This window comes from Pseudomonas sp. OIL-1 (assembly GCF_010669185.1).
GTDB classification, from domain to species: Bacteria; Pseudomonadota; Gammaproteobacteria; order Pseudomonadales; family Pseudomonadaceae; genus Halopseudomonas; species Halopseudomonas profundi.
The window spans coordinates 3,041,382-3,099,052 of the sequence record NZ_CP048629.1 but is presented as its reverse complement, the minus strand read 5'-3'; the positions used below and the strand labels follow the sequence as shown (position 1 = coordinate 3,099,052).

Below are 57,671 nucleotides of genomic sequence, written 5' to 3'. Positions count from 1 at the left end.
TGGAGACCAGGCTGGATACGCTGGCAACCCGTGCCCCAATCACCTGTCAGCCTGATACGCCGGTGCGCGAGGCGGTAAAGCGCATGCACGAGGCCAGTGTAGGCAGCATCATCATTACCGACCAAGGGTTGCGTCCGCAGGGCATATTCACCCTGCGCGACCTGCGCGCCATGGTCGCAGACGGCGGTATCGGGCTCGACGCTGCAATCAGCCGGGTCATGACCGGGTCCCCTTTTCATCTGTCGCCATCCCACACCGCATTCGATGCCGCAATCGCCATGACCAGCCGGCATATCGCTCATGTATGCGTGGTCAGGGACGAGGTGCTGGTAGGCGTTCTTTCCGAGCGCGATCTGTTTTCCCTGCAACGAGTCGATCTGGTGCACCTGGCGCGAACCATCCGTCAGGCCTCTGATGTCGAGGCACTGGAAGCCATGCGCGAGGATATTCGGCGCCTGGCTGAAAGCATGCTGGCGCACGGCGCGTCGTCCACCCAGATTACGCGGATCATCACCCTGTTGAACGATCACACGGTGTGTCGGGTAATCGAGCTTTGCATCGAACAGCATGGCGATCCCGCTGTACCCTTCACCTGGCTGGTGTTTGGCAGCGAGGGCCGTAGCGAGCAGACGCTGCATACCGATCAGGACAACGGCATCCTGTTCGAAGCCGATTCCCTCGCCCAGGCCGAGCAGTTTCGTACAAAGTTGTTACCCCTGGCGGACCGTATCAACCATGCCCTGGCCAGATGCGGTTTTACGCTGTGCAAGGGCAACATCATGGCCAACAACCCCGAGCTCTGCCTGTCGCGCACAGAATGGGCCGAGCGTTTCGACCGGTTCATTCGCACCACCACACCGGAAAACCTGCTGTCGTCATCGATCTTTTTCGACTTCCGGGTAGTCTGGGGGGATGCGTCCGGGGCGCATAGGATGTTCGAGGCGGTGCTGGGCAAGGTGGCAGGCAACACGCTGTTCCAGAACCGCATGGCACAGAACGCGCTGATATTCCGGCCCCCGATCGGCCGGTTCCGCGACTTCGTACTGGCCCGCAGCGGTGCAGAGAAAGACACTCTCGACCTGAAAACCCAGGGTTTAACGCCCTTCGTCGACGGCGCCCGGGTGCTGGCGCTTGCCAATGGCATCAGCGAATGCAATACCCTCGAGCGATTCCGGCAGCTGTGTGATGCCGGCGTTATCGAACCGCTGGATGCCGGAGCCTACGAAGAGGCTTATCATTTCATTCAACTGATACGTATGCAGCAACATCAGAAACAGGCCCGGGCAGGTGAACGGTTCAGTAACCGGATTGACCCCGACACGCTGAATCATCTGGATCGGCGCATCCTGCGTGAATCCTTTCGCCAGGCCAAACGGTTGCAGGCGAGTCTGGCACTGAGGTATCAGCTATGAACGCACTGGCCTGGCTACCCAGACTGCGCGCGCCCAAACTGACGGATGAGCAGCTGGAGCGCCGTGCCGCCCTGCCCCCCGCGCAGCCCTTCGACGACACGCCCCTGCATGACGCCCGATTGGTGGTGCTTGATCTGGAGACCAGCGGACTGAACGTACACCGCGATCTGATTCTGTCCATCGGTGCAGTCGCTATTGAACAAGGCGCCATCCATTTTGGGGAACAGTTCGAGCGGACAGTGTTTCGCCCCAACCATCAGGTGACCGAGACTGTGCTGATTCACGGCATCTCGCCCAGCGCAATCGAACAAGGCGGAGCAGCGGGCACCACGTTACTGGATTTCATGGAGTTTGCCGGCCAGTGTGTTTTCCTCGCCTACCATGCCCCCTTCGATCATCGAATGCTGACCCGCGGCCTGCGTCTGGACCTGGGCCATAAGCTGCGGCACAAGTTTGTCGATATAGCCGAGCTGGCACCCATGCTCTGCCCCGAAGCCGAACTCAGCCGCGCCTCGCTGGACAACTGGGCCGCTTACTTCGGGCTGAATAACAGCCAGCGACACAATGCGGCCGCGGATGCGATGATCACGGCTGAAATAGCGCTCATCCTGCTCAGCAAAGCCCGCGCTCAGGGCATCGTGACACTCGCTCAGTTGCATACGCGGCTCGGTCATTGGCGACATCTGCGTCAGGCGCGCAGGGGCGGCCTGTAAGCCCGGGACGCCCGGCAACGACGCCCCGACGAAGGCCAACCCCCTTAACGACGCTTAACCATGGAGTGTCGAGTTCCATCTCGACAGCGGGGCGGACGTCAAACGCCGTGGCCGGGATAGAACCCGGCCCTGCATGAACCACGCCCTGACTGAATGGTCACGGTTTCGACTGTAGCCTGCGTGATAACGGCCAATCCCGGCACGTTCGTTAACAAAACGCCTGTGGTCTATAGTCAAACGCGGGGAATCTTGGTAGTTTTCGCGGCTTCATTTATCCCGGAGTAACGGATGAAAAAGTCTGCCTGGTTCAAAACTACCCTCGCTGTGGCGATCGCCACCGTCTCCAGCCACAGCCTTGCCAATGGCCTGACCATCAACGAACAAAGCGCCAGCAGCATGGGCACTGGCTTCGCTGGTCGTTCTTCCTCAGCCATCGATGCCAGCACTGTGTTCGGCAACCCTGCCGGCATGTCCAAGCTGGACCGTGCCGAAGTCAGCGGCGGCTTCGCAGTAATCGACGCCAGCACTGACATCAGTGGCGGAAATAACGGACGCGGCACCAACGACGGTGACATGGTCCCGCTGGCAGCCATCCCCTTCGGTTACTACGTACGGCCTTTGAACGACAAGATGCATTTCGGCCTGGGCATGTACGCACCTTTCGGCGTGATCAGCGATTATGAAGACACCTTCGCCGGGCGCAGCCACGGTCTGTACAGCAAGGTACAGGTGATTACCTTACAGCCTACCTTGAGCTACCAGATCAATGATCGGGTGTCGGTTGGTTTTGGTCCGACGATCAATAAGATTGATGGTAAGTTGACTAGTAGCCTGCCCACTCCTTATGGCACGGAGTTTGATGTCAACATTAAGGGTGATGATTACGGCTATGGTTTTAATGTGGGGATTTTGGTCGACGTCACCAACAAGTTAGCTTGGGGTTTAACTTACCACTCAAAGGTTGAATATGAGCTGGAAGGCCGTACCCGCGTTACCGAGGCCCCTGCTCCTTTTGGGATCAACGGCAGCTACGACGCTACCCTGGATTTCACGTCTCCGGAATCGGTCGACACGTCCATCACCTACCAGCTGGACGACAAATGGACCCTCCACGCGGGTACTACCTGGACGCGCTGGAGCCAGCTGCAGGAAATCGTGGTTGAAAACGAAGGCGTCTCAGGGCTTTTGGCAGGAGACTTTACTTCGATCGAGGAACCGCTCAATTGGAACGACACCTGGTCCTTCGCTTTCGGCGCTGCCTATCAGTTGAACCCGCAGTGGGTATTGCGTACCGGTTTTGCTCTGGATGAATCCCCCACTACCGACGCTGACCGCACTGTCCGCATCCCGGTGGGTGACCGCAAGATCCTGTCCCTTGGTGCCGGCTGGAACGCAACTGATGATCTGACTGTGGATGTTGCTTACGCCTACCTGCGTGAAGACAAGTCCGAAGTACATCAAGGCGACTACCACGCCAGCTATCGCAATACGGCCCACGGCCTGAGCACTCAGGTGACGTACCGCTTCTGATGTACCGAATACGCCCCGCATTGCGGGGCGTAATTCTATTGGTCCACCACCCTCCTCCATCAATGCCCCGCTGCGGCCTGCCTGTCCACTTCAGCCGCCTCACGCGGATTCGCCGTCAGAAACCGGTCACGGTCGCAGAAATACAGCATCGCAATTTTCTCGGGCATATGAATCAGCCCTCCGGGTTCGTAACACAACCCTTCGGCAACGACCTCGTAGGCCTTGGCGCTATGATCAGGTTCGCCCACGATTCTGCGCGCTGGCGTGTGCTCGAATATGAAATGCGATAGCGTACGAACGATCGGTCGCAAGTAGCCGTTACCATATGCTGAAAGCTCACCAATCAGCAGGTGCCAGCCGAAATCGTCATCGTTCGCCGGGTAGTACCGGGCAAGCCGGTCACGAGCGGCTTCGTATATTTCCGTGTAGCCCACCCATTGCCCATTCACGCCGATCAGATACAACCGCTGATGGTCATCGGCTAGCATTTTTTCAAAGTGGACATTCAATTCACTGATGGGTTTGTTCAGGTGCCAGTGAGGAATGACGTGACCCGAATGCATCCAGCGGCGCAACAGCGGCATATCGTCCGGATAGCGCAACTGACGCAGCCCGATAGCCATTTGCTGATAATCGTCCAGTTCATATTGATCCGGAAGCCGGGAAGAATGGGTATCGAGCATGGTCATGCCTCGTATGCTGGCGAGAGGTGTCAGCGTTCCTGCATCGGTTAAAAGATAAACCGCTAACGAAAACATCGCTGGTTTAGCGGTGACGTTCCTCTTATAAAAATAGTGCAGATTAAAAATAGTGTAGCAATCACCGCCAGCATTTTTAATACCGGCCAGATGCAAAAAAGCCCTCATTGCTGAGGGCTTCTTGTTACTGCATGCGAACCTTAGTGGGCGACTGCTGCTCCTGCTCCACGGGGTACACGAATATCCTCGATCAGGTGCTGGATATGCTCCGGCGGTGCCTTGGTGAATGAAGCGACGGCTACTGCAGCAATGAAGTTGAAGATCATGCCGAGCGTGCCAATGCCTTCTGGTGAAATGCCAAACCACCAGTACGCCGCATTATCCATTTCAGGGCTGATGAACTTGAAGAACACGATGTAGCTGAAGGTGAAGGTCAAACCGACGATCATGCCGGCGATGGCCCCTTCCTTGTTCATCTTCTTGGAGAAGATCCCCATGACGATGACCGGGAAGAACGACGCTGCCGCCAGACCGAAGGCAAACGCCACCACCTGCGCCACGAACGCGGGCGGATAGATGCCGAAGATGCCCGCAATCAGGATTGCCACCCCCGCGGCAATACGTGCGGCCAACAGTTCTTTCTTCTCACTGATATTGGGCATCATGTTGCTTTTGAGCAGGTCATGCGAGACCGAAGTCGAAATCACCAACAGCAGACCCGCCGCCGTGGACAGTGCCGCTGCAAGGCCACCGGCGGCGATCAAGGCTACGACCCAACCAGGCAGCCCGGCGATTTCAGGGTTAGCCAGGACCATGATGTCCCGATCCACATACAACTCGGTTTCTGCCGGGGTAGGCTCGTTGGTCACGATACGCTGGCCGTACTCGCCGGTTTCCCCTGCAAAGTTCGGAGCACCAACGAAGGGAGCGCCAGGGCCGTACTGAACGACGCCATCGTCGTTCTTGTCCTGCCAGGCAACCAAGCCTGCGGTTTCCCAGGTTTCGAACCACTCGGGCAGTTCTGTGTAAGCAGTGTTCGGGACGCTGGTAAGCAGATTGGTACGCGCGAAAGCCGCTACTGCCGGGGCTGTTGTGTATAGAATCGCAATGAATAACAACGCATAACCCGCTGATTTACGGGCATCACGCACGGTCGGAGTAGTGAAGAAGCGAACAATTACGTGCGGCAGGCCGGCGGTACCTACCATCAACGCCATGGTAATAAAGAACACATCGATGGTTGATTTGGTGCCGTCAGTGTATTCATTGAAACCCAGCTCGGTGCCGAGCCCGTTGAGCCTCTCCAGGACCGACATGTCCGTGCCGCTTACTGTGCTACCAAAACCCAGTTGCGGGATGGGGTTGCCGGTAATCAACAGGGAGATATAGATGGCCGGAACCATGTAGGCGAACATCATTACGCAGTACTGCGCCACCTGGGTATAGGTGATGCCCTTCATGCCGCCCAGTACGGCATAGAAGAAGACGATCGCCATGCCGATTATGACGCCGACGTTGATGTCGACCTCAAGGTAGCGTGAGAACACGATACCGACGCCACGCATCTGACCGGCCACATAGGTGAACGAGATAAAAATCACGCAGATAACCGCTACCACACGTGCCGTTTGCGAGTAATAACGCTCGCCAACGAACTCGGGGACGGTGAACTTGCCGAACTTGCGCAGATAGGGAGCCAGGCACATTGCGAGCAGAACATACCCGCCTGTCCAGCCCATCAGGTATACGCTGCCATCGTACCCGGTGAAGGAGATAATACCGGCCATGGAGATGAAGGATGCAGCGGACATCCAGTCCGCGCCCGTTGCCATCCCGTTTGCAATAGGGTGAACGCCTTTGCTGGCGACATAGTACTCGCTGGTGCTGCCGGCCCGGGACCATATGGCGATCCCGATATAGAGCGCAAAGGTCGCGCCGACTACCAGATAGATCAGAGTTTGAGTTTCCATTCATTGGCTCCTGTTTTTATTCTTCGTGGACATCGTATTTACGATCGAGGCGGTTCATCTTCCATACATAAACCCAGATGAGTGCCACGAAGGTATAAATGGAGCCCTGCTGAGCAAACCAGAATCCTAGCGGGAAACCGAAAAACCGGATGGTATCCAGTTCATCTACAAACAGAATGCCGGCGCCGAAGGATACTGCGAACCAGATGACCAGCAGAATGAGCATGAATCGCAGGTTCTCCTTCCAATAGCCGCGCGCTGCGTCTTCTTTAGATAAGGACATAACCATCTCCAATTGTTGTTTTTATTGCATAGTCACGTTAGCACCGCAGCGGCAAACGTCGACTACGACTTTCGTAGGAAGTTATCAGGACTCCGCCCAACAAAACCTTATGTGATCTATCATAAACAATAGATAAATTACTGTTTTTACGCAAAATCCCTCACCACTCCAGCCCATATCACGCTGGTGATGCCAGATTGCCTGCTACTAATGTCTTAGTCATTTTTTGTCGAATGCATCGACAAAAGCGTGGCCTGACCCACGCCGCCTGACCCTGCTGCCCACTACCAATTGTCTGCTTTCACGCCTGGGGGTTTGAAGCTATGTCCTCCCCCCCGCGAACTGGCTTCTGGCGACCGCTTCAGCTTGCTCAGCGTGAAAGCCCCATACGATGGCCAAGCATGACTGGTCACATTTTAGTCGTTTTTCCTGTATAGTCCTTTACACGACGAAGCAATCCAGCCTAAAGCGCTGCTTCTGACCACACCATGCTTTACCTTCAAGCTGCTGAATTAGAACAATAATAACCCTCGCCAGAGGCGTCACCAGCAGCCGCTTCATTGTTAGAGGAGATAACTTATATGAGAGTCGCCATCATCGGTGCCGGCCCAAGCGGGCTCGCTCAACTACGTGCATTCCAATCAGCCCAGCAACAAGGCTGCGAGATCCCGGAACTCGTCTGCTATGAAAAACAGGCTGACTGGGGCGGACTATGGAATTACAGCTGGCGCACCGGCCTCGATCAGCACGGTGAACCCGTGCACGGCAGCATGTACCGTTATCTTTGGTCAAACGGACCGAAGGAATGTCTGGAGTTTGCCGATTACACCTTCGAAGAACACTTCGGCAAGCCCATTGCCTCCTACCCTCCCCGTGAAGTGCTGTGGGATTACATCAAGGGGCGTGTCGAAAAAGCCGACGTGCGCAAATACATTCGCTTCAACTGCCCGGTTCGCCAGATAACCTACAGCGAAGAAACCGAGCAATTCACAGTAGTAGCGCATGACCACGAAGCCGATGTGGTGACAACCGAAATCTATGATCATGTGATTGTCGCGTCAGGGCATTTTTCCACACCCAACGTGCCGGAGTTTGAAGGCTTCGAGCGTTTCAACGGTCGTATACTGCATGCCCACGACTTCCGTGACGCGCTTGAGTTTCGCGGCCTGGACGTTCTGTTGGTAGGCAGCAGCTATTCCGCCGAGGACATCGGTTCACAGTGCTACAAGTACGGCGCGCGTAGCATCACCACCAGCTATCGCACCCGCCCGATGGGTTTTGAATTTCCAGACAACTGGGAAGAAAAGCCGCTATTGCTCAGAGTCGATGGCAATACCGCTTACTTCAAGGACGGAACATCCAGGCGAATCGATGCAATTGTTCTCTGCACCGGCTATTTGCACCATTTCCCGTTTCTGGACGAGTCGCTGCGACTGAAGACCAATAACCGCCTGTGGCCGCTAGACCTGTACCAGGGTGCGGTATGGGAGAACAATCCGAAGCTGTTCTATCTCGGCATGCAGGATCAGTGGTACACCTTCAATATGTTCGACGCGCAGGCCTGGTATGTGCGGGACGTTCTCCTCGGTCGAATCGCACTGCCGGATCAGACGGCGATGCGCCAGGATAGTCAGGCGTGGCGCGAGCGTGAAGAAGCGCTCGATACCGACGAAAGCATGATCGAATTCCAGGGTGACTACGTACGCACGCTGATCGACCAGACTGACTACCCAAGCTTTGATATCGACGGTGTAAACAAGACCTTCCTGGTGTGGGAGGAGCACAAGCACGAGAACATCATGACCTTCCGTGACTACTCCTACCGTTCACTGATGACCGGCACCATGGCGCCGCGGCACCATACACGTTGGCTGGAGGCGATGGATGATTCCCTGGAGGCCTATCTTGCGGAACCGGAAAAACGCAGCACCACGTCTTCTACCCGCGAGTCTGTCAAAACAGTCTGAGGTCAGGCTAGCGACTTGATTATCTGACCAGTGCTGCTGAGCTCTGCAGCAAGCCCGCCTTGTGCGGGCTTGCTGCGTTATGGGTTGTGCAATCCAGCACAAGCATCCAGATGCACACGTATGCCTGCAAAGCTATTCAGCATCTCAGCGAATCTATCTCGCGTATAGGTACACCCATATCCCGCCAGTGGGCCGGGTGACAGCTGAACAACAGAATCTGATGACGCTGGGCTGCGTCGAACAGGATGCGCTTCATTTGAGCAAAGCGTTGCGCGTCACTGTGTACCAGCGCATCGTCGAGAATAATCAACGTCGGGCGCCCTGCTTCCTTTAACAGGTCTGCGTAGGCGAGCCGACTGATCAACCCCATCTGTTCACGCGCGCCGAAACTGAGCAGATCAAAATCTCCGCGTTCCTGACCCGCACGCACCAACTGCCCCGGCACCAGATCCTCATCGACCTCCAGCGTCGCCTGCGCAAACAACAGCTGCAAATAGTGGTTCAGATGTTTTTGAAGAGGCGCCTGAAGTTGCCGGGTAAGCGCCTGCCGCTTGCTGTGTAGCAGGCTAGCCAAGAGGCTGAGCGCTCCGGCACGCTGCTCGAACTGCTGCATCCGGCGACGCTGCGACGCATACTCCGCAGCGGTCTTGCCCCGGCGCTCTTCCAGCCCGTCGGCATCCTGCGCCTGGAGCTGACTCTGCAGGCGGATGATCTCTTCCTTGCGCTGTTGGTTTGTCAACTGAAGCTGAGCCGCACTGGCCTGAAAGCGTTTGATATCCTGCTGCAGGATATCCGGTCTAGCGGTCTCGATAAGCTTGGCGCGATTATCGAGGCCCTGTTCAAGCTGGGCCTGTTCATGGCGCAGCACAGTAAGTGTTTCGTTACAGTCGCGCTCTTGTTGCTGGCGCTGCGGACTGGCCAGACGCGCCTCAAGCTGGCGACATTCGTGCTCGGCGGTGTGCAGTGCCTGTTGGCACTGAATCAGCCTTTCCTGTAGTTGACGCTCGGCCAGTTCGGCTTCGCGCAGCGCAACGGATGCTTGCTCCAGTTGCTGTTCAGCCACGTCAGGCTGGATTACATCGGTTGTGAGATCGCCTGCAGGCTGTGCCAGCAACTCCGTTTCGACCTGCCGTACCTGCTCGCGCAGCAACGCCAACTCCTGCTGCAGGGTTCCGACGCCTTGGGGCGCATGGAGTCCCAGCATACGTTCATTGCCGTTGATTTCAGTGCGCAGCGCTCGGGTCTGTTCGACCCGCTGCACCGCCTGAGCGATATTGTCCAGCTGCGCTGCGTCAAGCTCGGCGGCCAACTGCTCACGCGCCCGATCAAGCTGGCGCGCCAGCTCATTGAGATCCTGGCCGCCAGGTGCGATTGTCAGTTTTCCAATGCCCTTGATATGCAGCTCGGTCTTCTGCAACAGGCGCCGCTCACCCTTCCCGCTCAGCACCTCACCATCGAGTATTAACCGGGGCTCCGCATCGAGATCGAATTCCAGTACCGTAGCGATGCTTTGCTGGCGTATCTCCAGATCGCGCAGCGCGTTGGCGAGTTGCTGCAGCCTTTCAAGTTTCTTGTCACCCAGCTGCACCGCCGCGAGTTCGCGTTTTTGGTTCTGAAGCGTGGCATCCAGCGCTGTAGCCTGGTCGAAGGCGGAAGTCAGCTTCACCAACTGGTTACTGAGAGTTTGCCGTTTGAGTTCGAGCCCGCGACGCTGCGCCTGTTGCCGGCTGGCCCGATCAACAGCGCGAGCCAGGTCGTAGGCGGTAGTTGCCTGCTTCAGCGCCTCTCGGGTGCTCAGCTGCTGTTCAGCGAGTTCCTCCGCCTGCTGATGAAGTACATCGCGCGTGCTTTTGCGCTCCGCCAACTCATCAGCTTGTGTCTGGAAGCCGTGCAGTTGCTCGATCACTACTTGCATGTGGTGGCGGCATTTGAGCAATGCTTGCTCGTCTGCGCTTTGCAGCTCTCCTAGCTGCTGGACCTGTGCATATTTTGCCTCCGCCTCAGCTTGCTGAGCACGTAGTGCTTCCCAGGGACGCTCGACATCATCCAGCGCCTGCTGGGCGGTCAATTCGCTCAGGCGATCGACCTGTAACTGATAGCGGCTCACGCTCTCATCCAGATCCCCCAGTGTCTGAGATAGCGTTTCTACCTGTTCCAGTGCCTCCCGATAACGGCCACGGGGCTTGCCGGTTCGAGTCAACAATTCTCCCAGTTCGCCCTCCACATGGCTGAGCACTTCGTCACCGCTGCTACTGGTGACTTCGCCCAGAGTTGCACCGAGCACGGACTTCAGGTGGTCACCGGCAAACTCCACAGCTGATCGCAGCTCATGACCGCTGCCCTGTTCAATCCATAACAGCCCAGGGATGCCCCAGTACTCCGACTTGCTGGCGCCCCGCCCGGGGAACTGAAAGCCAAGCATGGCGGCCAGACGATCTTCAGCTTCGTCGCCGGACAGAATTTCTTCTCCGATGCTGAGATCGCAGCGTTTACGCGCCAGGAAGCGCTTCTTTAACCGGAACGCCTCACCGGCATGTTCAAATTCAAGCTCGATTTCAGGGGCGGCGCCGGAATCGCCCCACGGGCGCAAATCATCAACACTGCTGGAACGATGCCGCTCAAAGAACGCCGCGCGGATGGCGGCGGCGATCGTGCTCTTGCCCGATTCATTTGGGCCGCAAAAAAGGTTCAACCCTGGGTCGAGCTTTCTGATTTCAACGGCCTGCCGGAACTGGCGAAACTGGTTGATGCGCAGATAGCCCAGCTTCATTGCGCTCCCCCTTCGCTCTGTCGGTCACGCAACAGTCCGGAAAGAATCACCAGCGCCTCCCTGGCCGTACCTGCTGCGTCGCCCTGTTGCGCCTGACGCAACTCTTCAATCACTTCCCCGAGGTAGCCGTCAGCATGTAACCCGGCAATGTCGGCCTCGGTGGGATACAACCGAAGCTCCTGCAGATCATATTCGAGATACCGGTGGAACGCCTCGGCCCTGCTCAGCGCCTGATGCAGACGTTGCTCTCCCGCCAAATCCAGGTGACCGGACAAGGCGATACTGAGTACGGATGGCTGAACCAGTTGTTGTAACTGCTCGATAAACAGATCCAGATCCGAAGGCAGATCGAGTTGCTGATGCCACTGCAGCCATGGGAACTGACCGATAGCAACCGCTGTTACCTGCGGTTCGCTGCCGGAACGCTCAATGCTGACATCCAGTAGCTGACCGGCCCCGTTGCTTTTGAAGCGATCCTGCTCAGGCGTACCGCTATACCAGGTGCGCGCATCGATACGCTTGCAGCCATGCCAGTCTCCCAGCGCCAGATAGTCGAGATTGGCACGCTCGGCCCGATCCGGCGCGATAGGGTTTGGCGAGTCGATATCCTCAGCCAGAATGCCCTGGACGCTACCATGTGCGATGCCGATACGCAGGAGCCCTGGTGGCGTCTCGGCATGCTCGAACCATTCGGTGAGGTCAATATAGGTATGCCGCTGCGTGAGCGGAGCTGCCAGAATCGCCAGGTGCTGCTCAGCAAAAACCAGCACACCCGGCTGCAGCGCAACGTGCACATTATCGGGAATCGCCTCGAGCCGCTCGGCGCGGGTCCAGACACTTTCGGCCAGCGCGGCGTCGTGATTGCCCGGAATCATTATCCAGAGCCCTGCATAGCCTTGCATGGCCATGAACAGACGGCGGATGGTCCGGTCCGAAACCGTTTGCGCATCAAACACATCGCCGGCAACCAGTACTGCATCGACTCCCTGCTCATTGGCCAGGCGCGCGATACGCTCCACCGTATTGATCCGCGTTTCTGCAAGAACAGGCCCGTCTTCCGGGCCAAAACGCTCATATTGTCGGCCGATCTGCCAATCGGCGGTGTGCAGAAAACGCGGCATCAGATGTCCTTGAGGTCTTACTATCCAGCAACGCGGCGTCCGGCAAGCAGATAGTGATGGATGGGTCTCAGGCTGGCTGAAGCGTCGCCATATCGATTACAAATCGGTATTTGACGTCGCTCTTCAGCATGCGCTCGTAAGCTTCGTTAATCTGTTCCATCGAGATCATCTCGATGTTCGAGACGATACCGTGTTCGGCACAGAAATCGAGCATCTCCTGCGTTTCGGCAATGCCGCCAATCAGTGAGCCGGCAAGTCGGCGCCGACGGAATATCAGGCCAAAGACGTCTGGCGAGGGGTGTGGCGTAGCAGGCGCGCCTACCAGCGTCATGGTCGCATCACGCTTGAGCAAGGCCATGAAGGCATCGAGATTGTGCGGCGCGGCAACCGTGTTGAGGATGAAGTCGAAACTATCGCGATGCGCGTCCATTTCGTCCTGGTTTTTCGACACCACCACTTCGCTCGCACCCAGACGCAGCGCATCCTGCTTTTTGTCCGGCGAGGTAGTAAAGAGTACTACCCTTGCCCCCATTGCGTTGGCGATTTTAACTGCCATGTGGCCAAGGCCGCCGAGCCCGACTACGCCAACTTTCTGACCCGGCCCTACTTTCCACTGACGCAGCGGCGAGTAGGTGGTAATGCCTGCGCAGAGTAACGGTGCCACAGCAGCCAGATTCTCTGTGTGGCTGATGCGCAGGACGAATTTCTCGTCGACTACAATCTTGCTGGAGTAACCGCCATAGGTGTTCTCGCCGCCGGCAACCGGGCCGTTATAGGTACCGGTGAAGCCGTTCTCGCAATATTGCTCCAGACCATCGGAACAGGACGCGCAGGACTGGCAACTGTCGACCATACAGCCTACGCCAGCAATGTCCCCGACCTTGAAGCGACCGACCTGCGAGCCAACCGCCGATACACGGCCGACGATTTCGTGGCCTGGTACGGACGGATAAAGCGTGTTGTTCCACTCGTTGCGTGCGGTGTGCAGGTCCGAGTGGCAGACGCCGCAATAGAGGATATCGATCTGAACATCCTGAGGGCCAGGCGTACGGCGTTCGAAACGAAAAGGCGCCAGCGGCGTATCGGCATTTGTCGCGGCATAGCCAAGTGCATCAGTCATGGGGTATCTCCTGCAGAAAGGTGAGACAGCGCGTTGTGTCATATCTCGACTCAGGGCATGGCTTGCAGTTCCGCGCACGGACTTCCATCGCCATCTGATGCTATATGGAAAGCCGCAATCGGGACCTGCATTTCCATGAGCGTATTAAAGTCGCCTTGCTTGCATGCTGTAGTGCCGCATTCAGCTTTACGGCGCTTCTTCGTCCAACGCTGCCAGCGCGTCGGCGTTGTTCTTGAACGCTTTGGCGAAGATATCCCGGCGCTTTGCCATGTAGAGACTCGCCTCCTCAGCCTGCTGTTCTGATAATGAGGGAACGGCTTTAAGCAAAACGTCGCCCAACGCTTCGGCCAGTTCCAGCATTTTATCGTGACGGTCGGCTTCGGCTTTATCCATGAATAGCTGCTCCGGGTCTCTACTGCTTCGATACACAATTTCAACGGCCATGCTTCACCTCAGGCTGTACGTGAGTCCTTTTGTACCGGGATCAGGCAAACACTGTCCGCGATCTCGGCCGGGACATTGTACTGTATAGGCATACAGCATCATAGAGGGGCAGCCGCATCTGCCAGGCTCAAGGCCCGGCAGCTACATGGTTATAGCGAGGAGAGACTTGCTGAGGCTACGAGCAGACCGGGCCGGCTGGTTTGACAGGCGCTGTCTGACGACCAGCGATAGGAGCACTGAGTATCTTGTATACGTCACTCCACATCGCCTGGGACTGTTTTTTCAGCGCGTCGGAACGCAACATCAGGCGGACTGAAAGCTCCTGAGAGCGCTGTTTATCGGTCAAATATTCCAGCACGTAGTTCAGTTCTTCGTCGGACATGCTGATATCCAGGATACCGGGCTCGAATCCATAATCCGCAAACAGCATCTGATATTTGTGGCTCCATCCTGTGGCAAGCGACGGGACGCCCTGTGACAGGGCGCTGACCAGGCCGTGGAATCGGCTACCGACCGTGCCCCGACAGGCACCCAGGATACCTTTGATGGCAAGCGGATTGGCTTCTATGACGACCGGGATTCCGCCCACAGCCTGAGAGACCTCGCGGGCCAGGTTCAGGTCATCCTCGCCTTCATGAACGAGCATGAAAGGCCTGGCGCCCTTGTCGAGCAGCATCTTAGCGGCGCGTTTCAGGAAGGGCACATAGCCCTTGGCTACCGCTTCGCTGGTCTTGTCCATCATCCGATAGTTCGGAACGATGGCGATCTGGTGGGTCGCGGGATCGAAATAGTCGGGCACCGTGCCTTCCAAAAGGTTGGTGAAATCCGGGCACATCTTGATCTTGTCCTGCTCGCCGACGATGTCGGTGAGATACTTGTAGGAGACCGGTTCGCGGGCAAAGATCAAGTCACAGTTGCCGACGAATTCCTTTACCGCAGCCTTGCTCCGGTCATCCCGAAAGGGGCCGAACGCCTGGGGCATGAGGATGACCTTGGTGCCGCGCTTTTTCCAACGACGGCTGGCACGGGCGAGCTCTTCAGACAGTTCGGCGCCCCACTGATCGGTATAGGCGAAACCCGCTGCATCCAGGACCACGTCAATTTCACTGTCCAGCACTACGCCATACATTTCACGCAGACGGGACGGAACGAAGGCAGCCAGATCACCGAAAGGAATGTTTTTACGCCACAGCCACGCCTTCTGGTACAGGCCAAGCTCGGCTCGGCCACGGTAAGGATAGGGACCGGTTTCTCGGCTCGGTTCCATGACGAGCCTGGCGTTGGGGCAATTACGGCGAAGTTGTTGCACCACTGCATGCAGCATCAGCTCGGCGCCCTTGTTTACAAACCCGGCCTTTCGGATTTCGATATTCATACTAACCTCGCCTCAATTCTTTGATCGTCTCGGGCACGCTGATGAACACATGAAACATCATGCTCTTGCTCATCATCACGAACAACGCCCGAGTCTTGCTGGACAGCAGCAGGCTGAAATAACCTGCTATGGAATAGGAAATCAACGTAGCAACCGCTGCCCCGGCTACGCCATGACTTCCTATTAAAAAGTAATTCAAAACAATATTGCTGATCGCGCCTAGCCCCTGGGTAAGCAGAGAAAATATGAAGACTTCTTCCATGATGATCCATTTGCTGAACAAGGCCCGCATGAAGACGAATATTGATGCGAATATATGTACTGACAGCACTTGGGCTGCAGCGGAGTACGCATCGCCATACAGCAGATCAATTACCCAGTCGGAAAGCAGAAACACGACGACCGACAAACAGAAGGCTGAAAGAAACAGCAGATCGAAGATAACCTGCATCAGTTTTTTGTATTTCTCTTTATTGTGATCCCGAACGTCAATTATCTTCGGGAAGATGGAAGCCATCAATACTGTCGGAATGAGGTACCAGGCTTCAGATAATTTGGAAGCCGCCGCATATTGACCCACCGCATTGTCACCCAACATATACTGCAACATGATCTGATCTACTTTGAGGTAGATCACAGCAGACAGCGAACCCAGAAAAATAAGAAAGCTCTTGCCAAGCAATTCCTTGCTCAGGGACCAGGAGAAATCGAAGCGGAAGGAGCGCTTCAGTGCCAGGGCATAGATAACCAGAATCAGCGAGGTCAACATGATAATGACCACATGCGCGGCGGCGATCCATACCAGCCCCAATCCCGCGACAGCGAGGATGATCTTGAGTCCGTTTCCGCCCAGCTGGCCAACTGCGCCGGCGATCGCGGCATATTTCGCCTTGACCCGCGCCTGAAACCAGTCGATCAACACTTCAAAGGGTGTGAAAAACAGCGCCAGGCCAATCAGGGCCAACACCAGAAAATCGCGGTCCTCGCCAATGAACCAGGTACCGATCAATATCGCATAGGCGATGAAGGATGCGGCCACCTTGGTCATGAATACTGACGAGAGGATGCGGTCTTCCTGATCAGGTCTTACCCGCAACTCCTTGACCACCAGACCGGTGAGACCGAGGTGGCAAACAATTGTCAGCAAAGCCACCAGGGATAGTGCGTAATTAAGGTATCCAAAATCACCCGGGCCCAGGTAGCGTGCCAGCACGACGGTCGCAGTGAGGCCAACGGCCAGCATCAGGATCTTTTCGCCGAGCATCCAACCGGAATTGGAAAGGTAGCGCCTGAACTCCTGTAACTTGAGTTCCTTCATTCGCCGTGGGCGCCAAGACTGCTATACACGCGCGCCTCGTCGAGGGAAAGCTTCTGTGAATAAGGCACCAGACCTTCTTCTGCAGCGTAGCCAACAGAAATGAACATCACGATGCGCTCATCCGGCTCAAGGTGAAGCAGTTTGGTGGCAGCATCTTCCCGCTCGGGGATGTCCGGCCAGTTGATCGAACAGGAAGCGACTCCCTGGGTTTCCAGCGCAAACATGAATGACATCGCGGCCAACGCACCGTCGATATATATAACGTGCCGGTCACGCACGTGCGGGTAAGCGCGAAGCCGCCCCACCACCGCAACCATTGCCGGAAAGTTATGGCTGAACCCGGCCACGCCCATAGGCAGCTCTGAGACCTGCGCAACAGAGCCCGGGTCATCAAAGATCATGAATTTGTACGGCTGCCGGTTGCAGGCGCTGGGGGATTGAACAGCCATGGCCACAGCGTTGTCGATGATATCGCGGGGTACCGGGCGGTCCTGATACCAGCGCACCGATCGGCGACGCATGCACAGCTCGGTAAACGACTGAAAGTCCACCGGTGGCGCCTGCATATAAGCAGCAAAGGGTACCCTTTCCGAATCAGGATGCCGCAGACTTGAGGCGCAGGAGTACGGTGAAGGTAGTTCTCGGAAGGCAGCGCGAGCAGCATCGATATCCGGATGATTGCCTGTGGTCTCGAAATACGTCTTGAGCACGTCGTGCGCCCAACTGACTTCATCACGATCCACGGTCCCGGCCAGTGAATCCCGATAGGAATCGACTGTCTGCCTGATGTAGTCAACCGCAAACACATCGCGGCGAGGCTGCATGATCAGTCCTTTCTCGATGCGGTGGACGGCGCGCCTGAGGAAGTAATTGACCGACTCAGCGCCCGACTGATTCTCTTCATGCTGAAGATGACCACCCACCACCGCACGCGCCTCGCGATCAAACGCATCGGAGAAAAAGGCATAATGAAAGCGCCGCAATACAGCTGAGCGAGACAACGCACGTAGCCAGGCGAGCGAAAGTTTTCCTTGATACTGCTTCATACTACGAATGCTTTCAGGCCGCAGCACTTTCTTCAGGGCTACTTTCAGCTTTTCCATTTTTTAACTGCACCATGATTAGTTGATATGCTGCGAACCCCAGACCATGAAGTCTATTTGATGTCACCAAAACATCAAGCTTCGCCAACAAACTTGCCACTTGGCTATCGTTATGATTTCAATGACTAAACTTTAAAGGTATATCGCCGATATGACTTTCCAGAGGGCGCGAAGTTTAGTCGGATCCAGGCATTTTTACAATTTGTATACTCTGTCACATTTTGCGCAGAAATAACGGAAAGCAATGCTTGCTCCTCTCTAGCGAGTTTGCTAAAGAGCGTGCTGACTATGTCTGGTGAACCCAGAAGAAGTGTCGCAGCTTCCTCAGCTTTAGCCAAGTAAAGCCGGGCTAGAGCCCTGCCGGCCTGGATAACGGCCATGACCAGCGATACCGGAAATGGCAACAACTATGCTCGCTGCGCCTTACGGCGTGACACTTCCAACCGCTTACCGGCTCCGAAGGAGTAGCGGGTGCCATCCAGGATGACCGTGTGAGGCCCTGCCCAGTCATCCGGCGCCGCCAGCCTCACGCGATCGTGGGTGATCTCGAGTTCCAGCCAATGCCCTCTGAACCGCAGACGTAACCGCATGGACGAGACCTCTTCGGGCAGGCCGACATCGAGCGAAAGGATATCATCGTGAACCTCCAGTCCGGTCTGGCCGCGCTGGACCAGATCCACTGTGCCTGCCATGGCGCCTAGATGTATTCCCTCAGCAGTCGTACCGCCCTGAACGTCAGCAACATCACTTTCCAGTGCCTCGTTCAGTAATGCCCAGGAATGACGGCGGTCTCGTCGCGCCAGGACCCATGAGGAAACGATTCGACTGAGCGTCGACCCATGGGAGGTGCGCTTTTCGTAATATTCGATGCTGCGCGTTTTCCACCCGTCATCCAGTTGATACCCAAGCTGCACAAAAAGGTTATCCAGCTCATGCGCCGAGAACAGGTAGAGCAACATCAATACATCTGCCTGCTTGGATGCCTTGTAACGATTGACTGTATCGCCCTCCGCTTCCAGCAAACGATCCAGGCGATGTATATCGCCGTACTTCGTTCGATATCCATCCCAGTCGAACTCTTCGAGTTGCTCATAGCCTTCAAACTGGCTGATGACTCCATCATCGTGGAATGGCACAAAGAGCTTGCGACTGATGTCATCCCAGCGATCAGGCTCGGCTGATGACAAGCTTAACGCGGCGCAGAGTTCGTTCTGACACTCTGTACCCACTATCCGGTATGCATCGACTGCGCGCTGCAACAGCCACGCAACCATCACATTGGTATAGGCGTTATTGTCCAGCCCAGGCTCGTCCCGCCATGGATACTGATCGTGGAACTCATCCGGCCCCATTACCCCGCGGATATCGTAGCGCTGGCGTTCCGGATTCCAGGTCACGGCACTGGCCCAGAACCGTGCTATCTCAAACAGCATTTCAGCACCGAAAAAACCCATGAATTCCCGGTCACCGGTAACTTCGTAATAGCGCCAGACGTTGTAGGCTACTGCAGCATTGACATGCCGCTGAAGATAAGTGTGATCTTCGATCCAGCGACCGGACTTGGGATTCAGATGCACCAGCTGGCTTTCTTCGCGGCCATCACTTCCGCTCTGCCACGGGTACATGGCGCCCTTGAATCCGGCTTTAGCGGCTAGCCGGCGCGCTTCATCGAGACGGCGATAACGATAGCGCAGCAATGCGCGGGTTATTTCGGGTATACGAGAGTTGATAAAGGGAAAAATGAACAATTCATCCCAGAAGATATGCCCGCGATACGCTTCGCCATGCAACCCCCGCGCGGGCACGCCAACATCCAGATCGATCGTGTGTAACGAAGCTGTTTGCAGGAGGTGAAATATATGCAGCCGCAGAATCATTTGCGCGCGTTCGGTGCCCTCCAACATCACATCGCAGCGATGCCAAAGTCGCGACCAGGCGCCGGAATGCGATTCAAGCAACTCGGCGAAACGGCCAGATCGCTTGATAGCCTGGCGGGCGGCCAGGGCTGGTTCCGAGATTGCGTTGTCCCGGGAAGTATAAAGCCCGACCACTTTTTCTATCCGGGTTGCCACGCCGCGCTGCGCGTCAAAGCCCAAGGTCTGACCGACATAATCGTCCTCGATAACCAGGCCGCGAGCTACATTCAACCGTTGGCCTTGCCGGTACGCTTCGGTGCGTGCGGCCTGAGCGATACGCAAGCGCGACTGACTGGTTTCGCTCACCAGTTCAATTGCTTCGTCGCCCGCCGACCTCGCAGCCAGAGTGACCAGGTGCGTGCTGGAAAGCTGGCTATAACGCGTTACGCCGGCATTGATGACACGGCCGTCCAGCGCCGAGCAAACCGTCATCCGGCCGCTCCAGTTTTCCGGAGTAATATCCCAGCTCAGCGCGGCCAGGTGGGGATCACTCATGTGTACCAGGCGTCGCGTAACGAGTGTGGTTTCCCTTCCATCACGATCGCGGAACCGCAGGTCGCGTTCCAATACGCCGTTCTTCAGATCAAGCTTCTGCTTGTAGCTCAGCACGTCCACCGCAAGGAGATTGAACCAGTCGCCACCCTCGGGCCGGAAACTCAGACACAGCCAGTTAGGCATGTTGACCAGGTCTTCGTTGACGATTTCTCGTCCAGCTATTTCAGTGGCCAGACGATTGTAGCCGCCGGCAAGATAGGTGCCGGGATAATGCATGTCTCCCGCCTCAGCCTCCTCTGCCGCGCCGCGCGTTGCAAAGTAGCCGTTGCCCAGCGTGCACAGCGCTTCACGAAGGCCCTCCTGGGCCGGTTCGAAGCAGTGATATTCCAGCGACCAGGTAGCCATCAGGATGGCTCCCGAAGCTGTGTGAGTCTGGACAGGAATCCCGCAACAGCGCGTGTATCAACAAGACGATAATGCGCAGCCGTAACACAGGGTTCGGCGGCGACCAGAATGCCAATACCGTTTCGCTCCCGCAACGCGATAAAGGCGTCTTCGTCGGTCTCGTCATCGCCCAGGTAGATCGGTATTACCTGGCCGGGGCGGTCAAGATCAAGTGCGTCCAGCAGCCAGCCCAGTGCCTTACCTTTATCCCAGGCCAGGCTTGGTCGTAGCTCGAATATTTTCTTGCCGCCAGCCCGGCGCAACACCGGAGCGACTTGCGCAATCGCCGCATCGACTGCTGCACTGACGGTTTCGACGTTCACATCCGCAACCAGCCGATAATGCACGGCTATGGCGTAGCGCTTGCGTTCTACCAACGCACCATCAATCGGCGCGAGCTTGTCTCGCAGATGTTTTTCGGCCAGATCCAGCGCAGGAATAACACCTTCGGCCTGCCTGTTTTCCATGCGTAAGCCGTTAGGGCCTTTGATATCGAAGCCGTGGCTCCCAGCGTATATCAGGTTTTCAAGGCCAACCAATTGCTCTACATCCTGGCGGTCACGGCCGCTGATAATCGCTACGGTGTGCCGCTCGGCCAACTGGACCAGCGTTGCGCGGGTCGCGTCGCTCAGGACAGCCAGCTCGGGGCGGTCAACGATCGGCGTGAGGGTTCCATCGTAATCAAGGAAGATGGCCGGCTTCGCGCGTTCCAGCCGCTTGGCGATATCGCTGAACTTTGCCAGGGCATCGGGCAGAGACGATTCGATACATGTGCCCGACAGAACGACCTCCTCCAGATCATCTACAACTTCATGTGCGCCACATTCGAGGAGTTGGTCGCGCAACGTACCGCTGCGGTCTATACCGATAACCAGACGGTAACCCGCGTCGCGCGCTGATCGAACGCCGGACAGCGCATCTTCGACACCAAGCGCTTGCTGCGGCGGCACGCCCAATAATTCAATCGCTTTCTCGAAGATATCCGGATGCGGCTTGCCCTTGAGCCCAAGACGGGTCGATTCCACGCCATCCACTCGCGCGTCGAACAGATCGCATAATCCGGTCTTTTCCAGTATGACCAGGGCGTTCTCGCTCGACGTGACAAGGGCGGTTTTCAGACCGCGTTCGCGGAATTTGCGGATAAGCGCAACCGTGGTGTCGAATATCTCGATCTCGCCTTGCTCGAGGAGCTTTTTGAACAACATATTCTTGCGGTTCCCGAGACCACAAATGGTTTCCTCGTCAGGCGAATCTTCAGGCGTACCGTACGGCAGCCCTATGCAACGGGATTCGAGAAAGCTTGTGACGCCTTGATAGCGGGGCTTGCCATCGACGTAGCGAAGGTAATCGGTGTGAACATCGAAGGGCAGAAAAGGATCGCCCCCCTGCGCGGCCCTCTCGAAAAGATAGGAGTCGAACAATGCCTTCCAGGCAGCGCTATGGACTGTGGCGGTTCGTGTAACCACCCCGTCCAGGTCAAATACAGCGGCACGGAATGCTGCGGTTTCGATGGTAACCATACTCGCCCCCTGACTTGGCAGCTGGCATCAATAGGTGCCAATGGAGTGTAGTCGTTCCGAGCAATCTTACTATCGAATGGCCGGCTGGTCGCGGCGGTTTCGCCAATGCTCGTCCGCGATCCTTAGCCCATTATTCAGCGGTCATTCCCTGCGTCTGTAGGCGCCACAGGGTATCGAACTCACCAGCCAGGTTGCGCAACTCCTGGGGCGAGCCATCCTCCACAAGCTGTCCGTTCTTGAGCACAATGATCCGGTCGAAGGCGCCCAAGGTAGAAAGCCGGTGGGCCACAGCAATCACGGTACGGTTCTGCACCAGATTATTGAGTGCGACCTGAATCTCCGCTTCCGACTGGGTATCCAGCGCCGAGGTTGCCTCATCCAGGACCAGGATCGGGGCATTCTTGAGAAATGCCCGGGCAATCCCGAGACGCTGCCGCTGCCCCCCGGAAAGCATCACCCCCCTCTCTCCTACCTGCGTGTCATAACCCTGGGGAAGCTCACGGATAAACTCGTCGCAGAATGCCTGACGCGCAGCTTCGAAAACTTCGCCGTCAGTGGCATCGGGGCGGCCATAGCGAATGTTCTCGCGAATACTGCGGTTGAACAACGCGGTCTCCTGCGGAACAACGGCGATTTTCTCACGCAGGCTGTCCTGGCTAACGCTGCGTATATCCTGCCCGTCAATGAGGATGCGTCCGCTCTGCACGTCGTCCTGGCGCTGGATGAGGTTGATCAGTGTGGATTTACCGGCCCCGGAAGGTCCGACGATTCCCACTTTCTGGTCCGGGTTGATAAGCAGGCTGAAACCATCGAATACCCGACGGTTTCCAGGATAGCTGAAGCTTATGTTATCGAACTGGATTTCGCCTTCCGCTAACGCCAGAGGGGCGGCCGGGTCTTTGAGCCCATGGGGTTGCACAATGATGCGCAAAGTGTCATCGATCGCCCCGATCTGCTGCGTGGTATCAACCAACGCCAAAGCCAGATCACGCGAGCCATGCAGTATCCGAAAAGTCAGCGCGCTGACTAGCACCACATCGCCCGCGGTAACCTGGCCCGACGACCATAGCGATATGGCCCAGATCAACATCCCGCCAGCCATTACCGCAAGGCATATGTCATGTAGAACGCGGGCCTTTTCGAGATACATCCAGCTTCGGCGCTGAGCCCGGGCTTCATAGCCAATCTCCGCAGCCAGACGCTCGCTTTCCCTGTCTCGGGCCGAAAAGGCCTTGATCGTCCAGACGTTGGACACGGCATCAACCAGTTCCCCGCCCACTCGCGCAGCTTGCGCCGCGAACCGCTGATGCTTGGCGCGCCCCTGGATTCCGAAGCCAGTGATCAACGCAGCGACAATGGCGACAAATAGAACGAGTGCTACAGCCATGCGCCAGTCCACCGTAAACAGCAATACCACGGCGCCGAGAAAATCGACTATTGGAGGTATGATTTTCCACGCAAGCCCGCCGTAAATCGCTCCTGCCGAGGCGCCGAGCGCCGAAATACGGTTCCCCAGCGACCCGGCAAAATGCTCGTGAAAATATCGCATCGGGTGTCCGGTGAGATGCTTGAACAGATCTACCCGAATATCCACGACACTAGCGATGACGGCGCGACACCCGAGCCAGCCGCCTAACCGCCAGAGTACGTTTTCGATAACTATCAGACTCAGAAACAATGTCAGAGGAAACCACACCGAGGCAGTCGCCCGGTTACCTTCCGCCATCGCATCAACCAGCAGTTTCATCCCGTACTGTACGGCAACAGCGCACCCAGCCGCCCCCACAATCAGTAAAAACAATCCTCCGAAATGCCACGGCCGCTGGACGATGTAGTGCCAGAGGAATGCCACCGGCCGATTGGGTAATGTGGGCTCGGAAATCGTGGCTGGGCTTTCGAAACTATTCATGGCCGAGGCTGGTTAATATGGCCGGCACGAGTAAGGGATCGAAGCGCGCCTGCTGGGTTTTTAACCCTTCTGCCAGACCCTGATGTATCGGGCGCTTGCCATCAGCGTCCGGAAAGCCGAAAAGGCCCACCGGACAGTGACGTTCGTCCGTCCAACCCGGATAATCCACTATGGGATACAGGCAGATTCCTTCAACAGGAACGCCGTGCTGCATGGCCAGCCAGACCTGCTCGCCAACATAGCGCAACCAGTCTCCACGCAAGTCCCCTTCTGCGCCGGTCTCCGCCACTAGCAGCGGCCGTTTGTAGCGGTGATATATCTCGCTCAGGATGCCCCTCAACGGACGATAATCGGGGCTGCCCCGCTCAATCACCGGTCCGTTGAGATACCACTGATTATCGGAGTAATAATTGACCCCGATGATATCCAGATAGTGCGGCGCGCCGCCCAGTCCAGGCCATAGTTCACCGCAAAGCATATCCCACACCTGGAACTGGGAGAGGCGGAAGTTCTCCGCGTCGCGCACCGGACCAGGACGGTCATTCGAAGCGATGACATGAATTGCAGGGTCGACCTGAACAAAACGTGCGCGAGGATCGACCGCGCGTATCGCGTCCATAGCTGCGATAGTTGCTCTGATTAACTGGTGTTTAAGTTCAAAGCCGCGCCCGCGGGCCATCGGATTGAAATAGGCTTCGTCTCCCCCCGCCCATGACCAAAAGGAGATTTCGTTGAGCGGCGAGTAGTACGGTACCGCGTCAGACTCGTCTTTCACCAGCTTCGCAACAGAAGCAGCGTAGCGTGCAAAGCGCTCGACAAATTCTGGTCGCCAGATATCGATGTGATCCGGCCAGCCGTAGTGGCAGAGATCCCAGATCACCTGCGTCCCCTGACGCTCCGCTGCCCTTAACATGGGTAAAAAACTGGACCAGTCGTATCGCCCGGTCGAGGATTCAATGAGGTGCCAGCGCAGACCGTCGCGCACGCTGTTAATGCCGAACTGATGTAACAGCGCATAATCCTGCGAAGCCCATTGTTCGTGCCCGGTGGCATCCAGCATGTCGAGACGTCGGCCATCACTGCGCCTGTGGTTCGAGCATTCGAACCCGCCCAGTAAAAAACTTTCGAACAGACTTGGCTGGTGCATGGGCATTTCCTCTAGCTTCCCTGCCGAGCCGTACTGGGACGCGGAGCCGTAGTGTCGCCCACGGCCGTTCCTGCGTCAGTTCTCTCTTCGATACGCTTGTAAAGCGCCAAAGCCTGGCCCACTACCTGATCCATGTTGTAGTACTTGTAAGTTCCGAGCCGCCCCAGGAAAGTCACGTTGGCAACCGTATCAGCGAGCGTCTGATAACGCCTGTAAAGTTCGGCATTCTGTGGCCGGGGCACCGGGTAGTACGGGTCACCATCGTCCGATGGAAATTCATAGGAGATACTGGTCTTGCGGTGAACCTGACCCGTCAGATGCTTGTACTCGCTGATGCGCGTATAAGGAACGCTTTCGTCCGGATAATTCACAACTGCGACCGGTTGAAAATGCTCCTGGTCCAGCGTCCGATGTTCGAATTTCAGCGATCGGTAAGGTAATTTGCCGAACCTATAATCAAAAAACTCGTCGATCGGGCCGCAATATATCAAGTGATCAAAGGCGACTTCGTCCCGAATCTCGCAATAATCGGTGTTCAGCATTATCTTGATGTTCGGATGATTCAGCATGGCCTCGAACATTCTGGTATAGCCATGCTTCGGCATCTGCTGAAAGGTGTCGTTGAAATAGCGGTCGTCCGTATTGGTACGCGTTGGCACTCGGGAAGTCACCATTCTATCGAGCTGCGACGGGTCCAGGCCCCACTGTTTGCGAGTATAACCGCAGAAGAATTTTTGATATAACTCGCGCCCGATCTGGCTTATAACGACGTCTTCGCTTGTTTTGATATCCTGGACAGGCTCAGCTTTTGAAGAGAGAAACTCGGCGGCCTCGGCATCGCTTGCCAGGTTCAGTTCATACAGTTTGTTTAAAGTCGTTCTATTAATCGGTATGGGTAGCAACTGCTCATCTACCTGCGCAAGAACCCGGTGCTCATAGGATCGCCATTGGGTAAATCGGGAAAGATAATCCACTATCCGCCGGGAATTGGTGTGGAAGATATGTGGGCCGTAGCGGTGGATCAATACCCCCGCATCGTCGTAGAAATCATATGCATTTCCGCCAATATGCGGCCGTCTGTCGACAACCAGCACACGCTTATTCAATCCTGCAGCGAGGCGCTCGGCGATAACGCTGCCAGCAAAACCAGCGCCAACTACGAGGTAATCGAAGCTGGCGGCCCGGTTAGGCTTAAGCTCCTTGAGATTCAGCGTTTGGGAACTGGAGCCACCAGAAAGGGGGCTGGAAACATCATCGAGTGCTCTTATATCTCGCATTTAATTTTCTCCATCATCAGCTCCCAGGTGTGGTCCCAGGACATATCCCCCAATACAGCGTCGGCAGCGTCACAGAGTTTTTCTGGGTCGCTTGCGATCACCAACGCCTTTTGCACCGACTCGACAAAGCGGTCCGGGGAGTCTGCGATGTACACAACCTCCGTATCTCCGTATGTACGGACCACATCCTTGATGGGCGTGGACACCACCGGACAACCGCCGGCCAGAAATTCCGGCGTTTTCGTTGGGCTGATGAAACGAGTAGATTCGTTCAACGCGAATGGCATGATGGCCACGTCCCAACCTGCCAGATACTCAGGCAATTCGTCGTAGGTTTTGGCGCCTAGATAATGAAGATTGGACCGCTGCGGGAGGCTGGCTGGATCAATCTTGACCACAGGCCCTACCAGCACGATGTGCCATTCCGGACGAAGATCTGCAATTTTCTCCACCAAATCGATATCCAGCCGCTCGTCAATGACGCCATAGAATCCAAGACGTGGCCGTGGAATATCAGCCTGATCGAAGGGTTCAGTTTGAATATGCCGCGCAGAAGAGAAATGAGCGATGTCCACGCTGCTTGGGAACGCATGTACGTTGCTGTGGAAATCCCGTTTAGCCTCCCACAAGCTGTAGCCGCCAGTAAAAACCAGATCCGCGCGTCGCAACAATTCCTGTTCGCGCTGGATCATTTCAAGCGGTGCACCGCGGAATGCCGAAAGCTCATCCATGCAATCATAAATCGTCAGCCGAGGACGCAGCCCATCGGTGATATTCAATGCCATCGGGGTATAGAACCACAGGACTGGTTCCTCCACACCTAGCCTGGAAAGATAGTCTTCAAGAAGGTCACGTTGCAGGCGTTGAACCACCGTTTCTGTGCAACCGCGAGGAAGATGCGGCACCAACACCTGGACGCCCTTTTCTTCCGGCCGCACTTCCAGCCAGGCCTGTATGTCATCCGTTACCATTGGTTCTTCAAAAAAAAGGACATTGAAGTCATGGGCGAATCGACACATCAGATGTTGCGGACGCTGGTAGACGAAGTTCCACCGCAGATGGGACATAACCAGAAGAGTGGGTAAATCGTTGGTAAATGGCAGGCCAGTAGCGGTCAGGCCCGAATTGCGAGATTTACCGATATTGGTTTGGTAGGGACCTGCCCAACTCATATTGCACCCTCGATCAACGATCAGCCGGTGCCTACCGGATCCACTATCCAGGCGCACGGCGCTAAGAAGTCAGCGCAGCCATGCGCAGATAGGTAGACCCGATGAGATAAGAAGTACTTGTCCCAGTCGCGACAACACATCAACAGCTCTGTGGGAAGCAACACCCATACCACGGGCGCCTAGCTTATTGACGCAGCGAACAGGAATCGGTTCCCTGGCGTTGAAAGGTTTCGAATCAGGCTAGCAAGGGCCGATTCGTCAACAGGCATAGCGCTTTAGGCTGCTGAGCGTTCTAGAATTGCCTCAGGTCAGCACCCTCCCGTATTTTCCAGGCGCACAAAAGAACACCCCGACCTGTCTCCAGATCGGGGTGTTCTCGGTATAAGCGCTTGACGATGACCTACTCTCACATGGGGAGACCCCACACTACCATCGGCGATGCATCGTTTCACTTCTGAGTTCGGGATGGGATCAGGTGGTTCCAATGCTCTATGGTCGTCAAGCAATTCGTTGCTATGCGGTTGTTAGTCCACACGGCGTAAAGGGTTGGGAGCGTGATAGAAGCTCTGACAAGGTGGTAACCGTAATCTCTGCAGTTCCAGATTGTCGTTCAATCGGTGTCTTGTATAACACCGTAAATTGCTTGGGTGTTATATGGTCAAGCCACACGGGCAATTAGTACTGGTTAGCTCAACGCCTTGCAACGCTTACACACCCAGCCTATCAACGTCGTAGTCTTCGACGGCCCTTCAGGGGAGTCAAGCTCCCGGTGAGATCTCATCTTGAGGCAAGTTTCCCGCTTAGATGCTTTCAGCGGTTATCTTTTCCGAACGTAGCTACCCGGCAATGCCACTGGCGTGACAACCGGAACACCAGAGGTTCGTCCACTCCGGTCCTCTCGTACTAGGAGCAGCCCCTCTCAAATCTCAAACGTCCACGGCAGATAGGGACCGAACTGTCTCACGACGTTCTAAACCCAGCTCGCGTACCACTTTAAATGGCGAACAGCCATACCCTTGGGACCGGCTTCAGCCCCAGGATGTGATGAGCCGACATCGAGGTGCCAAACACCGCCGTCGATATGAACTCTTGGGCGGTATCAGCCTGTTATCCCCGGAGTACCTTTTATCCGTTGAGCGATGGCCCTTCCATACAGAACCACCGGATCACTAAGACCTACTTTCGTACCTGCTCGACGTGTTGGTCTCGCAGTCAAGCGCGCTTTTGCCTTTATACTCTACGCACGATTTCCGACCGTGCTGAGCGCACCTTCGTACTCCTCCGTTACTCTTTGGGAGGAGACCGCCCCAGTCAAACTACCCACCATACACTGTCCTCGATCCGGATAACGGACCAGAGTTAGAACCTCAAAGTTGCCAGGGTGGTATTTCAAGGTTGGCTCCACGCGAACTAGCGTCCACGCTTCAAAGCCTCCCACCTATCCTACACAAGCAAATTCAAAGTCCAGTGCAAAGCTATAGTAAAGGTTCACGGGGTCTTTCCGTCTAGCCGCGGATACACTGCATCTTCACAGCGATTTCAATTTCACTGAGTCTCGGGTGGAGACAGCGCCGCCATCATTACGCCATTCGTGCAGGTCGGAACTTACCCGACAAGGAATTTCGCTACCTTAGGACCGTTATAGTTACGGCCGCCGTTTACCGGGGCTTCGATCAAGAGCTTCGCCGAAGCTAACCCCATCAATTAACCTTCCGGCACCGGGCAGGCGTCACACCCTATACGTCCACTTTCGTGTTTGCAGAGTGCTGTGTTTTTAATAAACAGTTGCAGCGGCCTGGTATCTTCGACCAGCCAGAGCTTACGCAGTAAATGCTTCACCCTAGCCGGCGCACCTTCTCCCGAAGTTACGGTGCCATTTTGCCTAGTTCCTTCACCCGAGTTCTCTCAAGCGCCTTGGTATTCTCTACCTGACCACCTGTGTCGGTTTGGGGTACGATTCCTAGTTACCTGAAGCTTAGAGGCTTTTCCTGGAAGCATGGCATCAACCACTTCGCGTTCTAAAAGAACGCTCGTCATCGGTTCTCGGCCTTAGGATCCCGGATTTACCTAAGATCCCAGCCTACCGCCTTAAACAAGGACAACCAACGCCTTGCTGGCCTAGCCTTCTCCGTCCCCCCATCGCAGTAACTAGAAGTACGGGAATATTAACCCGTTTCCCATCGACTACGCCTTTCGGCCTCGCCTTAGGGGTCGACTCACCCTGCGTCGATTAACGTTGCGCAGGAACCCTTGGTCTTCCGGCGTGGGAGTTTTTCACTCCCATTGTCGTTACTCATGTCAGCATTCGCACTTCTGATACCTCCAGCCAACTTCTCAATTGACCTTCACAGGCTTACAGAACGCTCCTCTACCGCTCATCTTACGATGAACCCGTAGCTTCGGTGTATGGTTTGAGCCCCGTTACATCTTCCGCGCAGGCCGACTCGACTAGTGAGCTATTACGCTTTCTTTAAAGGATGGCTGCTTCTAAGCCAACCTCCTAGCTGTCTAAGCCTTCCCACATCGTTTCCCACTTAACCATAACTTTGGGACCTTAGCTGACGGTCTGGGTTGTTTCCCTTTTCACGACGGACGTTAGCACCCGCCGTGTGTCTCCCGTGCTGACACTCACTGGTATTCGGAGTTTGCATGGGGTTGGTAAGTCGGGATGACCCCCTAGCCCAAACAGTGCTCTACCCCCAGTGGTGATACACGAGGCGCTACCTAAATAGCTTTCGAGGAGAACCAGCTATCTCCGAGCTTGATTAGCCTTTCACTCCTATCCACAAGTCATCCGCTAACTTTTCAACGGTAGTCGGTTCGGTCCTCCAGTGCCTGTTACGGCACCTTCAACCTGCCCATGGATAGATCGCCCGGTTTCGGGTCTATACCCTGCGACTAAACGCCCTATTAAGACTCGGTTTCCCTACGCCTCCCCTATACGGTTAAGCTTGCCACAGAATATAAGTCGCTGACCCATTATACAAAAGGTACGCAGTCACGGAACAAGTCCGCTCCCACTGCTTGTACGCATACGGTTTCAGGTTCTATTTCACTCCCCTCACAGGGGTTCTTTTCGCCTTTCCCTCACGGTACTGGTTCACTATCGGTCAGTCAGGAGTATTTAGCCTTGGAGGATGGTCCCCCCATGTTCAGACAACGTTTCACGTGCGCCGTCCTACTCGATTTCACAGCTAAGAGCCTTTCGTGTACGGGGCTATCACCCACTACGGCCGCCATTTCCAGGGCGTTCCACTAAACTCTAAACTGCTTAAGGGCTGCTCCCCGTTCGCTCGCCACTACTTGGGGAATCTCGGTTGATTTCTTTTCCTCGGGGTACTTAGATGTTTCAGTTCCCCCGGTTCGCCTCACACACCTATGTATTCAGTGTGTGATACCTGGCTTATGCCAAGTGGGTTTCCCCATTCAGAAATGTCCGGATCATAGCTTGTTTGCCAGCTCCCCGAACCTTATCGCAGGCTACAACGTCTTTCATCGCCTCTGACTGCCAAGGCATCCACCGTATGCGCTTATTCACTTGACCATATAACCCCAAACAATCTTGCTGTTGCCAGCGCGACCGATCGAAGTCACATGTTATATCGACATGATTTCACGACAATCCGGAACTTGCGTTGAGATTACAAGTTACCTTAGCCATAACCCTGTGCAGTGAAACACAGTGCTATGTCTTGTCTTACTTCTATCACTTTCCCAAATTTTTAAAGAGCGGCTGGCTATTAAAGACCAGACATCAATGATCCACCCAATGGTGATCATTCATGTATGAACTCTAGGTCCAGCTAAGGCGTTGTCATTGCGTTCGGTACGTCGGTCTGTCTTGGTGGAGCCAAGCGGGATCGAACCGCTGACCTCCTGCGTGCAAGGCAGGCGCTCTCCCAGCTGAGCTATGGCCCCTTTAAGAACCGTCGCACCTCGACAATTGGTGGGTCTGGGCAGATTCGAACTGCCGACCTCACCCTTATCAGGGGTGCGCTCTAACCAACTGAGCTACAGACCCAATTATCTCGGGTACCTTGCAGCACAAAGCGCTGCAACCCAATCGCCTTTCTGTTGAATCAAGTAATTCGTGTGAGTGCTTGAAGAGTGTCGAGATCTATCGATTAAGGAGGTGATCCAGCCGCAGGTTCCCCTACGGCTACCTTGTTACGACTTCACCCCAGTCATGAATCACACCGTGGTAACCGTCCTCCCGAAGGTTAGACTAGCTACTTCTGGTGCAACCCACTCCCATGGTGTGACGGGCGGTGTGTACAAGGCCCGGGAACGTATTCACCGCGACGTTCTGATTCGCGATTACTAGCGATTCCGACTTCACGGAGTCGAGTTGCAGACTCCGATCCGGACTACGAACGGTTTTTCGGGATTAGCTCCACCTCGCGGCTTGGCAACCCTCTGTACCGCCCATTGTAGCACGTGTGTAGCCCTGGCCGTAAGGGCCATGATGACTTGACGTCATCCCCACCTTCCTCCGGTTTGTCACCGGCAGTCTCCTTAGAGTGCCCACCATTATGTGCTGGTAACTAAGGACAAGGGTTGCGCTCGTTACGGGACTTAACCCAACATCTCACGACACGAGCTGACGACAGCCATGCAGCACCTGTGTCTGAGTTCCCGAAGGCACCAATCCATCTCTGGAAAGTTCTCAGCATGTCAAGGCCAGGTAAGGTTCTTCGCGTTGCTTCGAATTAAACCACATGCTCCACCGCTTGTGCGGGCCCCCGTCAATTCATTTGAGTTTTAATCTTGCGACCGTACTCCCCAGGCGGTCAACTTAGTGCGTTAGCTGCGCCACTAAGAACTCAAGGTTCCCAACGGCTAGTTGACATCGTTTACGGCGTGGACTACCAGGGTATCTAATCCTGTTTGCTCCCCACGCTTTCGCACCTCAGTGTCAGTATCAGTCCAGGTAGTCGCCTTCGCCACTGGTGTTCCTTCCTATATCTACGCATTTCACCGCTACACAGGAAATTCCACTACCCTCTACCGTACTCTAGTTCAGCAGTTATGAAAGCAGTTCCCAGGTTGAGCCCGGGGATTTCACACCCATCTTACTGAACCACCTACGCGCGCTTTACGCCCAGTAATTCCGATTAACGCTTGCACCCTCTGTATTACCGCGGCTGCTGGCACAGAGTTAGCCGGTGCTTATTCTGCCGGTAACGTCAAAACTGACACGTATTAGGCGTCAGCCCTTCCTCCCGGCTTAAAGTGCTTTACAATCCGAAGACCTTCTTCACACACGCGGCATGGCTGGATCAGGCTTGCGCCCATTGTCCAATATTCCCCACTGCTGCCTCCCGTAGGAGTCTGGACCGTGTCTCAGTTCCAGTGTGACTGATCATCCTCTCAGACCAGTTACGGATCGTCGCCTTGGTGAGCCATTACCCCACCAACTAGCTAATCCGACCTGGGCTCATCTGATAGCGCAAGGTCCGAAGATCCCCTGCTTTCTCCCGTAGGACGTACGCGGTATTAGCGCCCGTTTCCGGACGTTATCCCCCACTATCAGGCAGATTCCCAGGTATTACTCACCCGTCCGCCGCTCTCAAGAGAAGCAAGCTTCTCTCTACCGCTCGACTTGCATGTGTTAGGCCTGCCGCCAGCGTTCAATCTGAGCCATGATCAAACTCTTCAGTTTAAAAACTGCTTGGGTTTTGAGAAAACCCTAAACTTGGCTCAGCTTTTACAAATAAACTCGATGAATTCACAGAGTTACTTGCTTGGCTGATAATCTTGCGATCATCGAGCAACTCAGCAAGCACCCACACGAATTACTTGATTCAGATTGTTAAAGAGCGATTCGGCCGGCGCTTCCGCCTTACCAAGGCCGCGTATTCTACGCTAACCTTCTGATCCGTCAAGCAATTTTGTGAAGTATTTTTGCTGCTTCACTTGCTGCCTGAATGGCCTGAACAGCGCTGCTGTTCCGTGCCAGGGAGGCGCATTCTACAGGAGCCAAGCTCGCTGTCAACACCTTCCGTAAACCTTGATGAGCTGCCTCATCGCTGCGAACAACCGATCCATCCAGCCCTTCGCAGAGCGGCGCATTCTACGCCTTCTCTTCAGCCTGTCAATGACGTCCGCAACAAATATAACCGCATACCTGGTCATGACCGGAGCACGGCATTCTGGCGCCGCTCGAGCGCCATAACAAATGGCAGGATTCGCGCGGATCCCATGCAAGCCTGCTACTTCACAGTCAGAGTAAAGATCTCTTCGGTGCTCGACTCTATCGGCAAGCTGGTCGGTTTCGAGCGAGCCCATCTGGTTGACGGAGCAGACTTGATGGGCTTGTCTTGACCAGACGAGGCTGCGTTCCTTGCGCAGCGCCCTAATATTCAATTTAGACGAGAAGATGATATGAAGACGGTCAACCTGGGAGGCGTGAACGTGCCTGTTATAGGCCAGGGTACCTGGCATATGGGAGAGCAACGGACACAGCGTAAGCAAGAGGTTGCTGCGCTACGTGAAGGACTGGACTTGGGAATGACACTTGTCGATACCGCCGAAATGTATGCCGACGGTGGCGCTGAGGAAGTCGTTGGCGAGGCTATTGCTGGTGTGCGCGAACAAGTGTTCCTCACCAGCAAGGTGCTGCCCCACAACGCCAGCCGTAGCGGAGTGATCGATGCGTGCGAGCGGAGCTTACGGCGCCTGAATACCGATGTGATTGATCTGTACCTGCTCCATTGGCCCGGTCGGCATCCGGTGACCGAGACCATAGAGGGGTTCGAGCGACTCCTCGAACAAGGCAAGATAAAGGCTTGGGGCGTATCGAATTTCGATCTGGACGACATGCAAGCGCTGCCTGCAGGTTGCGCCACCAATCAGGTTCTATACAACCTGGAATCTCGGGGCATCGAATACGATCTGCTTCCCTGGCAACAGAGCAATGCCATGCCGCTCATGGCCTATTGTCCGCTCAGTCAGGGCGGCAGCCTTTTGCAACATCCGGCACTCAAGCAGATCGCCGGGCGGCATGCTGCAACCACAGCACAAATTGCGCTTGCCTGGACCATTCGGCAGAGCGGCGTCGTTGCGATCCCTAAAGCGGCCAGCATCGAACATATCAGACTCAACGCTGCAGCCACTGAACTGCAACTCAGCCAGAGCGATCTGGCTCTACTCGACAAAGCGTTTCCTCCGCCGATGCGCAAGCAGCCGCTCGAAGTCGTATGACTCGCCGGTAGCACGTGAGCCGCTTCGCTCTGAGTCAACGACTTAGCTGACATGCTTCAACTGTTGGGCGGCAGAGTATTTGGAGGAATCTGATAGCTCCAGGTTTCCGTCAGACTCTTATCGCCAGTCACCAGCGCCGCTCGCATTTCTACTGGCCGCTTCGGATCGCGCACCTTCAACCGCAAGGTCATGCGCCACCCTTCGGTTACGGGGTTGCGTTGTAACAGTGTTTCAAGCACCTCGGCGTTTTCGTCGACGCTCACCTGCGGTGTGACATCCACGTCTTCAGACAACTGAGCCAGCACTGGTCCTTCAAAATCAATCAGCATACCGGTGCTTCCGTCCAGGTGACGTATCAGGTTGCTCTGCTTTATTTCACCGGGCGTGCGCAGCGTCTGTTTGACCCAGGCAATATCGTCATCAAGTAGCGCTGGCTCGTTGGTGGTCCAGCGCATGCTATAGGCAAAATCCAGAGACTGGCCTTTTTCCGGCATATCGTCAGGTGTCCAGAAAGCCACGATATTGTCGTTGGTCTCATCCGCCGTCGGGATCTCTACCAGTTCGACCTTGCCCTTGCCCCAGTCACCAACCGGCTCTATCCAGGTACTGGGTCGCAGGTCGTAACGGTCTTCCAGATCTTCATAGTCGGAGAAATCCCGACCGCGCTGCAAAAGACCAAAGCCTCTGGAGTTTTCCACGTGAAAGGTGCTTACCGAAACCTGCTCAGGATTATTCAGCGGACGCCATAACCATTCGTCCTCACCGGTATGAATCGCCAGGCCGTTTGAGTCATGAATGGCGGGACGGAAGTTTGCGGTGGGTGAAGGCTGGTTGGGGCCAAACAAGAACATGCTGGTCAGCGGTGCGATGCCAACCTTTTTGACGTTCTCACGCATGAATATCTTCGATTCCACATCAAGCACCGCATCGCTACCGGTCCCCAGCGTGAACTTGTACGCGCCCGTCACGCTAGGTGAATCCATCAGCGCGTAGAACACCAGATGGCTGTCTTCAGGTTCAGGCCGCTCAATCCATAATTCGCGGAAGGCTGGGAACTCCTCACCCGCTGGAAGTGCGGTGTCGATGGCCAGGCCACGGCCGGACAAGCCGTATATATGACCTTTGCCGATAACCCTGAAGTAACTGGCCCCTAGGATACTCATTACTTCATCTTCCTTGCCTTCGCGGTTGATCGGATAGAGTATCCGCACCCCTGCATATCCCAGCTGGCTCGTTGTCTCGCTGTCAAAGCGCATGTCGCCAAAATCAAAGCTGTCGGGATCGTATTTGATCTCCTCGACACGGGAGTCGACAATTTCGTTGATCCTGACCGGCGTATTGAAATGCATGCCCTGATGGTAGAAAGCAAGCTTGAACGGCGTGTCCTGCTCTCTCCATTCAAACTTTTCAGGCTTGGGCTGCATTGTCTGATAGTCAGCAAATTTCATTTCGCTGAACTCGGGTGGCAAATTACTGACCGGCTCGACATAGGGCTCGTCCACCAATGCCCGCGCTTCGGTAGCTACCTCATCCAGCGAAAAAGCATGGGCCTGGAACGTACTGAAAAGCGAAGCCGAAGCCAGCCAGATCAGACAGGAAATAGGTTTGCTTTGCATAGCAACCCTGGTGCGCAAGAGCATCGCGGTAGTCCCCCAACTGGAAAAATGATAAAGCGTGCCCGCCAGCGGGTTCTGCTTACGCTGACTAGGATGCAGACGGTTTGGTTTTGTTCACCGCAACAGCCGCGGCAGGCGTCCGGTATTTCGCAACCAGATATTGCCGCATGGGGACGACGGCCCTTTCCTGCACGTGCAGACAAAGCGCCACCGTCAGTAACAGATACAGCGGGTAATAGATGATGGAAAGCCCCTGATCCCCCGCCGCCACCGCGCATTCCGACCAGCTTGCAAAGCAGTCCTGTGAAGCCACCCCAAGCACCTTCTCCGACCGCGAAAACAGGGTAAACGCTGGTACATGCAGCACAAACATCGGCAGGGAAGCGGTACCCAGACGTTGAGACCAGCTATGCAACCATTCGCTATTCACAGGCCTGACCAGTGCGCACAGATAAATCGATACCAGCTGCGCCGGCAGCAAAAGACCGTTATGCAGCAGGAAGTACCAGAATTGCGCACCCTGGACCAACCAGGCTGCTCCCAGGAAACAGGCCAGCACGAAAACGCCCATTACCACCCTGCCCCCTAGTCGCGGCGTCCGACCGGCATCCTGCATCTGGCGGAACAGGCCATAGAGCAGAATACCAGCCAGAAACTCCGGCAATCGCAACAGCGGCATTCGGTGCAGCATCCCAGTGAACGGCATCCCCAGTTCCTGGTGATATATCACCCAGGCCGGCGGTAGAAGGTATACGAGCGTCAGCACTGCTAGCCATCGATGCTTGCTCTTCAGCGCCATCAACCGCGGCGCGAGAAACGGGAATGTCATATAGAAGAAAAACAGCGCAGAGATCGACCACAGCGGCGGGTTGAAGGTGAGGCAGTACGGATTCCAGGCCTGCAGCATAAATAGCTGCAACATGGTATTCAGGAGGAGCTCTGCGTCGCCCATCCAGTGCTCAAGCACGCTACGTGAGGCGCCAGCCAGATCCTCATTCGTGTCATAGACAACGAAACGCACGCTAGCTTTCAGATCATCCGGCGGTATCGCAAGCTGGCTAATGAGACAAATCACCAGAACGGTCAGGGCCAACGAAAACAGGTGCAACGGATAGAGATTGGCAAAACGCTTGAAGAGAAAGTTTCCAGCGGGCTCGCGTAGTCGGCCGTTTCGGCAATAGACATGCGTCAACAGGAAACCTGACAGGACGAAGAATGCACTGGTGGCAAAAAACCCGACGCCGCTCAATTGCTTGATCAAAGGGAGTTTTTGCTCCGGGTAATTGTGCAGCGTATGGAAAATGACGATGTAAAGGCCGAGCAGAAATCGTAGCCACTCCAGTCCGATAAAGTGCTCGGAACGCGTTCGCATTATTTAACTGGTTGTTTATGAAAGGAGAATAGTGCGAGCAATAAGGAGAGTCATCAGCGTTGCGGTCTCAGGTTGTCAGGCAGATTCATGAATCATCAATCGATGCGCTTCGGACGTCGCATTGATTGGATCCGTTCCGTAAACCCGACAAAGGAATCGAACTTCGTGATTTATCTGTGAACTGTTTAATACGAATCGAAATTGGCGGGGGCAAACAGAGAGAGCAGAAGAAGATATGACAATGCAGCCTACTCTGGCTGCATTGCCATACCGGCATCTTTTTATGCGGCCATGCGCTCGCACTCATCCGCGCACGCCATGCAGGCCTCAGCGCAGCGCTGACAATGGTCAGCCTCGTGCTTCTTGCACTCCTCGCCACAGGCACGACATACCTGAGCGCATACCTTGCAGAATGCCTTGGCGAACTCGCTATCCCGTGCCATGAGCGCTGCTGCGGTACGGCAGGTGTCTGCACAATCCATATCGGTCTGGATACACCGGGCCATCATCTTGACGTCGTCTTCGCGCAGGCAGGACGCAGCGCAGGTATCGCACGCAACCGCGCACTTCAGGCAAGCCTGAATACAGGCTTCATACATGCTGTTGGTCATTGAGCTACTCCTCTCTTGAGAATGGGCCAGTAACTGACTCATAGCTTGGGACAGGACTCCAGCAAGCCGGGTTCATTTTTGACGGCCAGATGGGCTGTACTGGCCGACCCCATCCCAGTTCGCAACGTACCGAACGCGGGACCGCCCGTGTAGTCACAACAGGGACCACTATCAGAGAGGTAACCGTGGAAATTGCACTTATTGTATTGGCCGCCCTTATTGCTGGCGTAACACTATGGGATCAGTTCGTAACCGTATTCAGCACTGGCGGCGCCGGCCCTTTGAGCCGCCTGGCTTTCAGTGGAATCTGGCGGCTGCTGCTGGCTATTCACAAACGTAAACCGATCCACGCCGCGCTGAAATTTGCTGGCCCGGCGATGATCCTCCTCAGTATTGTGTCGTGGTATCTGCTGCTGGGTCTGGCCGCCTTTGTGCTATTTATCGCATACCCGGGCGCAGTGATCGACGGTACAACCTCAGCACCCGCCGATCATCTCGAAACGTTGTATTTCACCAACACGACCATTTCGAGTCTCGGCTATGGTGACTGGGTGCCCTCCGGCCCGCCCTGGACCTTTATCAGTACCCTGGCGACGCTCGCGGCGACCATTGTTCTGACTGTTTCGCTGTCCTATGTGTTGTCTGTGGTGTCTGCCGCCATCCAGCGGCGTAGCCTGGCGACGACCGTTTTCGCAATGGGCAGCAGCGAAGAAGAGATCATCAGGACGGCAAATCTGACCGATTCCCAGGGATCACTGAAAAACTATCTTCTCGAGCTCTCTTCAACCATTGATCATCAGGGGCTGCGTCATCTGGCCTTCCCTGTTCTGAAATATTTCCACGCGACCCAGGCCAGCCTCTCACCCGCGCGCGGAATATTATTGCTTGCCGACACCGTGTTTCTTCTCAGCCTCGACGAGTCCGGGACTTACAGAGGAATCATCAAAGTACTACGCAGCAGCATCGACAATTTCGTCCAGTTCAGCCGAGCCGGTGACTCATCGGAGCAATCCTCCGAATCCGAGAAACACAGACTCAACAGCATTGCCTCGAAGCTTGGGCTTGATAGCGGTGACGATAAGTTTGACGCGGCCTTCGAGGAGTATCTCCCAAGACGTCGGCGCCTACTCGCACTCTGTGAAGAAGATGGCTGGGCTGTGAAATAGCGTTCAAGCACTACCTGTGATGACGCGCTTTAACCTATCTTTTGAGCTGGAAGGGAGCTCGACCCATCAATCAATGTGGACGATGCTCCCTCCCAGACTCGACGCTTGATCCTACAGGTCACTCTGCAAACACATCGCCCATGCCGGATTTCACCTCAGCCACATCGCTTAGCTCGACGTACTGCTGAGTCTGTGCTTCATATTCCGGATAGTCTATTTCACCCGGAATGCTGGGATCGCCGGTCTTGGCAAAGTTGGTCCAGATCAACAACATCCGCTCAATGACCTGCTCATCCGTTTCGTTAAAGCCTGCTGATGCGAAGACGTCTGCGGGATCGCCTGCCGATCCTGGTACCCCATTTCCGTTGAGATCCTCGATCACCAATGACTCACCCGTCGCAGGATCAATTACCAGGCCGAGCAAATAATGCGTGATCACGCTTTCCGGCATGTTGAACATATATGCCAGCTCCGCGCCGTGATAAGCGTCCACACCCCGGGCCTTCCAGCCAGCCGGCTGATGGGCGAACAGCGTCGCGTAGGTTGGCTCGCTGTTGAGCGGGGCCAACCACGGAAAGACTTCTTTGACGGTATTGATCGGATCCGGGGTGTCATTCGTATTGACGGTAAACATAAAGGGGACGTCGTTATCCATATCGGTCTCGAAGCTGACACGCTCAGTGGTCGGCAGGTAATGATTATCGACGTTGGTGTAAGGCACCAGTGTCGCCGCGGCTGAAACCACGTCCTCCCAACTGCGCGAGCGCATTTCTTCCAGCGACGCAGCGTTCAGCCGGGTTTGTAGTTCGCTGCCAATGGATTCTGCGGCTTCCAGACTCCGGGTATCGGGTATCAGCGTTCCGCTCTGGCTGATTGCCTTGTGGAACAACCCGGCAGCCTTGGGCGAAGCCATCAGCGAAAGCACCTTGCGCCCTCCCCCGGACTCCCCGAAAATCGTGACATTGGATGGATCGCCTCCGAATCCGGCGATATTATCCCGCACCCATTCCAGCGCCATGATCAGGTCCATCTGTCCATAGTTGCCCGAGCCGTCGTAACCACTCTCGCTGCTGAGTTCCGGATGGGCAATGTATCCGAAAGGCCCCAGACGCTGGTTGACCGATACCTGCACCACGCCCTTACTGGCGACCGCCAAGGGGTTATTGAAGGGCTTGGTATTACTGGTTAACGAGGTGAATCCGCCGCCGTGAAACCAGACCATGACCGGCAAGCTGCTGGCATCCTTCGGAGCGGTGATGTTCAGATAGAGCGAGTCTTCACTCATACCACCTTCCCCGAAACGCTCCAACGCAGGATTTTGTGCAGCCTGATCGCTCCAGCTTATCGCCTCGCGTATGCCTTCCCAGGGACTCACCGGTTGCGGAACCTTCCAGCGCAAATCACCCAGCGGTGGCTGTGCATAGGGGACGCCGAGGAATTGCCAGGCTGATTCGTCAGCCTCAAAACCACGCAATTGACCGCCGGTTGTTTCAACTACCCGTCGCGGGCTGGTTGAGCGGGAAAAGTGCTCGAGCGCATCGGCTACGGCGGCCGCTTTGCGCGGTCGCGGGTCAGTATCGGAAAACGCGTTGCTTGCTTCTAGTCGCGCAAGAAGCGGAGCCAGCGCAGCGTTGAAGTCTTCCGGGGATTGATCCAGATAAAGGCTGCCAGCATTCAAGGAAACCTCTTCGCTGATCGGCTCGTTCAGCTCAATCCCGTTATTGAGATTACCGTCTGCATCCAGTGATTGCAGCAAGACCAGCATATTGACCACCCGCTGATCTTCGGCAGCCGTTGCCGCCTTGACGATGCTGAGTGGCGTCAAAACATCGCTTCCCGTCGCAGAGCCCAGCTCGAGCTTACCTATTGAAAACGTCAGCCATTCCCCGTCCACATAGGAGAACTCTCCGTGCTGATTGGTTATGCCCTCGCCGGTCGTTTCGCCGCTGTAACTCAGCCCGGCTACGGCGCTGTCGATAAAGACGCCGGTACGGCTGGTTACTTCTTCGTCATCATCGGAATCTGAAGAGCCATCCAGACAGCCTGTCAGAGGCAATAGGAATGGTGACAACGAAACAGCAAGCAATGCCGAACGAGCGGCGCCGGGTATCCTGAACTGGTGCATACAAACCTCCGGTTTATTGTTTTTGTAGAGTTCATGCGAGTTTGCAATTGCAAAGCATGCCGGGGCACAGCGAGCCGCCGACCAAGCACTGCGTCAACTCGAGAGAGAGGATAGGCGCGCTGCAAGACCGCGCCACCCCCGGCGTCCGGGTCAGGCGCTTAATGCCCGGCATGACGCAAATACTCCAGGGGAGACGGTTAGAATTTATGGCTCGCAGAATCGGCAGCTCGGCCTAGCGTCTGGCCAACCCATTAGCCGCAAAGCGCTGTACCGATTGCGAAAAAGGCTGCAGTCCGCGACCTCGTTGCAAGAAGCCGTCCGAGACAAAAGGCGCCGTGGACGATACCGCTGCGCCTCGCTTATGAACGATCATTCATATTAGCAATCTTCGGCGTGCGCCTTGCCAGGCAGATGCATTACCACGTTTCCACTGAACAAAAAATGCGACAGCGTCCCGCCGCATAGATCGCTGATGGCGCCACGTGAGCATCAGTTAACTCGCCTCGGGAGCCTGTGCAGGCAGAGAAACAGCCGGCCGCGCTCCGCTCCCAGATAACTGTGACGGCTAACTTGCGCAGCCATCCCGGTGCAACGCCAGCCCATAGCACCAGGTGCGCGGCGGCAGGAACAGGAAGCGGCACAGGAACAACTGTGAGAACGATTTTTTTTCACTGAATACGAAGCGCGGCGGGTCGCTGCGCTGGTTAAAACCGGATCCCGTTGGAGGCTATTGGACCGAACGGCATTCGCCGATCAGCCCCAGAGCAACATAGCGGTAGGATACGGAATGACTCACATCTGCGACTGCAGATAATTCTCCAGGCCAACCAGCTTGATCAACCGCAACTGTTGTTCGAGCCAGTAGGCATGATCTTCCTCAGTGTCTTTGAGTTGGACCTCGAGGATCTCGCGAGTCTGGTAGTCACTGTGCTTCTCACACAAAGCGATGGCGCTGACCAGGTTGGCCTGCACCTCATATTCCAACCGAAGATCAGCAGCGAGCATATCGGGCACGGTGAAGCCAGGGTGGATCGCCGCAGGCGACATATCAGGCTTGCCTTCAAGAAACAGGATGCGCTTCAGAATGGCATCGGCGTGCTGCGTCTCTTCTTCCATCTCATGGTTGATGCGTTCGTACAGCTTGGGATAGCCCATATCCTCATAGAGGCGCGAATGCAGAAAATACTGATCACGTGCGCCCAGCTCCCCGCGCAGTAGCTCAATGAGACAGCTGATAACATCCTGGTGGCCCTGCATGGTACGACTCCAACTACGATTCTGTTGAGGCGAATTGTGCGCTGATGGCGTCGGGAATGCCACCATGAAGGGGCTATGCTAACAAGGACGCGTGGACGGGCGGCCGAGTCTTCACTGAGAGTTTTTGAACTCCAGCGGCGACAACCCAGTCCAGCGTTTGGACGCATGGGAAAAACGGGAGGGGTCGGCGTAACCCAGTTCGTCTGCCACTTGTTGCACGCTGATACGGGCTGAGCGCAGCCGCTGCTGGGCGCTGGAGACCAGCACCTGAACCAGCAGATTGCGCCAGTTGGTGCCCTCCACTTCCAGCGCACACCGCAGGCTTCGATCGGATATGCGCAGAGCGTAGGCATCTTGCTGGAGTGAGGGAGGCGGAACTGGCTGCACTGCGTGACGACGCGCGCCAAGACCACGCGTGTTCGGAAGGAACTAGGCAGACACCTGCTTTTCGATTTCAGCACGCCGCCATGCTCCACGATCGACAAGTCAGACCATCCCCGCATCGTCGATCACTACCGGTGCGGGCGGCGCCCCCCCCCCTTTAACTGATAATCCAACACTGCCCGACCACGAGTGCTCGAAGAGTTACAGCTCAACCTCGCTGCCAAGAGCGTCATTAACGAGCATGCTCGCTACCCGACTCGCCAACATGTCCAGGGTTAGAGGCTTGGTCAATAGCTGCATGTGAGTGCCCAAAAAGTCGCCCTGAGCCATCGCGCTTTCAGCATAGCCCGTCAGAAACAGCACCGGTAGCCGCGGCTGTAGCTGCTGAAGCACTTCAGCAAGCTGACGTCCGTTCATACCTGGCAGCCCGACATCCGTGACCAGCAGATCAACCCGGTCAAGGGTATGGAAGCGGTGCAGCGCCTCCTCAGCGTCACAGGCTACATATACCCTATAGCCAAGTTCTTCCAGCACCTCCTGATTGATCAGGCGCACCGAATCGTCATCTTCCACGAGCAGGATCGACTGTCCCCGACCCGACGCTGCGGACTCGAGCGCTACCCGTAAGCCGGAAGCGATTTTGGAGTGCTCGGGCAGGCAAATCGAAACAGTCGTACCGACATCCGGAACGCTGTGGATATTAAGGCGACCGTTACTTTGTTTTGCGAAGCCGTACACCATCGACAGACCGAGCCCAGTGCCCTGCCCTATAGGTTTAGTGGTAAAAAAGGGCTCCATGACCTTATCAAGCATGTTCTCGGAAATGCCGTAGCCCGTGTCCTGGACGTCTATACACACCTGACCAAGTGCGGACGACGAAACAGCATCGGACCCGGTGTTGTCATTCAAGAGCCGGGTGCGAATCGACAAAACTCCACCGTGAGGCATGGCATCACGCGCATTGATCGCCAGATTCAGAATGGCATTTTCAAGCTGGTTGGCGTCTGCGCAGATCCAGGGTTCCTGACTGCAGAGATCCAGACTCAAGGAGATTCGCTCGGAAACCGTTCGCTGCAGCAGATCTTTAAGGGCAGCGATGAGCGGGTTGATGGATAATGGCTTGGCGTCCAGCGGTTGACGTCTAGAAAAGGCCAGCAACCTCTGAGTCAAGGCTGCAGCCCGCTGAGCCGACGTCTGCGCGGCGTCCATAAACCGCGCGACATCATCGACTTTCCCCTTCGCGATACGCATTTTGATCAGATCCAGCGCGCTGATCACGCCAGTTAACATGTTATTGAAATCGTGTGCGATTCCACCGGTCAACTGCCCTACCGCCTCCATCTTCAACGACTGCCGGAGCTGCTCCTCAGCACGTGCTCTTTCATCGCTCTCGGTCCGCAACTTCTCTATCGCAGCGTTGAGTTCACGGGTACGTGCTTGCACCTGGACTTCAAGCTCCTCGTTGAAGCGTCTCAACGACAGTTCCGCCTGTTTCTCTTCGTTTATGTCGAGAATCACAGACGCTGCGCCGATGATATGTTGGGTATCGTCGTACAAAGGCACAGCGCTGACGCGCATCCAGGACTCGCTCTCATTTTCCCGGCTATGGCAGAAGTCGACCCCATTGGCGGGTTCGCCTCTCAGGGCTCTGGCTCCTGGATACATATGCGGCTCGAGCTTTCTTCCTTCCGCGTCGAATGCCGCCCAACGAGCGGCTATGTCTGGCTGTCGGGACGGGATAATGCCCTGCGGAAGATATTGTCGAAACAAGGGATTGCTGATTACCGCGCGGCCTTCTGCATCCATAAAGCAGATACCGACCGGTACGTTTTCCAGAAGAATCTGCAGGCGGCCGCGCTCTTCAGCCAACTCGGCCAGGCGGTCACGCATCTCGAATTGCCTTTCGCGCGAACCCCAGGCTGCGTCGACTGCGCTAATCAGCGACGCGGAGCTGAGTGGACGCTCAAGCACAATCACGTAACCTGCAGAGGCAGGCAGCCGACGACGCGCTATTTCGGTATCACGCCCTGACCGGCCATTATTTGAGGCCAGCAGGATGATGGGTATATCAGACCAACTCGGCTGTTGACTCAGCGCCTCGCCGAGCGCGGCAACGCTTCCCAGAAGCGCTTCCTCCGTCAGGACCACCAAACCCGTCTCAGCACCTAACGCTGCGGAAAGCGTAGAAAGGTCGTGATGAACGGATACGGAATATTTCTCGCCGAACAGTCTGTTCAGGCTCAGCGTGTCCGCCTTGAACGGAGCAACGATCGATAATGTTCTGGTTCCTGACTGCCGCTCAATCCTCACGCTGTCGTTCTTCCATAAGGGGACGGTCCGCCCCGAAATACTCTGGCGTGCCTGTCAGAACACCGCGAAAATTCGCTAAGGGCTCGCCCACACGCACGCCTTTGGAATCAATTCGAAGCTCCCGGATGGTGTCTTCATGCGCACCGCCTCGATGCTTCAACACGGAAACTGCTTTACGCAATCGCCCCTGGGCTTCGAAGAAGCGAATCAGCACCACTGAATCCGCCACGTAGGAGATATTGAGATTACTCGCCATCGAGCCGACAAGCCCGTGCTGCGGATTGATCAAGAAGGTCACTACACCCAGCTGACTCAGATAGGATAGAAGTTCATGCATTTGCAGGACCAGCTGCTTCTCCTGGGGCATGGCAGCCATATACCCGTTGAGGCTGTCGACCACAATTATCTTGCAGCCTCGCTCCTCTACCTCGGTACGCACTCTCCAGGCAAATTCGCCGGGGGAAATCGCCGCAGGGTTGATTTGCTGGATGACCAGGAGACCATCGGCAATAAACTGGCTAAAACCCAACCCCATGCTGTCAGCCCGGCTTATCAGGGTTGCTACCCGCTCATCAAACTGGTAGATCGCGCATCGTTCGCCCCGTCTACAAGCTGCAGCGAGGTACACCAGAGCCAGGGTGGTCTTGCCCGCTCCCGCTGGGCCGGTAACCAGTGTGCTGGTGCCCCTCAAAGGCCCTCCTGCGAGCAGGTCGTCCAAGGCCTGAATGCCACTCTTCAGCGCCTCACCGGTAAACTTCACGCTATGACTGGAGGCTATCAAGCGTGGATAGACCTCAAGCCCGCCCTTGCGGATTTCAAAATCATGAAAACCTGCAACAAAATCGACGCCGCGTAGTTTCTGGATCTGTAGACGCCGGCGTGCCGCACCAAAATCGAGGGTAAGTCTCGCTAGGGTAATAACACCATGACAGAGGCTATGCAGATGATTGTCACATTCGCCACCCGAGCCGACCATGTCATCCAGTAACAGTACGGTGATATCCCGGCCCGCAAAGTACTGCTTGAGTGCAAGGACCTGGCGCCGATAGCGCAACGGATCCTGCGCGAGCAGTCGCATCTCGGAAAGACTGTCAAACACAAGCCTTCTGGGTTGCAATGCATCCACGCGCTCTTGAATGAGCTTGATGGTGTTGCCCAGCTCGGCCTCCCACGGATGCAGGATCGATTGTTCGTAGCTCTCGCCCAACACTTCCGAAGTGGAGGCAAACTCGAACAGGTTGATACCATCCAGCGACCATCCGTGAGAATGCGCAACGCTCTCCAGTTCCTCGGCCGTCTCGGAAAGCGTGATATAGAGCACCGACTCCCCTGCTGCGACGCCTGCAAGCAGGAACTGAAGCCCCAATGTCGTCTTGCCCGAGCCGGGCGTCCCTTCCAAAAGGTAAAGCCGATTGCATGGCAATCCACCGTTGAGAACTGAATCGAGTCCGGTGTTGCCAGACGAGACGATCGGACGTGCTATGGCCATTCTTTTACCTCTTGCAAGGGGCAGCCCCACCAAGGCGACGTTGCCTTGAGCCGCTAGTATGCAGCGGGCAATACGGCCCGCCAAATCTATTTCCAGTTCGATACGAGAAAAATGAAGGTAGAACCGGCAGCAGCTGCTCGTCGGAAAGCAGCGCTATCAAAACCGGGGCGTCATCAGAGGTGGACGTTCGATGATCGAACAAAAGGCTGAACACACAGGGGATGCGATGCCCGCCGAAGGTGTAGGACACGCCCTCGAGGGCTCGCCAAAAATCACTGCTGTGGCTGAGAATCTTCCTCTTCGTCGGGCATGGTGACGTCCACGTCCGGCACGGTAACCGTCTTTTCTCGCGTTCCGACATCAACATCGGCTGCATCAACGTCGTACTCTGGCATATTCCCGCCCTCTGCCTCGACGTCTACATCCGGAAGACTACCTTCCTCAGTCTGTTCCACGTCACATGCCGAAAGGCTCAATGCGGCAAATAGCAGAGCGACTGGCGCCATCCCGATTCGTTTGATAATCATACTGTTCCCCTTATCAGATTTCATCGTTCTGGCTATCCAGAACGCACTCTAGTACCGCCAACGGACCGCCGGCGGTGTACTTCCCGGGCACGCGCAAAACGCCGGTATCGTTAGGCTCCAATACCGCCGTGTCAGTTGTTCTGCGCTGTTCGGGAATAGCCGTGAACTCACATAAGACCCATTCGTTGGTGCGATTAGTAACCTTCACCGCCCGAACGCCTCTGAGATCCACCTCTTCGGAGGACGTACCTTCAACTCCCAGCGGTTCGACCAGAACATCCAGCCCATTCAATCGAGTTTCGATCTCCAGCGCATGAACCGAACCAGCAGCGGCAGCAAACAGTCCAGCCACACACGCGAGATATGTTTGTCGGACATTCATCGGACTTCTCCGTAACGATAGCATTCCTTACTTTCGATGAAGTCTGGCGTGTTAAGTTCGGAGCTTGGTCAGAAGCGATTGAAAGGACGCTGAGCTAGAGGAAGCCAGTCAACGCTGTTCAAAGACGGTTTGCCTTGTTCAGACCGGACAACCTCTATTCAGGACGGGGCAGGCAAACAAAAAAGGCCGATCATTTCTGATCGGCCTTTCTGTTGAATATTGGTCGGGACGGAGTGATTCGAACACTCGACCCCTTGCACCCCATGCAAGTGCGCTACCAGGCTGCGCTACGCCCCGACGATGCTTCGACGTTGTCTGTTGAAGCGGGTCGAATCATACAATAACTACCTGAAATGAGAAAGGATTTTTTCTCATCAAGCAGTTATTTGGGTCATGAGGTCTTGAGCACCTGCAGCACTTCTTCAAGCTCTGAAATCGTCTGGCGGATCAGTTGCTTGTAGTGGGTGACATCTTCCTTGGCTTCATCGCCGGAAAGGCGCTGGCGAGCGCCACCGATGGTAAACCCCTGGTCGTACAGCAAAGCGCGGATCTGTCGAATCATCAGAACGTCCTGCCGCTGGTAATAGCGTCGGTTACCCCGGCGCTTGACCGGGGATAGCTGCGGAAATTCCTGCTCCCAATACCGCAATACGTGCGGCTTGACTTCGCAAAGCTCGCTCACTTCACCAATGGTGAAGTAGCGTTTACCAGGTATGGCTGGCAGTTCCTGGTTATGGCTGGGTTCCAGCATAAGCTTCTACTCGGGCCTTGAGTTTTTGCCCCGGGCGAAAAGTCACCACGCGACGGGCAGTTATAGGAATCTCTTCACCTGTTTTCGGATTTCGGCCTGGCCTCTGACGCTTGTCGCGCAGGTCGAAATTGCCGAACCCGGACAACTTGACCTGCTCGTTGCTTTCCAAAGCGTTGCGAATCTCTTCGAAAAACAACTCCACGAGCTCCTTGGCTTCACGCTTGTTGAAGCCAAGTTCATCATGGAGACGTTCTGCCATCTCTGCTTTTGTCAGAGCCGTCATAGGCTATTTCCTTAGTGTGGCATTGAATCCTTGCTCCAGGGACTCGAGCACTTCGTCCATGACAGCGTTCACCTCATCATCAGTAAGAGTGCGCGATGAATGCTGTAACGTCAAGCCAATGGCCAGGCTTTTGCTATGAGGATCAATGCCCTTACCTTCGTAAACGTCAAACAGCCTGAGGTTGGTAAGGTGCTCGCCAGCAACCGCGCGGATTTTGTTGAGCAAATCATCCGCCGCGACAGCCTTGTCGACCAGCAGTGCGATGTCCCGGCGAACCTCCGGGAAGCGCGACAGCTCGGCAAATTTTGGCAGACGGCCTTCGCTGATACCCGCGAGCACCAGTTCAAATACGAACACCGGCGCGTGCAGATCCAGCTTGTCGACCAGCAGCGGATGCAAGGCGCCAAGCCAACCGACGGTTTGACCATCACGGGTAATTTTTGCCGTCTGGCCGGGGTGCAGTGCGGGATGCTCCGCCGGCTCGAAACGATACGCCGAGCCGCAGCCGCCCTGCCCCAGCGCCGCCTCCACGTCCCCTTTTACGTCGTGAAAATCGAGTTTGTCGTTACCGTTAGCCCAGCCTTCAGGTTGACGAGCGCCGCAGGCAATCCCGGCCAGCACCGGCTGCTGCAACAGCGAACCATCGGTCTGGGGCAGGAAACGCTGGCCGCTTTCAAACAGACGCACCCGCGATTGCTGACGGTTGAGGTTGTATTCGACTGCTTTGCACAAACCCGGCCATAGCGATGTACGCATGACCGCCATGTCAGCGGAAATGGGATTGGCCAGGGCAAGAGGCTCAATCTCGGGGTCGAACAGCTTGTTCAAACCCGGCTCGATGAAGCTGTAAGTGATAGCCTCATGATAGCCACGTGCAACCAGAAGGCGACGCAACGCTGGCAGCTCGCCCTTGGATTCCGACTTGGCAGCCAGATTCAATGAGGCGGTCGGAGCGGTGGCCGGCAGCCGGTTATAGCCGTACAGACGGGCCAGCTCTTCGATCAGATCCACCTCGATGGAAATATCGAAGCGATAGCTGGGCACGTCAACCTGCCACTCACCGTTTCCACTGGGTTTGACGTACAGACCCAGACCGCCGAGGTAGGATTCGACATCCCCGGCGGGCAATTCCATACCCAGCATCTGGGTGATGCGGTCATTGCGCAGCGTGACCTGGCTTAACCTGGGCAAGGTATTTTCATCTACGGCTTCAACAATCGGGCCCGGCTCACCGCCGACGATCTCGAGGATCAGCGCAGTGGCGCGCTCGATGGCTTCGCGCTGCAAACGCCAGTCGACACCGCGCTCGAAGCGGTGCGATGAATCGGTATGCAGACCATAGCCACGTGCCTTGCCGGCAATAGCGATGGTGTCGAAGAAGGCGCTTTCGAGGAACAGATCAGTGGTTTTCTCACTAACACCGCTGTGCTCGCCGCCCATGATACCGGCCATAGCCAGCGGCCGTTCGTGGTCAGCGATGACCAGCGTATCAGCCCGCAACGCAATCTCCTGGCCGTCGAGCAATACCAGTTTCTCGCCCTCTTCGGCCATGCGAACCCGTATACCGCCGTGAATTTCAGCCAGGTCGAAAGCATGCAGGGGCTGGCCCAGTTCCAGCATGACGTAGTTGGTGATGTCGACGACTGCATCGATGCTGCGAATGTCGCTGCGGCGCAGGCGCTCAACCATCCAAAGCGGAGTTGCGCGCGACAAGTCGACGTTACGGATGACGCGACCGACATAACGTGGGCACGCCTGGCTCGCGAGCAGCTCTACCGGGCGGGTGTCGTCATTTACTGGCGCGATTGGTTCGATCTGCGGGCGGGTTACCTGCTCGCCATAGTTGGCCGCGACTTCACGGGCCAGGCCTGCGATAGATAGGCAATCACCGCGGTTGGGTGTCAGGTCGACTTCGATAATCGCGTCGTCCAGCCCCAGATACTCGCGCACGTCCTGGCCCACAGTTGCGTCAGCCGGGAGTTCGTACAAACCATCGTGATCATCAGACAGCTTCAGTTCAGCGGCTGAACAGAGCATGCCGTGTGACTCGACGCCACGCAGCTTGGCTTTCTTGATCTTGAAGTCAGCACCGAGCTGGGCGCCGACCATGGCGAACGGAATCTTGATGCCGGGGCGCGCGTTGGGCGCTCCGCACACCACCTGGAACTGCTCGCTACCGCTGCTGACGCTGCATACGCGCAGCTTATCGGCATCCGGATGCTGCTCGGTGCTGATAATCTCGCCCACCACCACGCCACTGAACTCACCGGCGGCCGGGGTAACGCTGTCGACTTCAAGCCCGGTCATGGACAGACGGGCAACCAGTTCGTCGCGGGTTACCTGTGGATTAACCCAGGTGCGCAACCACTGTTCACTGAATTTCATTATCTATTCCTGCTGTCAAAGAGTTTGGGTGGCGGCGATTAACGAAACTGCTCGAGGAAACGCAGATCGTTGTCAAAGAAGATCCGCAGATCACCCACCCCGTAGCGCAGCATTGCCAGACGCTCCACGCCCATACCAAAGGCAAAACCCTGATATTTCTCGGGATCAATGCCGGACATCCGCAAAACGTTGGGATGCACCATCCCGCAGCCAAGCACTTCCAGCCAGTCGGCTTTCTCTTCACCGTTCTTCATCACCACGCGGCGAATATCCACCTCGGCGGAGGGTTCAGTAAACGGGAAGAATGACGGGCGGAAGCGAACCTCGAGATCAGTTTCAAAAAATTCGCGCAGGAACTGCACGATAGTACCTTTCAGGTCAGCAAAACTGACGCCCTCATCAATCAGCAGCCCTTCTACCTGATGGAACATTGGCGAATGCGTCTGATCTGAATCGCAGCGATACACGCGGCCCGGGCAAACGATCCGGATCGGCGGCTGGCGAGTTTCCATAGTGCGTATCTGTACCGGCGAGGTATGTGTACGCAACAGGGTATTGGCGTTGAAATAGAAGGTATCGTGCATCGCCCGGGCCGGATGGTGGCCGGGGATGTTGAGCGCCTCGAAGTTGTGATAATCATCTTCGACTTCGGGGCCTTCCTCGACGGTATAACCGACGTGGGCAAAAATCTCTTCGATGCGTTCCATGGTGCGGGTGACCGGATGCAGGCCTCCGCTGAGCTGGCCTCGGCCCGGCAAGGTGACATCAACCCGCTCGGCGGCCAGACGGGCATTCAACGCCGCAGCTTCCATATCGGTCTTGCGTGCATTGAGAACGCTTTGCACTCGCTCTTTGGCTTCATTCACCATGGCGCCAACCTTCGGGCGCTCTTCTGCGGGGATATTGCCCAGCGTCTTCATGACCTGAGTGAGCTCGCCCTTCTTGCCAAGATACTGCACGCGGATCTGTTCCAGCGTGTTGACGTCAGCGGCTTGCTGAACAGCCTCCAAAGCTTGAGAGACCAGGGCGTCTAGGTTTTCCATTAACACACTCCAGAAACAAAAATAGGGGAAGAGCGATGAGGCTCTTCCCCTATTAATGACGTTGCCAACCGGAGCCAGGCTCCGGTGATTGTCGTAACGAGGGCTTAAGCCAGGCTAGCCTTTGCTTTTTCGACAATCGCGGTAAACGCCGCTTTTTCGTTCACAGCCAGATCGGCCAGAACCTTGCGGTCGATTTCTACGGAAGCTTTCTTCAGGCCAGCGATCAGACGGCTATAGGACATACCATTCTGACGGGCGCCGGCGTTGATACGGGCAATCCACAGAGCACGAAACTGACGCTTGCGCTGCTTGCGGTCACGGTAGGCATACTGACCAGCCTTGATGACCGCCTGCTTGGCAACACGGAATACGCGTGAACGCGCACCGTAGTAGCCTTTGGCGAGTTTCAGAATTTTCTTGTGACGCTTACGCGCCATTACACCACGCTTAACACGAGCCATTCTTTATTTCCTCAACCTAGACTTAACGGAGGCGCAACATGCGCTCTACTTTTTGCACATCAGCAGGGTGCAACTCGGAAGTACCCCGAAGTTGACGCTTACGCTTAGTGCTCATCTTGGTCAGGATGTGGCTCTTGAAAGCATGCTTGTGCTTAAGACCGTTACCGGTCGCCTTGAAGCGCTTCGCAGCGCCACTTTTGGTCTTCATCTTTACTTTTGCCATGTTCAGATACTCCGCGTTATAGCGTTAATAAGATAATCGCAAGGCCTGGCGTTGCCCTGGAGATTACTTTTTCTTCTTGGGAGCGATGACCATCATCAGCTGACGACCTTCCATTTTCGGATACTGTTCGACGGTACCGTATTCAAGCAGGTCTTGTTCAACCCGCTTCAACAGGTCCATCCCCAGCTCCTGATGGGCCATTTCGCGGCCGCGGAATCGCAATGAAACCTTGGCTTTATCCCCTTCACTAAGGAAACGTATCAAGTTTTTCAGCTTGACCTTGTAGTCTCCCTCTTCCGTCCCTGGACGAAATTTGATTTCCTTGATCTGGATCTGCTTCTGATTCTTCCGTGCGACAGCCTGCTGCTTCTTCTTTTCGAAGACGTGCTTGCCATAATCCATGAGTCGGCAAACTGGCGGCTCTGCATCGGGGGAGATTTCAACCAGGTCGAGCTTGACCTCCTCTGCGGCGGCCATGGCTTCCTGAATGGACACGATACCGATTTGTTCACCTTCGGCGCCGATCAGGCGCACTTCACGCGCCGTAATGTTCTCGTTGATCGGCGGGCGTTGTGCGGCTCTTTTGTCTTGTCTCATCTCGCGTTTAATCTTTATAGCTCCGAATTCGGGCGGCCTCGCTGTGCAACGGCACGGGACAGGAACTCGGAGAACTCGGCAACAGTCATGGAACCCAGATCTTTACCCTCCCGCGTGCGCACGGCCACAGTGTGCGATTCGACTTCCCTATCCCCTACAACCAGGAGGTAAGGAGTCTTGTGCAAAGTATGCTCCCGGATTTTAAAGCCGATCTTCTCGTTTCTCAAGTCCGCGACTGCTCGATATCCCATTTCATTGAGGTTTTTCTCCACTTCGGAGCAGAATCCGGCCTGATTATCGGTAATATTCAATATTGCAGCCTGAGTCGGAGCCAGCCAGGCCGGGAAATCACCTGCGTAGTGTTCGATGAGAATACCGATGAAGCGCTCGAAGGAACCGAGAATTGCCCGGTGCAACATGACCGGCGTCTTGCGCGAGCCATCTTCCGCCACATACTGCGCGCCAAGTCGACCCGGCAGCATGAAGTCCAGTTGCAAGGTCCCGCACTGCCAGACACGGCCGATGCAATCGCGTAAAGAGAACTCGATCTTCGGACCGTAGAAAGCACCTTCGCCCGGTTGCAGCTCCCAATCCAGGCCAGCCTCGTTGAGCGCGTCTTCCAGGCCTTTCTCAGCCTGATCCCACAACGCATCGTCACCAACGCGACTTTCCGGACGGGTGGAGAGCTTCAGCTCAACGTCATCAAAGCCGAAATCGCGATATACCTGAAGCGTCAACTCGATGAAATCAGCCGCCTCGGATTTAACCTGCTCATCCGTACAGAAAATATGAGCATCGTCCTGGGTGAAGCCACGCACGCGCATCAGGCCATGCAGCGAACCCGATGGCTCATTACGGTGGCATGATCCGAACTCGGCCAGACGCAACGGCAGCTCTCGATAGCTCTTCAAACCCTGATTGAATACCTGGATGTGGCCTGGGCAGTTCATCGGTTTGATCGCGTAGTCACGGCTCTCGGATTCGGTGGTAAACATTGCCGCCGAGTAATGCTCCCAGTGCCCGGATCGTTCCCACAAAACCCGGTCCACCACCTGCGGCGTCTTGATCTCCTTATAGGAGGCACCGCGCTGGATTTGCCGCATGTACTGCTCAAGCACTTGATATACGGTCCAGCCATTCGGGTGCCAGAACACCATCCCGGGCGCTTCTTCCTGGGTATGGAACAGGCCCAGACGTTTACCAATCTTGCGGTGGTCGCGTTTTTCAGCCTCTTCCATGCGCTGGATATACGCAGCGAGTTGCTTTTTATCTGCCCAGGCGGTGCCGTAGATACGCTGCAGCTGCTCATTCTTCGCATCGCCGCGCCAATAGGCGCCGGAAATCCGCGTCAGCTTGAACGCTTTCAGGAAGCGCGTGTTCGGCACGTGCGGACCGCGGCACATGTCGACGTATTCTTCGTGGTAGTACAAACCCATTGCCTGCTCTTCCGGCATATCTTCAACCAGACGCAGCTTGTATTCCTCGCCGCGGGTTTCGAACACCTCTATAACCTGATCACGCGGCGTGACCTTCTTGATCACGTCATATTCGGTATTAATCAACTCGCGCATGCGCGCTTCGATGGCCGCCATATCTTCAGGCGTAAACGGTCTCTCGTAGGCGATATCGTAATAGAAGCCTTCCTCAATCACTGGACCAATCACCATCTTCGCGGTCGGATAGAGCTGCTTGACCGCATGACCGACCAGGTGCGCACAGGAGTGGCGAATAATCTCCAGCCCCTCTTCGTTCTTCGGCGTGATAATTTCCAGCGAAGCGTCACGATCAATCACATCAGAGGCATCTACCAGGCGCCCATCGACCTTTCCGGCCAGAGTGGCTTTGGCGAGACCTGAACCAATGGATTGCGCGACTTCAGCGACCGAAACCGGATGATCAAAACTGCGCTGACTGCCGTCGGGAAGAGTAATTACAGGCATGTGCATTCCTTCTCAGTGGTGGCCCCTACGCAAGGCCACATGATGATAATTGCCATCCAGCTTCGCCTGATACGGGTCCTTCGAACAATGATCGCCGGAGCCTATGGGGTCGCTACATGGGCGCGCCAAATGACGCAACAGGGATTTCACCAATACCTCAAAGTTGCAACCCTTTGATTCAAAAGGGAATCAACAGCGTGCGAAGCACCGGAAAGGCGGTACTCTATCACAATAGAATCAATAACTTAATCACTGCGTTGGGGGCTCGCGGGCTGTCTGGACTCGGGTTGTTTACGTGGCGTTTTCAGCTGCAGCGTTGAGCAGCTGATCCCGGAATCTCTCCTAACCCCTCTTTGCCAAAGAGGGGTACGGTTTGTGCGGGCTGCTAGCTCGGATACTGGCCGTCACCAGAGTACTGCTGGCAGCCGCCATGTTGATCTGAGCTTGTTGTGGCCGGTTTCGAGACACGGCGTTGCCCGAACGAGCCGCGGGCTGGCAGGAATGGAGCAAGTGTTGAAAACAGGGATATTTTCGCCAAGCCCCCATGGACGGGTTCACGGCGTCTTGCGCAATCCTGCCAGAGCGCGGGCGGCCGTTCTGAAGCCTGCCCGCAATCACACCAAGGCCACGAAGGAGGAACTCACAAATTCACAAGCGGCCAGGCATCATGCTCCTGCATTGCTCTCCACACACTTGTCATGCTGGCCCTGGGCGAAGTCCGCAATGGCCTGCTGGGGATCGTCCGTATTGATGGGCTTTTCATAGGCGCTGCTGATGATATCGCGAGAATCAGGGTCAATTTCGCCGCCCAATTGCTCTTCCATATTTGAAATCAGCGTTTCTTTCTCTACGCCCTGCTGCCGCATGCGCATGTAATTTTCTGAAACGCTCCGTGACAGCTCGCATGTGGTAGCGGCATCTCCGGGAGGCGGTGCTGCGATAGCTGCAGTCTGAAGTGCGGATATACCTACTGATGCGAAAGCGCAGGTAGTGGCAAGCAGGGTTGGGAGTTTCATAACGTGCTTCCTTCTCTGTCTGACTCAGGGAAACGCATAAGCGTTTATCTGGAGATCGGGAGCGCACACCTCGGAAGGCTTGCGCGTCTCGATAACAGCAGACTGCCATACGGGGCAAGGATTCCACAACTGCACAAAAAGCAGACAAAAAAAGGGCGACCCTTGTGGATCGCCCTTTTCTACCCGTGCAGTCCGGGATTGTTTGGTAGGCACGATTGGATTCGAACCAACGACCCCCACCATGTCAAGGTGGTGCTCTAACCAACTGAGCTACGTGCCTGCAATGGCCGCAAATTCTACGCAGCACCCAAAAACCTGTCAAGCATAAGTCGCTGAAAAAACTGAAATTAAACGGGAGCGCAAAATGACCGCTGTCAGGCAGCTGACACAAGCACCCTGGCGGCAAGGTCAGACTGCAAGACGGCACTCAATGGCCCGGCCACCGAACAATCCTCCGCGCCCCTAGACCTTCATCAACTGCGCGCGCAGCTTCTGGATCTCATCCCGCATTGAAGCGGCCTCTTCAAACTCGAGGTTGCGCGCGTGCTGATACATCTTTTCCTCGGCCTGCTTGATGCGCTTGGTAATCTCGGAAGGCGAGCGCAGTTGTGCGGCGTCGTACTCCGCTGCGTCCTCGGCGGCCTTGAGCTGCTTGCGCTTGTTCGAGCGGCTATTGCTACCCGGTACCACAGCGCCTTCCAGAATATCCTTGACGCTCTTGGTGACCCCTACCGGCGTGATGTTGTGCTCGAGGTTGAAGCTTATCTGCTTCTCGCGGCGCCGCTCTGTTTCACCAATCGCCCGCTCCATGGAACCGGTCATCCGG

The 57,671-nt window shown here is 55.9% G+C and carries 42 protein-coding genes, 4 tRNA genes and 3 rRNA genes (2 of these 49 cut by a window edge); 6 read left to right on the top strand and 43 right to left on the bottom strand.

Annotated elements, in window-relative coordinates; genetic code table 11:
* The 3 genes from G3M63_RS14355 to G3M63_RS14345 form a co-directional block, all read left to right on the top strand.
* Positions 1–1,412: the 3' portion of a putative nucleotidyltransferase substrate binding domain-containing protein gene (locus tag G3M63_RS14355; RefSeq protein WP_163984282.1), read on the top strand. 523 nt of this gene lie to the left of the window's left edge; 1,412 of the gene's 1,935 nt are visible here — the last part of the coding sequence; the start codon falls outside the window, past its left edge; it ends in the stop codon at positions 1,410–1,412.
* Positions 1,409–2,125 (top strand): PolC-type DNA polymerase III, encoded by a 717-nt coding sequence (locus tag G3M63_RS14350; RefSeq protein ID WP_163983568.1) that lies wholly within the window; start codon positions 1,409–1,411, stop codon positions 2,123–2,125. The genes G3M63_RS14355 and G3M63_RS14350 overlap by 4 nt, the downstream gene beginning before the upstream one ends.
* Positions 2,126–2,413: 288 nt before the next feature.
* Complete coding sequence (locus tag G3M63_RS14345) at positions 2,414–3,655, top strand: OmpP1/FadL family transporter (RefSeq protein ID WP_163983567.1); 1,242 nt, start codon at positions 2,414–2,416, stop codon at positions 3,653–3,655.
* 59 nt (positions 3,656–3,714) lie between these two features.
* On the opposite strand, the gene G3M63_RS14340 is transcribed toward G3M63_RS14345, so the two are convergent.
* The 3 genes from G3M63_RS14340 to G3M63_RS14330 are packed head-to-tail and all read right to left on the bottom strand — an operon-like array spanning position 3,715 to position 6,606.
* Positions 3,715–4,521 (bottom strand): GNAT family N-acetyltransferase, encoded by an 807-nt coding sequence (locus G3M63_RS14340; protein ID WP_256669832.1) that lies wholly within the window; start codon positions 4,519–4,521, stop codon positions 3,715–3,717.
* A gap of 32 nt (positions 4,522–4,553) precedes the next feature.
* Positions 4,554–6,323, bottom strand: a complete 1,770-nt coding sequence (locus G3M63_RS14335) for a sodium:solute symporter family protein (protein ID WP_150301651.1) — start codon at positions 6,321–6,323, stop codon at positions 4,554–4,556.
* Between the two features lie 16 nt (positions 6,324–6,339).
* Positions 6,340–6,606: a DUF4212 domain-containing protein gene (locus G3M63_RS14330; protein ID WP_150301652.1), complete on the bottom strand. Its 267-nt coding sequence runs from the start codon at positions 6,604–6,606 to the stop codon at positions 6,340–6,342.
* A gap of 581 nt (positions 6,607–7,187) precedes the next feature.
* Here G3M63_RS14330 and G3M63_RS14325 point away from each other — a divergent pair.
* Positions 7,188–8,573 carry an NAD(P)-binding domain-containing protein gene (locus G3M63_RS14325; RefSeq protein ID WP_163983566.1) on the top strand — a complete coding sequence of 462 codons (1,386 nt, stop codon included), beginning with the start codon at positions 7,188–7,190 and terminating at the stop codon, positions 8,571–8,573.
* 136 nt (positions 8,574–8,709) lie between these two features.
* Here G3M63_RS14325 and G3M63_RS14320 read toward each other — a convergent pair whose 3' ends face one another.
* The 18 genes from G3M63_RS14320 to G3M63_RS14240 form a co-directional block, all read right to left on the bottom strand.
* Positions 8,710–11,343, bottom strand: a complete 2,634-nt coding sequence (locus G3M63_RS14320) for an AAA family ATPase (protein ID WP_163983565.1) — start codon at positions 11,341–11,343, stop codon at positions 8,710–8,712.
* The gene (locus tag G3M63_RS14315) at positions 11,340–12,464 is read right to left on the bottom strand and encodes a DNA repair exonuclease (RefSeq protein ID WP_163983564.1); all 1,125 of its coding nucleotides are present in this window, start codon (positions 12,462–12,464) and stop codon (positions 11,340–11,342) included. Before G3M63_RS14315 ends, G3M63_RS14320 begins: the two co-directional genes overlap by 4 nt.
* 67 nt (positions 12,465–12,531) lie before the next feature.
* Positions 12,532–13,584 carry an NAD(P)-dependent alcohol dehydrogenase gene (locus G3M63_RS14310; RefSeq protein ID WP_163983563.1) on the bottom strand — a complete coding sequence of 351 codons (1,053 nt, stop codon included), beginning with the start codon at positions 13,582–13,584 and terminating at the stop codon, positions 12,532–12,534.
* 186 nt (positions 13,585–13,770) lie between these two features.
* A complete protein-coding gene (locus G3M63_RS14305) occupies positions 13,771–14,028 on the bottom strand; it encodes a YebG family protein (RefSeq protein WP_150301657.1) in 258 nt (85 codons plus the stop codon).
* A gap of 175 nt (positions 14,029–14,203) precedes the next feature.
* Entirely contained in the window at positions 14,204–15,403 is a 1,200-nt protein-coding gene (locus G3M63_RS14300; protein ID WP_163983562.1) for a polysaccharide pyruvyl transferase family protein, read from the bottom strand.
* 1 nt (position 15,404) lies between these two features.
* Positions 15,405–16,721 carry a flippase gene (locus G3M63_RS14295; protein ID WP_163983561.1) on the bottom strand — a complete coding sequence of 439 codons (1,317 nt, stop codon included), beginning with the start codon at positions 16,719–16,721 and terminating at the stop codon, positions 15,405–15,407.
* Entirely contained in the window at positions 16,718–17,824 is a 1,107-nt protein-coding gene (locus G3M63_RS14290; protein ID WP_150301660.1) for a nitroreductase family protein, read from the bottom strand. The genes G3M63_RS14295 and G3M63_RS14290 overlap by 4 nt, the downstream gene beginning before the upstream one ends.
* 407 nt (positions 17,825–18,231) lie before the next feature.
* Positions 18,232–20,640: a glycoside hydrolase family 65 protein gene (locus tag G3M63_RS19415; protein WP_178100993.1), complete on the bottom strand. Its 2,409-nt coding sequence runs from the start codon at positions 20,638–20,640 to the stop codon at positions 18,232–18,234.
* Positions 20,640–22,199 carry a trehalose-phosphatase gene (gene otsB / locus G3M63_RS19410; protein ID WP_178100991.1) on the bottom strand — a complete coding sequence of 520 codons (1,560 nt, stop codon included), beginning with the start codon at positions 22,197–22,199 and terminating at the stop codon, positions 20,640–20,642. Before otsB ends, G3M63_RS19415 begins: the two co-directional genes overlap by 1 nt.
* Positions 22,200–22,329: 130 nt before the next feature.
* Positions 22,330–24,108, bottom strand: a complete 1,779-nt coding sequence (locus tag G3M63_RS14280; RefSeq protein WP_163983560.1) for an ABC transporter ATP-binding protein — start codon at positions 24,106–24,108, stop codon at positions 22,330–22,332.
* Positions 24,101–25,255, bottom strand: a complete 1,155-nt coding sequence (locus tag G3M63_RS14275) for a beta-glucosidase (protein WP_150301662.1) — start codon at positions 25,253–25,255, stop codon at positions 24,101–24,103. The genes G3M63_RS14280 and G3M63_RS14275 overlap by 8 nt, the downstream gene beginning before the upstream one ends.
* Positions 25,256–25,266: 11 nt before the next feature.
* Positions 25,267–26,532 carry a UDP-galactopyranose mutase gene (glf, locus tag G3M63_RS14270; RefSeq protein WP_150301663.1) on the bottom strand — a complete coding sequence of 422 codons (1,266 nt, stop codon included), beginning with the start codon at positions 26,530–26,532 and terminating at the stop codon, positions 25,267–25,269.
* Positions 26,520–27,704: a glycosyltransferase family 1 protein gene (locus G3M63_RS14265; protein ID WP_163983559.1), complete on the bottom strand. Its 1,185-nt coding sequence runs from the start codon at positions 27,702–27,704 to the stop codon at positions 26,520–26,522. The genes glf and G3M63_RS14265 overlap by 13 nt, the downstream gene beginning before the upstream one ends.
* Positions 27,705–28,091: 387 nt before the next feature.
* Positions 28,092–28,207: ribosomal RNA gene (gene rrf / locus G3M63_RS14260) — 5S ribosomal RNA — on the bottom strand.
* 151 nt (positions 28,208–28,358) lie between these two features.
* Positions 28,359–31,248 (bottom strand): 23S ribosomal RNA (locus G3M63_RS14255).
* 298 nt (positions 31,249–31,546) lie between these two features.
* Positions 31,547–31,622 (bottom strand) — tRNA-Ala (locus G3M63_RS14250).
* A 26-nt stretch (positions 31,623–31,648) separates the two neighbouring features.
* Positions 31,649–31,725 (bottom strand) — tRNA-Ile (locus G3M63_RS14245).
* Positions 31,726–31,829: 104 nt separating this feature from the next.
* A 16S ribosomal RNA gene (locus tag G3M63_RS14240) occupies positions 31,830–33,366 on the bottom strand.
* Together the 16S, 23S and 5S rRNA genes with 2 tRNA genes alongside form the textbook arrangement of a ribosomal RNA operon.
* A gap of 722 nt (positions 33,367–34,088) precedes the next feature.
* Between G3M63_RS14240 and G3M63_RS14235 the strand changes: the two genes are divergently transcribed.
* On the top strand, positions 34,089–34,907 hold the full coding sequence (locus G3M63_RS14235; RefSeq protein ID WP_163983558.1) for an aldo/keto reductase: 819 nt from the start codon (positions 34,089–34,091) through the stop codon (positions 34,905–34,907).
* A gap of 56 nt (positions 34,908–34,963) precedes the next feature.
* On the opposite strand, the gene G3M63_RS14230 is transcribed toward G3M63_RS14235, so the two are convergent.
* From G3M63_RS14230 to G3M63_RS14220, 3 genes are all read right to left on the bottom strand, one after another.
* Positions 34,964–36,523 carry a glucan biosynthesis protein G gene (locus G3M63_RS14230; RefSeq protein WP_306110137.1) on the bottom strand — a complete coding sequence of 520 codons (1,560 nt, stop codon included), beginning with the start codon at positions 36,521–36,523 and terminating at the stop codon, positions 34,964–34,966.
* A gap of 88 nt (positions 36,524–36,611) precedes the next feature.
* A complete protein-coding gene (locus G3M63_RS14225) occupies positions 36,612–37,895 on the bottom strand; it encodes an acyltransferase (protein ID WP_163983556.1) in 1,284 nt (427 codons plus the stop codon).
* A gap of 281 nt (positions 37,896–38,176) precedes the next feature.
* Positions 38,177–38,506, bottom strand: a complete 330-nt coding sequence (locus tag G3M63_RS14220) for a four-helix bundle copper-binding protein (RefSeq protein ID WP_150302249.1) — start codon at positions 38,504–38,506, stop codon at positions 38,177–38,179.
* Between the two features lie 185 nt (positions 38,507–38,691).
* Between G3M63_RS14220 and G3M63_RS14215 the strand changes: the two genes are divergently transcribed.
* Positions 38,692–39,672, top strand: a complete 981-nt coding sequence (locus tag G3M63_RS14215; RefSeq protein ID WP_163983555.1) for an ion channel — start codon at positions 38,692–38,694, stop codon at positions 39,670–39,672.
* 118 nt (positions 39,673–39,790) lie between these two features.
* On the opposite strand, the gene G3M63_RS14210 is transcribed toward G3M63_RS14215, so the two are convergent.
* From G3M63_RS14210 to uvrB, 19 genes are all read right to left on the bottom strand, one after another.
* Positions 39,791–41,797 (bottom strand): carboxylesterase/lipase family protein, encoded by a 2,007-nt coding sequence (locus G3M63_RS14210; protein WP_163983554.1) that lies wholly within the window; start codon positions 41,795–41,797, stop codon positions 39,791–39,793.
* Between the two features lie 792 nt (positions 41,798–42,589).
* Positions 42,590–43,054 carry a bacterioferritin gene (bfr, locus tag G3M63_RS14205; RefSeq protein WP_150302252.1) on the bottom strand — a complete coding sequence of 155 codons (465 nt, stop codon included), beginning with the start codon at positions 43,052–43,054 and terminating at the stop codon, positions 42,590–42,592.
* A 111-nt stretch (positions 43,055–43,165) separates the two neighbouring features.
* On the bottom strand, positions 43,166–43,441 hold the full coding sequence (locus G3M63_RS14200) for an AraC family transcriptional regulator (RefSeq protein WP_150302253.1): 276 nt from the start codon (positions 43,439–43,441) through the stop codon (positions 43,166–43,168).
* Between the two features lie 198 nt (positions 43,442–43,639).
* On the bottom strand, positions 43,640–45,748 hold the full coding sequence (locus tag G3M63_RS14195; protein ID WP_163983553.1) for a response regulator: 2,109 nt from the start codon (positions 45,746–45,748) through the stop codon (positions 43,640–43,642).
* Entirely contained in the window at positions 45,738–47,237 is a 1,500-nt protein-coding gene (locus tag G3M63_RS14190) for an ATPase domain-containing protein (RefSeq protein WP_163983552.1), read from the bottom strand. Before G3M63_RS14190 ends, G3M63_RS14195 begins: the two co-directional genes overlap by 11 nt.
* A gap of 272 nt (positions 47,238–47,509) precedes the next feature.
* A complete protein-coding gene (locus G3M63_RS14185; RefSeq protein WP_150302256.1) occupies positions 47,510–47,764 on the bottom strand; it encodes a hypothetical protein in 255 nt (84 codons plus the stop codon).
* Positions 47,765–47,777: 13 nt separating this feature from the next.
* The gene (locus tag G3M63_RS14180; RefSeq protein WP_150302257.1) at positions 47,778–48,146 is read right to left on the bottom strand and encodes a hypothetical protein; all 369 of its coding nucleotides are present in this window, start codon (positions 48,144–48,146) and stop codon (positions 47,778–47,780) included.
* 220 nt (positions 48,147–48,366) lie between these two features.
* Positions 48,367–48,443 (bottom strand) — tRNA-Pro (locus G3M63_RS14175).
* 94 nt (positions 48,444–48,537) lie between these two features.
* Entirely contained in the window at positions 48,538–48,897 is a 360-nt protein-coding gene (locus tag G3M63_RS14170) for a MerR family transcriptional regulator (RefSeq protein WP_150302258.1), read from the bottom strand.
* The gene (ihfA, locus tag G3M63_RS14165) at positions 48,878–49,180 is read right to left on the bottom strand and encodes an integration host factor subunit alpha (RefSeq protein ID WP_150302259.1); all 303 of its coding nucleotides are present in this window, start codon (positions 49,178–49,180) and stop codon (positions 48,878–48,880) included. The genes G3M63_RS14170 and ihfA overlap by 20 nt, the downstream gene beginning before the upstream one ends.
* 3 nt (positions 49,181–49,183) lie before the next feature.
* The gene (gene pheT, locus G3M63_RS14160) at positions 49,184–51,565 is read right to left on the bottom strand and encodes a phenylalanine--tRNA ligase subunit beta (protein ID WP_163983551.1); all 2,382 of its coding nucleotides are present in this window, start codon (positions 51,563–51,565) and stop codon (positions 49,184–49,186) included.
* A gap of 38 nt (positions 51,566–51,603) precedes the next feature.
* Positions 51,604–52,608: a phenylalanine--tRNA ligase subunit alpha gene (gene pheS / locus G3M63_RS14155; RefSeq protein WP_163983550.1), complete on the bottom strand. Its 1,005-nt coding sequence runs from the start codon at positions 52,606–52,608 to the stop codon at positions 51,604–51,606.
* A gap of 104 nt (positions 52,609–52,712) precedes the next feature.
* Positions 52,713–53,069 carry a 50S ribosomal protein L20 gene (gene rplT / locus G3M63_RS14150; protein WP_036992253.1) on the bottom strand — a complete coding sequence of 119 codons (357 nt, stop codon included), beginning with the start codon at positions 53,067–53,069 and terminating at the stop codon, positions 52,713–52,715.
* Positions 53,070–53,091: 22 nt separating this feature from the next.
* Positions 53,092–53,292, bottom strand: a complete 201-nt coding sequence (gene rpmI / locus G3M63_RS14145) for a 50S ribosomal protein L35 (protein ID WP_178100983.1) — start codon at positions 53,290–53,292, stop codon at positions 53,092–53,094.
* 63 nt (positions 53,293–53,355) lie between these two features.
* The gene (gene infC / locus G3M63_RS14140) at positions 53,356–53,907 is read right to left on the bottom strand and encodes a translation initiation factor IF-3 (RefSeq protein WP_178101052.1); all 552 of its coding nucleotides are present in this window, start codon (positions 53,905–53,907) and stop codon (positions 53,356–53,358) included.
* A complete protein-coding gene (gene thrS / locus G3M63_RS14135) occupies positions 53,904–55,829 on the bottom strand; it encodes a threonine--tRNA ligase (RefSeq protein WP_150302263.1) in 1,926 nt (641 codons plus the stop codon). The genes infC and thrS overlap by 4 nt, the downstream gene beginning before the upstream one ends.
* Before the next feature lie 665 nt (positions 55,830–56,494).
* Complete coding sequence (locus G3M63_RS14130; protein WP_163983549.1) at positions 56,495–56,845, bottom strand: hypothetical protein; 351 nt, start codon at positions 56,843–56,845, stop codon at positions 56,495–56,497.
* Between the two features lie 203 nt (positions 56,846–57,048).
* Positions 57,049–57,125: transfer RNA gene (locus G3M63_RS14125), tRNA-Val, on the bottom strand.
* A 182-nt stretch (positions 57,126–57,307) separates the two neighbouring features.
* On the bottom strand, positions 57,308–57,671 hold the 3' end of the coding sequence (uvrB, locus tag G3M63_RS14120) for an excinuclease ABC subunit UvrB (RefSeq protein WP_150302265.1). Its footprint extends 1,658 nt past the window's final position; 364 of the gene's 2,022 nt are visible here — the last part of the coding sequence; the start codon falls outside the window, past its right edge; the stop codon is at positions 57,308–57,310.

Coding starts and splice junctions, on each gene's coding strand:
- G3M63_RS14275 (WP_150301662.1), bottom strand. CDS start 25,255: ATGCACCAGCCAAGTCTGTTCGAAAGTTTTTTACTGGGCGGGTTCGAA.
- G3M63_RS14330 (WP_150301652.1), bottom strand. CDS start 6,606: ATGTCCTTATCTAAAGAAGACGCAGCGCGCGGCTATTGGAAGGAGAAC.
- G3M63_RS14180 (WP_150302257.1), bottom strand. CDS start 48,146: ATGAATGTCCGACAAACATATCTCGCGTGTGTGGCTGGACTGTTTGCT.
- G3M63_RS14345 (WP_163983567.1), top strand. CDS start 2,414: ATGAAAAAGTCTGCCTGGTTCAAAACTACCCTCGCTGTGGCGATCGCC.
- G3M63_RS14295 (WP_163983561.1), bottom strand. CDS start 16,721: ATGAAGGAACTCAAGTTACAGGAGTTCAGGCGCTACCTTTCCAATTCC.
- G3M63_RS14290 (WP_150301660.1), bottom strand. CDS start 17,824: ATGGAAAAGCTGAAAGTAGCCCTGAAGAAAGTGCTGCGGCCTGAAAGC.
- G3M63_RS14230 (WP_306110137.1), bottom strand. CDS start 36,523: ATGCAAAGCAAACCTATTTCCTGTCTGATCTGGCTGGCTTCGGCTTCG.
- G3M63_RS14190 (WP_163983552.1), bottom strand. CDS start 47,237: ATGGCCATAGCACGTCCGATCGTCTCGTCTGGCAACACCGGACTCGAT.
- G3M63_RS14340 (WP_256669832.1), bottom strand. CDS start 4,521: ATGAGGGCTTTTTTGCATCTGGCCGGTATTAAAAATGCTGGCGGTGAT.
- G3M63_RS14300 (WP_163983562.1), bottom strand. CDS start 15,403: ATGAATATCGAAATCCGAAAGGCCGGGTTTGTAAACAAGGGCGCCGAG.
- G3M63_RS14210 (WP_163983554.1), bottom strand. CDS start 41,797: ATGCACCAGTTCAGGATACCCGGCGCCGCTCGTTCGGCATTGCTTGCT.
- G3M63_RS14320 (WP_163983565.1), bottom strand. CDS start 11,343: ATGAAGCTGGGCTATCTGCGCATCAACCAGTTTCGCCAGTTCCGGCAG.
- G3M63_RS14170 (WP_150302258.1), bottom strand. CDS start 48,897: ATGCTGGAACCCAGCCATAACCAGGAACTGCCAGCCATACCTGGTAAA.
- thrS (WP_150302263.1), bottom strand. CDS start 55,829: ATGCCTGTAATTACTCTTCCCGACGGCAGTCAGCGCAGTTTTGATCAT.
- G3M63_RS14315 (WP_163983564.1), bottom strand. CDS start 12,464: ATGCCGCGTTTTCTGCACACCGCCGATTGGCAGATCGGCCGACAATAT.
- pheS (WP_163983550.1), bottom strand. CDS start 52,608: ATGGAAAACCTAGACGCCCTGGTCTCTCAAGCTTTGGAGGCTGTTCAG.
- rpmI (WP_178100983.1), bottom strand. CDS start 53,292: ATGGCAAAAGTAAAGATGAAGACCAAAAGTGGCGCTGCGAAGCGCTTC.
- rplT (WP_036992253.1), bottom strand. CDS start 53,069: ATGGCTCGTGTTAAGCGTGGTGTAATGGCGCGTAAGCGTCACAAGAAA.
- G3M63_RS14305 (WP_150301657.1), bottom strand. CDS start 14,028: ATGGCCGTTGAAATTGTGTATCGAAGCAGTAGAGACCCGGAGCAGCTA.
- G3M63_RS14280 (WP_163983560.1), bottom strand. CDS start 24,108: ATGAATAGTTTCGAAAGCCCAGCCACGATTTCCGAGCCCACATTACCC.
- pheT (WP_163983551.1), bottom strand. CDS start 51,565: ATGAAATTCAGTGAACAGTGGTTGCGCACCTGGGTTAATCCACAGGTA.
- otsB (WP_178100991.1), bottom strand. CDS start 22,199: ATGGTTACCATCGAAACCGCAGCATTCCGTGCCGCTGTATTTGACCTG.
- G3M63_RS14335 (WP_150301651.1), bottom strand. CDS start 6,323: ATGGAAACTCAAACTCTGATCTATCTGGTAGTCGGCGCGACCTTTGCG.
- G3M63_RS14235 (WP_163983558.1), top strand. CDS start 34,089: ATGAAGACGGTCAACCTGGGAGGCGTGAACGTGCCTGTTATAGGCCAG.
- G3M63_RS14265 (WP_163983559.1), bottom strand. CDS start 27,704: ATGAGTTGGGCAGGTCCCTACCAAACCAATATCGGTAAATCTCGCAAT.
- G3M63_RS14185 (WP_150302256.1), bottom strand. CDS start 47,764: ATGATTATCAAACGAATCGGGATGGCGCCAGTCGCTCTGCTATTTGCC.
- G3M63_RS14130 (WP_163983549.1), bottom strand. CDS start 56,845: ATGAAACTCCCAACCCTGCTTGCCACTACCTGCGCTTTCGCATCAGTA.
- ihfA (WP_150302259.1), bottom strand. CDS start 49,180: ATGACGGCTCTGACAAAAGCAGAGATGGCAGAACGTCTCCATGATGAA.
- G3M63_RS14350 (WP_163983568.1), top strand. CDS start 1,409: ATGAACGCACTGGCCTGGCTACCCAGACTGCGCGCGCCCAAACTGACG.
- G3M63_RS14325 (WP_163983566.1), top strand. CDS start 7,188: ATGAGAGTCGCCATCATCGGTGCCGGCCCAAGCGGGCTCGCTCAACTA.
- G3M63_RS14225 (WP_163983556.1), bottom strand. CDS start 37,895: ATGCGAACGCGTTCCGAGCACTTTATCGGACTGGAGTGGCTACGATTT.
- G3M63_RS19415 (WP_178100993.1), bottom strand. CDS start 20,640: ATGGCTACCTGGTCGCTGGAATATCACTGCTTCGAACCGGCCCAGGAG.
- G3M63_RS14310 (WP_163983563.1), bottom strand. CDS start 13,584: ATGACTGATGCACTTGGCTATGCCGCGACAAATGCCGATACGCCGCTG.
- G3M63_RS14220 (WP_150302249.1), bottom strand. CDS start 38,506: ATGACCAACAGCATGTATGAAGCCTGTATTCAGGCTTGCCTGAAGTGC.
- glf (WP_150301663.1), bottom strand. CDS start 26,532: ATGCGAGATATAAGAGCACTCGATGATGTTTCCAGCCCCCTTTCTGGT.
- bfr (WP_150302252.1), bottom strand. CDS start 43,054: ATGCAGGGCCACCAGGATGTTATCAGCTGTCTCATTGAGCTACTGCGC.